Raw genomic sequence first — 55956 nt, 5'->3', positions numbered from 1 at the left:
AACGCCTGAGCCGTCGCTCTTCACGCGCACCTTCACGTTCGCATCGACAACCCGCTTCACCGGGACGAGAACTTTCATGGGCTTGGTACCTCTCTGAACAGCGATATTGTGCGCGCTATAGCAGCGCTCGGGCCCACGCAATTGTCGATTGCCGACATATTGGGCGGAAAAATAGACTTGATCTCACGCTTTTGGTGGCGGGAGGCTGCCGCAAGCGGGCCGGAACGTAGTTGGGGGCGAAGGGAGCGTCAATATCCGCTTCAAGCTCAAATCGTTTGAAACTGGCAGGGCTCTCACGCGTTATTGCCGCCCCCAGCGCGGCGCTGGCGGCTCGGGCGTTGCCGGCTCGGGCACGACAGGTGCTTCGGCCTTGTCGGGGGGTGGCACGGCGTCTTCGGCCTCGGCAAACAATGGCACGTCGCGCCGGCGCAGGATGAGCACCAGAATGGCGCCGGCAATGATGCCGCCGACATGGGCTGCCCAGCTGACTTCGTCATCGCCGCCGATGGCGATCATCGCGAACTGGAAGACGACCCACAGGATCAGCGGTATCCAGGCGGGGATGCGCAGCGGAATACGGGCGAAGGCCAGCACCCAGATCTTCACCCTGGGGTAGAGGATGAGATAGGCGGCAACGATGCCGGCGATGGCACCCGAGGCGCCGATCAGCGGCATTTCGGAATCGGGCAGGATCAGTCCGTGCAGGAAGGCGCCGGCAGCGGCGCAAAGCAGGTAGAAGACGAGAAAGCGGAAATGGCCGAGCGCGTCTTCGACATTGTCGCCGAACACCCACAAAAACAGCATGTTGCCGCCGAGGTGGAAGATGTCGCCATGCAGGAAGGAATAGGTGAGGTAACTCAGTTTTTCGGGAATGACGATGAGATCGGGCGACAGCTCGGCAAGGTCATGCACCACCGAGGGGATGTAGCCCAGCCCCAGCACCGTCGCTGTGGCAAAATCCTCGCCGCCAAGCGTCGTCACCAGATAGACGATGACGTTGATGGCGATCAGCGCGAAGGTCACATATTGCAGCCGGATGTGGCGCAGATGGTTAGAATCGTAGAGCGGAATGAACATGCGGCTCGCTTCCGCCCTCCCGGCGAGCGCATCGACCCGAAATCGATGCGCAAATTCAAACTTTCAGACCAATCAGCGGTTCTTGCCGGGCACCCATAGCACATCGGCTTTTCCGTTGTCATTGACCACGCGGGCGGCAACAAACAGCAGGTCCGAGACGCGGTTGATGTAGCGGATGCCCTCGCGGTTGACGTGCTCTTCCGGGTCTTGCGCCAGCGCCACCATGTCGCGCTCGGCGCGCCGGGCGACGGTGCGGGCGAGGTGAAGCGCTGCGGCAGCCGGTGAGCCGCCATTCAGCACGAATGATCTGAGCGGGGCGAGATCGGCGTTGAGCCGGTCGATGTCGGCTTCGATGCGGGCGGTCTGGCTGGCGATGATGCGCAATGGCTCGTAGCCCAAGTCCTTGCCGGTGTCGGGTGTCGACAGATCGGCACCAAGGTCGAACATGTCGTTTTGGATGCGGCCGAGCATGGCGTCGATTTCGGGATGCTCGCTGGCGGTGTGCACGCGCGCCATGCCGATGCAGGCATTGGCCTCGTCGACCGCGCCATAGGCCTCGACGCGCAGGTCGGATTTGAGCCGGCGCTCGCCGGTGCCGAGCCCGGTCGTGCCGTCGTCGCCGGTGCGGGTGTAGATCTTGTTGAGCTTGACCATGTTCGCCTAGCCACCGCGCGTGAAGTAGAGCGTTAGCAGGATGAAGACCAGCGCCACCGCCTGCAGCACCACGCGCGCCTGCATCAGCTTGTTGGAAGTGGTGCCGGAGCCGCCGCGCAGCATGTTGATCAGGCCACGGATCAGAACGACCACGACGGCGAACATGAAGGCGATGGCGATGATGTGGAATACGGTTGCCATGTTAGGTTCCAGTTCTGCTGGCCGCTGCCGGCTCAGGCCTGCCGGGCCAAAATCTTGTAGAGCAGCGAGGCGGGCAAGATCCGCTTCAGCACGACGCCGATTCTCGCCGGGATGGTGACAACATAATGCGGACGCGGGCGCGGCGACAGCAGGGCGTGTCGCAATACCGCATGAACCGCTTCGGGGCCAAGCTTCAGCCGCGACGTGGAGCCGCCGCTGCTCAGCCTGTCGAGCTGGGCGCGATAGGCTTCGTGGTGCGCCGAGTGCTCCCGGTCGATGTAGCGCAGGAACCAGGTGAGCCCGTTGGTGGCGATCTTCGACTTCACCGGTCCCGGCTCGATCATCGAGACATGGATGCCGGTGCCGGCCAGTTCCTGGCGCATGCACAGCATCAGCCCTTCGAGCGCGTGCTTGGAGGCGGAATAGGCGCCACGGAAGGGCACTGGCGTCAGCCCCAGGATGGACGAGCAGTTGACGATGCGGCCATGGCCTTGCGCGCGCATGACCGGCACGATGCGGCGGGTGAGATCATGCCAGCCGAAGAAATTGGCCTCGAACTGGTCGCGCAGGGCCGCCATCGGCAGGTCCTCGACCGCGCCCGGCTGGGCATGCGCGCCATTGTTGAACAGCGCGTCGAGGGTGCCGCCGGTGCGTTCCAGAACGGTTGTTACCAGCGCTTCGATCGACTGGGGTTCGGTGTAGTCGAGATAGAGCGCTTCGAGGCCGTCGCCTTCCAGTGCCGCCAGATCTTCGGCCTTGCGGGCGGTGGCAAACACGCGCCAGCCTTCGGCCTTCAGCGCACGGGCGCAATGAGCGCCGATGCCCGAAGACGCGCCGGTCACGATTATTGTGCGTAACTCCTTGATCGGGTTCACGACGCTCCAGCAAATCATTGAATCTGCGCATTATGCTTTCCGGAAACCTTGCCGATTTTCGGGCCGATGCGCTACTTGCCAATTGGGGCAAACCCTTCCCATATTCGCGCCCTGGAAACAATTGGACGGAGCAGTAAACTGGACCTGATGCGCAGGATCGTCGCCACGAGGCGCGTGCTCTTTGACGCAGCCGGTCATTTTCATGACGACGACGGCTGGGCGATGGCCAGTCATGTCGCGATCTCCTCGCTGATGGCGCTGTTTCCGTTCCTCATCTTCGCCACCACACTGGCAAGCTTCCTCGGCGCCGACGCTTTTGCCGAAACCGCCGTGCATCTGGTTTTCGACACATGGCCCGACCAGATCGCCAAGCCGATCGCGCGCGAGGTGGTCAACGTGCTGACAGTGCAGCGCTCCGACCTTTTGACCTACGGTGTTTTGCTGGCCGGCTTCTTCGCCTCCAACGGCGTCGAGGCGCTGCGCACCTCGCTCAACCGGGCCTACCGCGTCACCGAAACACGCACCATCTGGTTCCGCCGCACGCAAAGCCTGTTTTTCGTGCTCATCGCCACGATCAGCTTCGTTGCCATCTCCGTGCTCCTGGTCTTCGCGCCGATCATCGCGCGCATCCTCGAAGCCAAGTTCGTGTGGATCCAGCCCTATATGGGCACCATCACCGTGTGGCGTTTCACAATCGCCTCGGGGGTCATCGTCTTTGGCCTGTTTGCCGTGCACATGTGGCTGCCGGCCGGCCGTCGCCGCTTCCTCAGCATCATACCGGGCATCGTCTTCACGCTGATCGCCTGGCTCATCGGCTCGACGATCTTCGCCGCCTATCTCGACACCTTCGCGTCCTATGTCACCACCTATGCAGGCCTCGCCTCGATCATGATCGCGGTGGTGTTCCTCTACATCATCTCGGCGATCTTCATTCTTGGCGGCGAGCTCAACGCCGCGATCAGCCGCTACCTCGAAGCCCGCGCCCGCGTTCCGGGCTGAGCCATCGCAAGGCCCACGCCGAGTGTGGCGATCGCCATGCCGACAAGCTGGACCAGTGACAGCTCCTCACCGAACAACAGCCAGGCGATGACGGCGGTCACCGCCGGCACGAGGTAGAACAGCGAGGCGACCTTCGACATCGCGCCGTCGCGGATCATCACCATCAGCAAGAAGATGGCGCCGATCGACAGCACGAAAACCAGCCAGGTCATGGCGAAGATCAGCTCGCCATTGACCGTCATCTGGCGCGTCTCGAAGATCATCGAGGCAGCCGCCATCAGGATCGCTGCACCGACATATTGCCAGAAGGTGCCGGTCACGAGATCGCCGGTCGAGCCGACGCGCTTTTGCCAGATGGTGCCGGCACTGATGCCGGCCATGGCGATCAGCGAGGCGGTCAGCGTCTGCCAGGTCACTCCGCCGCCGAGCGTGCCGAGCTTTGGCGACAAAACGATCACCACGCCGACGAAGCCGACACCGAGCCCGACCCAATGGCGCGGGCGGATCTCTTCGCCAAGCAGCTTGCCAGCCAGCACCGCCGTCACCAGCGGCTGGAGGCCGGCGATGAGTGCTGAAAGCCCCGCCGGCAGACCCTGGTGGATCGCCCAGAACACGCCGCCGAGATAGACCCCGTGCAGCAGCATGCCGATGAGCACGGCATTGAGGGCTGCGCGTCGTGGAAGTCGCCGTGAGCCCATAACCAGCATCACCGCGCCCAGGATCAGGAAGGCGAGGACGAACCGCACCGCGAGGAAGGTGAACGGCTCCGCCCATGGCATGGCGTAGCGCGCGCCGATGAAGCCCGTCGCCCACAGCAGCACGAAGGTCGCCGGGATCAGCCGCTTTGGAGTGGACGTCATGAGTGCCCCGAGCGTCACCGGACGCCGCGCCCGGAAAGGAAGTTTATCGAAATCGCTCTAATGCCGAATATTAGAACAAGCAAAATGAAACGATTGATCCATAGATTCACCAGACCTGATCTGACGACCCGATCCTGATGACGCATGCCCGGGAAGCGTCCCGGTGGAAACTGTCCCCTGCATACCGGCATGTCGGCCTCTGAAAGGATAGCGGATGTTGTGGAATCTGGATCCGGGCTGGTTGATGATGGCGATCGCCTTCGTCGCCGTCATGGCGTTCTTCTTCGGCGCGGCGCTCGACGCCATCATGAAGGAGGATGGCTTCGGCCCGACCGGCAACATGGTGCTGTTCACCGCCGGCTTCTTCGGAGCGGTCTTGGCTGCCAACAGCTACGGCATCACTTTGCGCAATTTGAGCCTGGCCACCGCCTGGGGCCTTGGCGGCGCCTTCGTCTTCATCACGGTTCTGGCGTTGCTCAAGGCAGGCATCGCCCGGCTTTGAGCGGCCGGTTGGGAGGTCGTGCGTCCTTCGACAAGCTCAGGATGAGGGATGTTGGCGCTGAAATCCTGTTCTACGAGCCGTCAGCTTTGGGTCGACAGCACCAACCGTCCTCATCCTGAGCTTGTCGAAGGACCCGCCACCGAGCAACTGCGTCGCTCAACTGAAGGCAGCATGTTCTGCGCCGCCACCGATATTTTCATCGTAACGGCATGGATCCCCGACACTCTCCGCTCGCTTTGCTCGCTCGCGAGGTCGAGGATGACGGATTGCGGGGACGTTTCCGCTGATATCGAACGTTGGCGACTCGCGGAGGCGCAGGGCGATTGGCGGAGGCGCAGGCTTTGGCGATGGACGGAAGCGCCGGCTTTGACGGTGGGCGGAAGCGCCGGCTTCGACGGTGGGCGGAGACGCAGGCCTTGGCGACTGGCGGAAGCGCTGGCTTTAGCGGTTGCCAGAGGCATCGAGCTTGGCCACTGGCCGAAGCGATTCATGAAGGCCGTCATCCTCGACCTCGTGAGCGAGCAAAGCGAGCGGAGAGTGTCGGGGATCCATGCCGCGACCTGGGTGAAGTCCATGTCGGTCCCATGCTGAAGCCAACGCGCGATCCGGATGCGAGCGCTGCCTAACTAGAATCCCAACAGTTGCCTGACGTCATCTGCTGTTTCACCGGCCTCGCGCAACGCGTTGAGGCCGGTGTCGCGTTGGCTCTTCGACAGCTTGCGCCCGTCCGGCCCGAGAACCAGGCGGTGGTGGAAATAGATTGGCTGCGGCAGACCAAGCACTTCCTGCAGCAGCCGCTGCACCGAAGTCGCGAAATACAGGTCCTGGCCGCGCACGACATGGCTCACGCCCTGCAGCGCATCGTCGACGACCACCGACAAATGATAGCTGGTCGGGATCTCCCGCCGCGCGATGATCACATCGCCCCATTGCAGCGGATCGGCAACAATCTCCGATGCGGTGTTCATGTCCTCGTTCGTCCATTCGCGCCAATGCAGGGGACTTTTCAGCCGCTCCAGCGCTGCCGCCGTGTCGAGCCGCCAGGCGAACGGCGCACCCGCATCGATGCGCTGCTTGCGCTCCCGTGCCGACAGCGCCTTGTCATTGCCGGGATAGACCGGCGCGCCATCGGGGTCGCGCGGCCAGCTTCTGCCCGTGGCCTCATGATCCATGATCGCGCCACGGATTTCGCCACGGCTCATGAAGGCGGGATAGACCAGCTCTTCCCGCTGTAGCTGCTCCAGTGCTGCTTGGTATTCACCGAAATGCTCGGACTGGCGCCGCACCGGCTCTTCCCGGCCAAGCCCAAGCCAGGCGAGGTCGCGAAAGATCGCGGCCTCGAATTCCGGCGTGCAGCGGGTGACGTCGATGTCTTCGATGCGCAGCAACAGCCGCCCGCTGGCTGCCTTCGCCATGCGCTGGTTGGTCAGGGCCGACAGTGCGTGGCCCAGATGCAGCTCGCCATTCGGGCTCGGCGCGAAGCGAAAGACAGGAGCAGTCATGAGCGTTGCGGTTTCGGATTGAACGGTTGCGTTGCCGATTGCTACGTTGCTCGTCGCAACCTCACAAGAGACGCCATGCGCCGGATCTCCAATCTCGACGACGTCAATCTCGGCCTCGATGCGCTTTGTGCGCTCGATCCGCGGCTGGACGCTGTGCGCGGCATGGCGGGCGAAGTGCCGCTCAGGCTGACCGAACCAGGTTTTGCCAGCCTTGCCTCGATCATAGTTTCCCAGCAGGTGTCGACCGCGAGCGCCAGGGCGATCTTCGGTCGCTTCTCCGCTCTCGTTGATCCGTTGACGCCGCAAGCGCTGCTTGCCGCCGGCGAGGGCGTCTTCCGCGAGGCCGGCCTGTCCAGGCCCAAGCAGCGCACGTTGCTGGCGGTTGCGCAGGCTGCCAGCGATGGTCTCGACCTCGACGGGCTTTGCCAGCTCGACGCAGAGGAAGCGATGGCGGCGATGGTCGCCATTCCCGGCATCGGCCCATGGACGGCGGAGGTCTACCTGCTGTTTGCCGCCGGGCACCCCGACATTTTCCCCGCCCGCGACGTCGCCCTGCAATCGGCTGTCGGCCATGCGCTGGGCATCGATCCGCGCCCCGGCGAAAAGGCACTGATTCGGCTTGCCGAATCATGGGCACCGTGGCGAGGGGTCGCCTCGCGGCTGTTCTGGGCGTATTATCGTGAGACCCGCGGTCGCGATGGCGCGCCGCCGGCCGGAAATCCTGCCTGAATCCGCGAAATCGCGATTTTTTGACAGGCTTTATGACCGACTAGGCGCTTCACATTCCTGTCACCTCGGGCTTACAGTATTCGTACCGTTAGGTTCGAGGACCAAGGAGGTAGACGAAGTGACGGTTGCCGTGTCTCCGGATGGGCTCCCAGCGCTGGTGCTGAATGCGGATTACCGTCCGCTCAGCTACTACCCCTTGTCGCTCTGGTCCTGGCAGGACGCGATCAAGGCGGTGTTCCTTGACCGCGTCAACATCGTCGCCGAATACGACCACGCGGTCTCTTCGCCGACCTTTTCGATGAAGCTGCCCAGCGTCGTCAGCCTGAAGCACTATGTGAAGCCGTCGCGCTATCCCGCCTTCACCCGTTTCAACGTGTTCCTGCGCGATCGTTTCCAGTGCCAGTATTGCGGTACGCCGGAGGATCTGACCTTCGATCACGTCATCCCGCGCCACAGCGGCGGGGCAACGACCTGGGAAAACGTCGTCGCCGCCTGTTCTCCCTGCAATCTCAGGAAGGGCGGGCTGATGCCGGCGCAGGCCAAGATGTGGCCGCTGCAAAAGCCGTTCCAGCCGACGGTGCACGACCTGCACAACAACGGCCGGCTGTTTCCGCCCAACCATCTGCACGAGAGCTGGATGGATTATCTCTACTGGGATGTCGAGCTGGAACCTTGAGGCTTTCGCTCTTCTCCCCGTTTACGGGGAGAAGATGCCGGCAGGCAGATGAGGGGCAGCACAAGCTCTCGAACGTTGGCGTTGCCCCTCATCCGGCTTCGCTTCGCTCAGCCACCTTCTCCCCGTGAACGGGGAGAAGGAAATGACCATCAAGCCTTCGCGAACGCGCCGCGAAAGGCGATCGCGGCCAGGATGGCGCTGGCGATCACGTTCCAGCCGGCGAAGGACAGGCCAAGCACGCGCAGGGCCGCATCCTCGCAGCGCGGCGGCACGACCTCGTTGAGGATGCCCAGCAGGCCCTTGCCGCCGGTGTCGATCACGCCGCTGACCGCCGCGCAGTCGGTTGGGCCCGGCCACCAGCGCCATTCGACGCCGGCATGATAGCCGCCGAGATAGAGCCCGTAGAGCATCAGCAGTCCGCCGACGATCAGCAGGCCGCGCGTCAACCAGGCCGGCCCGCGCATGACCGACGACAGTGCTGCCACCGCCATCAGCGGCACGCCGACATAATAGGGCATGCGCTGCTCGAGGCAGAGCTTGCAGGGCATGTAGCCGCCGATGTGCTGGAAGCCGAGTGCCGTGCCGACGGTCGCAGCCATCGCGACCGCGAGGAAGGAGGCGGTCAGCGTCTGGGTGCGGCCGGTTTCGGAGGCGAGCGAGGTCATGTCTTTGGTCCGAACTGTTGTGTCAGTGCAGGTATCTGACGAGAAGATAAAGCAAAATGAGGGCGGCCGCTGCGAGGCTGGCCAGCAACCCAAGGCGCTTTTCGATGAAGTGCCGGATCGGCTCGCCATAGGTCCGGAGCAGCCAGGCGAGGAACAGGAAACGGGCGCCGCGGGCGATGATCGCCGAGACGATGAACCAGCCGAGCGGAAAACCGACGACACCGGCGAGGATCGTCACCACCTTGATCGGTGGCAGGTGCGCCAGGCCCGACGTCACCAGCATGAGCAGGATGATGCCGGTGCCGGAAGCGACCTTGAGCGCTTCGAACTCGTCATATTTGCCGTAGAATTCGAGCACGGGCTTTGCCACCGCCTCGAAGGCGTAGTGGCCGATATACCAGCCGGCGATGCCGCCAAGCACCGAGGCCACTGTCGCCACGATGGCGTAGCGATAGGCCTTGTCGGGGCGCGACAGCGCCATCGGCAGATAAAGCACGTCGGCGGGCACGAGGAAGATCGAGCTTTCGACGAAGGCGATGAAGGCCAGCCACCATTCGGCGGATTTCCTTGCCGAGAGCGACAAGGTCCAGTCGTAGAGTTGGCGAAGCATCGGGCCCCCTTGAAATGTGCGCTGCCTGTGTAGGAAGAATTGCTGGGGCGCACAATGCGTGAGGCCTTCACGAATGCACAAGCTGCGGTAACCGGCACAATCTGTCGCATGATCGCGCCGTTGAAGGTGGTGCAATTGCTGCATCAACTTGCACAAAGACGCCGCTGCCCAGTTGACGGAGGGCTGCTCAACCGTATAGTCCGCGTCCATTCTGTCCATCTAGGACAGGGCCCCTATGGCGGAATTGGTAGACGCGCTCGACTCAAAATCGAGTTCCGCAAGGAGTGCTGGTTCGATTCCGGCTAGGGGCACCAAAAGCTTTTCAAATTCGCCCTTTTGTCCGACGCAAAAAATCGCGCCTGCCCTGCACAGTCCTCATGTCGCAGGTGCGCGATATGGCATTTCAAAAGCGAGCGGTTAGATTGCGGGAAAGAGAAAAAGGATCGAATCCCATGATCGACGTTGTCCGAAAAAGGCCTGTGCTGGTGGCCATAGCCGCTGTAGCCATAGCTGCAGTAGTGGCAGCAGGTGCCACTATCGGGGTTATTCAGACAATCACCATGCTTGCGACAATTGCCACTGTGGTAGTCATGGGCGCTATCGTCGTCGGATCGATTGCCAGATAGGCTTGCACAGCAAAGCCCGATCGGCGCTGCGAGAAGGCTCGGTTGAGCCAGCAACCAAAGGATGGTTCTGCGGGATCGTCCTTTTTCGTTGGGTAGAAGCATGGCGACGCTCCAAACTGGCGTCGAGGCGGCATTGTCCGCTCGTGCGGCCGCGCCTGATCTTCGCTACCAGCAGGCGATGCACTTCTGGCAAAAAGCATAGTGCATTTGCTCGTTGCGAACAGTTCCAGTTTTTTTGTAAACCGTTGATCGTCATGGGCAGATGGCGTGCGCGTGCAGCCGGCTTCTTGACGGTGCCATCGCTGCATTGCATCGAGGGACGTATTGGCCAAGCACAAGGCATCACGCATGCATGACGAGCTCAAGGTCGCGATCGTCGTCCATGCGTTCCACATGGAGGCCTTCGATGAAATCCTCGACCTCGTGCGCGCGCTTCCCGCGCGCCACAAGCTGTTTGTAACGACAGTAGCTGATCGCGAGGCGGCGGTGCGCCTGCGGCTCGAAGCAAGTGGACGGGACTTTGCCCTTCAAGTGGCCGAGAACCGGGGCAGGGACGTTCTTCCATTCCTGCGGATATTTCCAGCTGTCCGCGCCGAGGGCTTTGATCTTGCGGTCAAGGTTCACACCAAGAAATCGCTGCATCGGGCTGATGGGGATGCGTGGCGTCGCGTCATGCTTGAAGCTCTCCTTCGCCCGGATGCAGTGGAGCGCTCGATCAGAGCCTTCGCGAGCGACCCCTCGTTGGGAATAGTTGGACCTGACGGTCATTTTCTGTCGATTGCCAAGTATGTTGGCGGAAACCGAACTACGGTCTTGGCCATCGGCTCGCGTCTGGGATTGACCGAGCAGCAGGTTTTTGACGGCGGCTTTTTCGCGGGAACCATGTTCATGGCCCGTATCGATGTGCTCCAGCCGATCATCGATCTGGATTTCCAGGACGCCGATTTCGAAGCCGAAGGCGGGCAAGTGGACTGCACGCTGGCGCATGCGTTGGAGCGAAGCATGATGCTGGGTGCCTTGGCGCTTGGACGAAAGGTGGCTTCGAGCGCCAATCCGGCCGACGAAGCCGTCATCAACGAGCACTACGATTTCGCCCGCAAGACAAGCTCGCGGGGTAAATTTGGGCGTATTGTCCGTTGGTTTCGCAATACGCCCCAGGCGTAGCAGATGCCAAATCCCGCCCCTTGGGTTGTCTCACGCAAGAGGTGGGTTTTCTTTGGCCGGCGGATAGCGAAGTTACCTCAATTGGGCTTCGCAAGCGTCATTCCTGCAGCAACCGGCTTCACCGGCGTTGGCTGCCCCGCGGGTTGTACAGCGGCGGGCGGCTCGGCCTTTGTTATCGCAGATTGACCATCGCACTCGGAGGTGAGCTTACAGGCGACGGGGTCCTCCTTGTAGCCGTTGCCGATGATTTTGGAAGCAATTGCAATGCCAGCGTCAACGGCCTTGCTGATTGGGCTGCCGTTCCCAATGAGCTTGCTGGCGACGGCAGTGCCGGTCATGGCGAGGGCCAATGCAAGCGCCGCATACAATAAAGTCTTCGACTTCATGGCGTTCCCCTTTGCAGAAAGACCAGGGGCGGCACTTTACCACGAAAGCGTTGCTTGGTCTGGTCCGGTTGCAAATGTTCGCACGGGCGGCCGCAGGGCCGACTACTGGTTGCATGTCTTGACGCGCCTTGCGGCAAAAGCTACGCGACAGCCTGTTCATTGTGGCCGAGGGCTTCGTGCCTGACGCCAAATCCCCTCGCGGAGGAGCGGAGACGACTGTCCATGCTCGAACGGCGCGACACTTACGACGCCCTTTATCGCGACTTCCGCTGGAATATCCCGCAAAAGTTCAACATCGGCACCGCCGTCTCCGACCGCTGGGCGGCTGTCGATCCTGAACGCACAGCCCTGCTCGACTACCGTATCGACGGAGCGGCGGAAAAGCTCTCCTTCGGCGAGCTTTCGCGCCGATCCAATGCCTTCGCCAATGCGCTACGCGCCAAGGGCGTGCGCCGTGGCGACCGCGTGGCCCTTTTGTTGCCGCAGAGTTTCGAGACGGCGATAGCCCATGTCGCGATCTACAAGCTTGGCGCCATTGCCGTGCCGCTGGCGCTGCTGTTCGGTGTCGAGGCGCTCGAATACCGGCTGCAAACCGCTGGTGTCCGGGCGATCGTCACCAATGAGGCCGGCTTCGCCAAGCTGAATCAGATCGGCGGCCGGTTGCCGGAACTCGAGACCGTCGTGGTGGTTGGTGGTGGTGACATCGGTGATTTCCACCGCCTGCTCGCTTCGCATTCGCCGGTCTTTGCAGCCGAAGACACCGGCCCTGACGATCCGGCGATGATGATCTTCACCTCCGGCACCACTGGTCCGCCCAAGGGCGCGCTGCACGGTCACCGCGTGCTGCTTGGCCATCTGCCCGGCATCCAGATGGCGCATGAGTTCCTGCCGCAGCCTGGCGACCTGATGTGGACCCCCGCCGACTGGGCCTGGGCCGGCGGCTTGCTCAATTTGTTGCTGCCCGGCCTCTATCTCGGCCTGCCTGTCGTCGCGGCCCGTTTCGACAAGTTCGATCCCGAGGCAGCGCTGCTGCTGATGGAAAAGATGAAGGTGCGCAACGCCTTCATCCCGCCGACCGCCCTGCGCATGCTCAAGGTGGTGCCTGACATTCGCAAGCGCTTCCGGCTTGACCTGCGCAGCATAGGCTCGGCCGGCGAAGCCCTTGGCCGCGAGACCTACGACTGGGCTGCGGCCGAGCTCGGGCTTGTGGTCAATGAGTTCTACGGCCAGACCGAATGCAATGCGGTGCTTGCCTCCTGTGCCGCCCTTGGCGTCAGCCGTGGCGGTGCCATCGGCAAGGCCGTGTCCGGCCACCATGTCGCGATCATCGATGGCGATGGCCGCCGCGTGCCATCAGGCGTATCAGGCCAGATCGCCATCGCCCGGCCCAACCCGGTGATGTTCCTCGAATATTGGCAAAGCCCGGAGGCGACGGAAAAGAAATTCATCGGCGAGTGGATGACCACCGGCGACCAGGGCATCGAAGACAAGGACGGTTACGTTTCCTTCTTTGGCCGTGATGACGACGTCATTACCTCCGCCGGCTTTCGCATCGGCCCCGGCGAAATCGAGGATTGCCTGACCGGCCATCCGGCGGTGGCGCTCGCCGCTGCCGTGGGCAAGCCCGACGCGCTGCGCACCGAGATCGTCAAGGCCTATGTCGTGCTCAAGGACGGCGTTGTGGGCGATGCGGCGCTCGCCGAGGAGATCAAGCTTTGGGTGCGCGAGCGGCTGTCGGCGCATGAATACCCGCGCGAGGTCGAGTTCGTCGATTCCATGCCATTGACCACCACCGGCAAGGTCATCCGCCGCATTTTCCGCGACCGGGCCAAGCGCGAGGCAAAGAAGGTCTAGCGCTTCTTGAGCAGGCCGCGCATCCGATCGCGCAATTTGGCCGCGAGCTTGCGTGTCTCGCGATAGAGATGCAGTTGCGAGGCGGCCTGGCGCGTGGCGCGGTCGGCGTCGGGGGTCAGCCCGACAACCAAGGTGCCCATCGGCTTGCGCTCGCTCCACATCTTGCCGATCATCGGGTGGTCCGGCACCGCGCAGGAGTCGGTCATCATGATGTTGGGGTCTTCGAGGTGCTGGGCGGTCACCGCCATCATCAACAGAACGCCCGGCGAAAAAGCCGACAGCGCCTCGTCATAAGCGGTCTTCCAGGTGTAGCCGACACCGGCTTCGACGAAGACGACAAGGCTGGCGATGGTGCGGCCGTCGAGCGTGAGTGTGTGGATGCGGCACATGTCCTGCTCGGACATCCGGTGCACCGCCTCGCGCGCGAAGGCGGCGCGGTAGCGGTCGATCGCCATGGCGGTGCGCTGGCGGCCCTTCCACCCGGATGCTTCCAGCGTCAGGAACTGTTCGATGGCGTGGCGCACGTCGTCCTGGGTGCGGGCGACCTTGTGCTCGACAACGCCCTGTTCGGCGAGCCTGCGTCCCAGCCGGCGGAATTCCTTGTAGTGGCGGGTGCCGAGCGATGCCTTGAGATAGTCCTCGCCTTCGGCATCGCTTTCAAGGAAAGGGCGCTCGAACTGGCCGGTGATGACCAGAGGCAGCCCCCGGCTTTCGGCGGTGGCGCTCAGCATGCGTGCCACAGCACCGTCAAGGCGCATGTCGGGCAGAACGAACACCTTCGGCAGCTTGAGATGGGGCCTCGCCAGCATGGCGAAGAAATCGGCGATCACGCCTTCGGGGTCGTCGCGGTCGAGCAGCGGCGTTCCGAGCGGGCCAAACGGGCTCGACCAGGTCCGCATGACCGGCACGCCGAGTGGTATCGCTGGCTTTTCGACCGAATAGGGCACGAGCAGCCTGAGCCGGCTGCGGAATTCGGTGCCATCGCGGATGACGGCGAGGCGCACCTCGCGATCCTCCAGCCTGGGCATGGCGGGTGCCAGGAAGCGCGGATTGAAGAAGACGTTGGGTTCGATGGTGCGGGCGCAGAGGTGGTCGAGTTCCTCGACAAGGTCGAAGCCGGCGGACGCCGGATAGATCGCAAGCCGCCTGAGCGGCCGCTCGCTGGCGGTCAATTCGAGATGGGCGAGGTCGGCGAGGTCGGCTGGAACGCCGGCGATGCCGGCGATCATCGACCCGACCGAGCCGCCACTGGTCTCTTCGAGAAGCGGGATGGCCGCCATCAGGCTTTCTCCAGCGCGCGTCGGACAGGGATGAACAGGACCATGACGATACCAAGCGCGCGCCATACGGTGAATGACAGTGCCGTGGCCTCGAAGATCATCGCCGCCGAGGTGGCGATCGCAGCGCCCCAAAGTCCGAGCGCGGGGATCAAGACGACGTTGAGGCCGATATTGAGGGCAAGGGTGCCGGCATAGACCATGGCGCAGACATTCTGGTAGCCGCTCATCGTCAACAGGCTTTCGCATGGCCCGACCGCCGAGCGCGCGACGACTGCTGCCACCAGCAGGAACAGCAGCGGATAACCTTCATCGAAGCCGGGGCCGAACATGCCGATCAGCGGCTGGCCGAACAACAGCACCAGCACCCCCATCAAAAGCGACGGCCAAAACGTCCACGACACCGTCTCGCGGGCGAAGCCGGCCAGCTTTTCCGGCTCGCCATGGGCAATCTGCGCGTAGCGCTGGGCAACGCCGGCCTTGACGGCGAAATAGACGAAATGGACCAGCGCCAGCGTCTTCACCGTGGCGAAATAGACAGCGACCTTGTCGGGGTCCATGTAGACGCCGACCATCAGCACATCGGCATTGGTGAGCAGGAAAAAGAAGCTCTCGACAAGGAAGATCGGCAGCGAGATCTTGAGCCAGTAGCCGAGCCGGATATTGCGCGGACCCGCCGGGATGCGCTTGTCGGCGCGCGAGGTGACGCGGGCGAACTGGACGATCGTGGTGACGTAGGTGGCGGCGATCGAGGCGATGACAGCGGTTTCGGCGGTTGGTGCCAAGCCTGCCATGACGGCTACCGCCATGAAGACGAGGATCAGCACCGGCCGCACGATGTAGGTCGGCACCAGCGCCGAGAATGGCCAGGAATTGGCGCGGGCGAGGCCTTGCAGCACGTCCGACAGGGCCAGCATCGGCAGGCAGAACATGCCGAGCGCGAATGGCACGACATAGTAGCTTTCGATCCTGCCGGAGAAAAGCCAGACCCCTGCGATCCCGAGGGCTGCGATCGCGGTGGAGGCGATCAGTACGAACAGCCGACTGGCCAAAAGAACGCCGCGCAATTCGGCGAGCATGCTTTTTTCGCGGTATTCGGAGACGAAGCGGATGATCGAGGTGTGGAAACCGAAGCACGACAGGGAGCCGACGATGACCATCGTCACCCAGACCAGCACGAAGATGCCGTATTCGAAGCCGCCCATCCAGCGCGCCAGAAGCACCTGGCTGACGAAGGCGATGGCCGCACTTACGATGCGCACGGCAAAGGCAATGAGCGACATGCGCCCGGCCTCGCCGCGTCCGTCGGAACTGAACAGCACCGCGTCGACGCGGCGCAACAGCGGCGTGACGCGCGAGGCAATCTGCCCCGGCAACCACCGCTCAGCCGTCATCGCTGCGGAAAAACGCACCCAAACACTCCATCTTCCGCGGTTTTCGCAGACAGCATGTAGCTGACAGCCATTAAGAAACGGTTGGGCGGCGATTGGGGCAGGGGCAGCGCAATGATAGCCCAGCAGGAATGCAAATCGACGCCGGCGAGCTTGGCGCATCGACATTGCGCTTGGGCGCAAGGCACATGAACAGCCTTGGGTTGGCTGTCCTGCGCAACCTCATTGAACTGGCAGACAGCGAGCCGTGCTGAGGTCCCTCAAAAATTTCTCGGCGATCTGAAAATCACGCTTGACCTCAACTTTGGTTGAGGTCGCACAAGTCGTTCCTGTCAAAGCGAAGAGAGGAAAAAGAGATGGGTCAAAACGCAAGCAAGACGCAACGTGTCTACCGGGTCGACAGGTTCACGGTTCCTGATGATGCGCGCGCCGAATTTCTCGGCAAGGTCCAGCAGACGCATGAACTGTTGAGAGTGCAGCCGGGCTTCCTGCAGGACATGCTGCTGGAGCAGCCGTCGGTAGCAGGCGAGCACAATATCATCACGATCGTCGAGTGGGAAAGCGAGGCTGCAATCGCGCCGGCCAAGGCCAAGGTCCAGGCGATGCACGCCCAAGCGAATTTCAACCCGCAGGAGCTGATCACACGGCTCGGCATCAAGGCCGATATCGCCAACTACCGGCACATATAGGGCTGGATTGGCTCTAAAAAACAGCAACGGCGACCAGTTAGGTCGCCGCTGAATTTACCAAGCTGGCCTGCGATCAGGCAAAGGTGCCGTGGCAGTGCTTGTATTTCTTGCCTGAGCCGCAAGGGCAGGCTTCGTTGCGCGCAACCTTGCCCCAGGTCGAGGGGTCGTTGGGATCGCGGTCTTCGGCAGCGACAACGCGTGCATCCTGCAGCAAGGCGACCGAACCCTCGCCAAAGTCGTCCTCGCCGGTCGTGCCGTCGATATGATGACCGAACATTTCAGGCGCTTCCGGCGGCGGGGCGTCGGCTGCCTGGCGCACCAGTTCGACGCGCATCAGCTGCGCGGTGACTGCCTGGCGCAGATTGCCAAGCATCGCCTGGAACAGCTCGAAGGCCTCGCCCTTGTATTCATTGAGCGGATCGCGCTGGGCGTAACCACGGAAACCGACGACCGAACGCAGATGGTCGAGATTGACCAGATGCTCGCGCCACAGATGATCGATCGTCTGCAGCACGACCGAGCGTTCGACATAGGTCATGACGTCGGGACCGAAGCGCTCGGCGCGGTCGGCTGCTGCCTTGTTGACCTCTTCGGTGATGCGCTCGCGGATATCTTCGTCGGCGATACCCTCTTCCTTGGCCCATTCTTCGATCGGCAGGTCGAGGTTGAGATACTGGATCACGCCTTCCTTGAGGCCGGTGACATCCCACTGCTCGGCATAGGCCGTCTCGGGAATGTGCTTGGTGACGAGGTCCTCGATCACGTCCTGGCGCATTTCGCCGACGATCTCGGTCAGGCTCGTCGCGTCCATCAGCTCGAGGCGCTGCTCGAACACCACCTTGCGCTGGTCGTTCTGGACGTCATCGTATTTGAGCAGGTTCTTGCGGATGTCGAAGTTGCGCGCCTCGACCTTCTTCTGGGCCTTTTCCAGCGCCTTGTTGATCCAGGGGTGGATGATGGCTTCGTCTTCCTTGAGGCCGAGCTTCTGCAGCATGCCGTCCATGCGCTCGGAGCCGAAGATGCGCATCAGGTCGTCCTGCAGCGACAGGAAGAATTTCGAGCGGCCCGGATCGCCCTGGCGGCCGGAGCGGCCACGCAGCTGGTTGTCGATGCGGCGGCTTTCATGGCGTTCGGTGGCAAGCACGTAGAGGCCACCGGCGGCGAGCGCCTTTTCCTTGAGGCGGGCCACATCCTCGCGGATCGCCTTTTCCTTGGCGTCGCGCTCGGGGCCGGCCGGCATGTCGGCCAGCTCCTCGGTAATGCGCATGTCGGCGTTGCCGCCGAGCTGGATGTCGGTGCCGCGGCCGGCCATGTTGGTGGCGATGGTGATGGCACCCGGCTTGCCGGCCTGGGCGACGATCGACGCTTCGCGTTCGTGGTGGCGGGCGTTCAGCACTTCAAAATTCTTGAAGCCATCCTTGCGCAGCCGCTCGGCGAGCTGCTCGGACTTCTCGATCGAGGTCGTGCCGACCAGGGTCGGCTGACCCTTGGCGTTGGCTTCCTTGATCTCGCGGACGATCGCCTTGTATTTCTCCTCGACCGTCCGATAGACCTCGTCGTCCTCGTCGAGGCGCCTGACGGGAACGTTGGTGGGAACCTCGGTGACGTCGAGATTGTAGATGTTGCCGAACTCTTCCGCTTCCGTCAGCGCCGTGCCGGTCATGCCGGCGAGCTTTTCGTACATGCGGAAGTAATTCTGGAAGGTGACCGACGCCAGCGTCTGGTTTTCTGGCTGAATCGCCACGTGTTCCTTGGCTTCGAGTGCCTGGTGCAGGCCTTCGGAGAAACGGCGACCCGGCATCATGCGGCCGGTGAACTCGTCGATGATGACGATTTCGTTGTCCTTGACGATGTAGTCCTTGTCCTTCTGGAACAGCCGGTGCGCCTTGAGCGCGTTGTTGACGTGGTGAACCAGGGCGACGTTTTCGATGTCGTAGAGCGACTCACCCTTGAGCAGCCCTGCATCGCGCAGCATGTTCTCCATCTTCTCGGTGCCTTCTTCGGTGAAGATGGCGGTCTTCTGCTTCTCGTCGACTTCGTAGTCGGTCGGAATCAGGTTGAGAAGGAAGGCGTCGACGGTGTTGTACATTTCCGAACGGTCTTCGAGCGGACCGGAAATGATCAGCGGCGTGCGGGCTTCGTCGACCAGGATCGAGTCGACTTCGTCGACGATCGCAAAGAAGTGACCGCGCTGCACCATCTGGGCGCGCTCGTACTTCATGTTGTCGCGCAGATAGTCGAAGCCGAGTTCGTTGTTGGTGGCGTAGGTGATGTCGCAGGCATAGGCCGCGCGGCGCTCTTCGTCGGACAGGCCGTGGACGACGATGCCGACCGAAAGGCCGAGGAACTTGTACAGCCGGCCCATCCATTCGGCGTCGCGGCTGGCGAGGTAGTCGTTGACGGTAACGACGTGCACGCCCTTGCCGGTCAAGGCATTGAGATAGACGGGCAAGGTCGCGACCAGCGTCTTGCCTTCGCCGGTACGCATCTCGGCGATGCCGCGTCCGTGCAGCACCATGCCGCCGATCAGCTGCACGTCGAAGGGACGCATGCCAAGCGCGCGCTTCGCGCCTTCGCGCACGGTGGCGAATGCCGGTATCAGCAGATCGTCAAGCGTGGCGCCGTTGGCGAGATCCTGGCGGAACTGTTCGGTCCGCGCCCGAAGCTGCTCGTCGGTCAGCGCTTGCAGTTCATTTTCCAGTGCATTGATCGCTTCCACCCGGGGCCGGGTCGACTTGACGCGGCGATCGTTGGAGGAACCGAAAATCTTACGGGCGAAACCGCCGAGACTGACCATCAAGTGGCCCTTTCAATTCGAATGAAGCCGACTGTCCGCCGGCCGAACCTGCCGAGGATGACGCGGTGGCAGGTTCAACACGAAAAGCGCCCGGAAAACGGTTCTGGACGCGAAGACGATGGACAGATAAGAGGGGCTACAACTTATGTCAACGTCGCAGAGAGCCTGCCGAAGACGCCAAATTCCGCCACATTTAGGTTGATTTGGAAGCACGGTCATTCCCCACCGGAGAGTTTACATGCCTTTTTCGTTCCGTAGCGCCTCGCTTGCCAGTCTCGGACTTGCAGCCGGGCTCGTGGCGCTGTCGTCGCTGCCACTCGTCGCGCAGGAGGCCGCGCCCGCGGCCCAGACCGCTGCCCCCGCTGCCGCGCCGGTCGATCCGAATGCGATCGTTGCCACCGTCAATGGCCAGAACGTCACCGAGGCCGACATCACCTTGGCCGAGCAGGACCTTGGCCAGCAGTTCGGCAACCTGCCGCCCGAACAGCGCCGTGCCGCGGCTTTGTCGTCGATCATCGAGATCAGGCTGATGGCTGCCCAGGCGGTTGAAAAGGGTCTCGACAAGGACGCCGACTTCCAGCGTCGCCTGACCTTCCTCGACCAGCGCGCCCTGCACGGCGAACTGGTTGAAAAGGAAGTCGCCGGCAAGATCACCGACGAAGAAATCCGCGCTCGTTACGACAAGGAAATCGCTTCCCAGAAGCCGGTCAACGAGGTCCACGCCCGCCACATCCTGGTCAAGACCAAGGAAGAGGCTGACGCCATTATCAAGAAGCTCGAGGGCGGCGAAGACTTCCAGAAGCTCGCCAACGAAAACACCACCGATCCGAGCGGCAAGACCTCCGGTGGCGATCTCGGCTTCTTTGGCCCCGGCCAGATGGTGCCGGAATTCGAAAAGGCGGCACTTGCGCTTGAAATCGGCGCTTACTCCAAGGAGCCGGTGCAGACCCAGTTCGGCTGGCACGTCATCAAGGTCGAAGACAAGCGCACCCAGCAGCCGCCGGCATTCGATACCGTCAAGGAACAGGTCCGTTCGCTTCTGATCCGCGAGAAATATATCGAGCTGGTCAAGCAGGTCCGTGCGGCCGGCAAGGTCGAAGTCACCGACCCGGCGCTGAAGACGGCGATCGACGCCATCGACGCCTCGAAGTAATCTTTCCAGTCCATGCTCAAAGGGCGGCGCCGGATGGCGTCGCCCTTTTTGTTTGTCCAGAAATTTTGGGAGTTCAGGGTGCCTCTTGAGCCTTGATGCCGTGCACGATCACCCGGATCGCCGCGCGCAAGGTCGCGTCGTCTTCGTCCAGCCGGCCGGTGAGCAGATGCACCCAGGCATAAGAAGAGACCATGTCGGCGATCTGGCTTGGGTCGATATCGGCAGCCACTTCGCCGCGCGCCTTGGCTCGTTCGATCAGCTTGCCGGTATGGGCGCGACGGCCGCGCGCATATTCGGCCAGGGCGGCTGCGGCCGCCGGGTCCTGCTGCGCTTCGGCGATCAGCGAGCGGAAAATATTGCCTGAGGGTGTCTCACGCCATTGCGAAAACAGGCTTTTGGCGAAGATGAACAGGTCTTCTTCGATGCTCCCCGTATCCGCATAGGCGATGTCGCGCTTCTGGCGCTGGTAAACTTCAAGCAGAAGCGCTGTCTTGCTTGGCCACCAACGGTAGATCGTTGGCTTGCCGGCGCGGGCGCGGCGCGCCACGGCCTCGATCGAGAAGCCGGAATAGCCGTTTTCGATGAGCACGGCTTCGGCTGCCTCCAGGATCGCATCGGCGCTTTCGGGGCTGCGCCGTGCGCCGATCGATTTCCGCGCGCTGTCTGCCTCAATGCTCATCTCGTTCTCCAGTTCACGAACAATCTCTACACCACCTCTTGACGAAACGAAACGGCCCGTTTTATATAACGAAACGTTTCGTTCCGATGGAGATGGAAATGACCGCTTCTTCAACCCGCTTTTCCCGTCCGCGTTTCGCGCTCATGGTTTTGCTCGGCGTCTACCCGCTGATCACCGCACTTCTCTACGTCATCATGCCTTTGACCGACGGCTGGTCGATCTGGCAGCGCACGCTGCTGATCGCCCCGCTGATGGTGGCGACGATAATCTGGGGGCTGATCCCGGCCATCCAGCGCCTGTTCCGCGGCTTCCTTAATCCAGCCGTGCGCTAAGGCTGGACCACGTCTTCGTGAGGCGAAAACGCCTTGCGAAGCCTCGCGCTATCGGGCAAACGGTGCCTGCATTCACCGTTTCCCGAGCCCGCAGAGGTTCCTCATGTCGACTAATGTTTCCCCGCTCGCACCAAAGAAATACCCCAAGATGCCCGCCATCGAAGGCGTGCGCATCGCGACCGCCGAAGCCGGCATCAAATACAAGGGCCGCACCGACGTGCTCGCCATGGTGTTCGATGAGGGTACTGCCGCGGCGGGCGTGTTCACCCGCTCCAAATGTCCCTCGGCACCGGTCGACTTCTGCCGCGAGAACCTTTCGGGCGGCAAGGCGCGGATCCTGGTCGTCAATTCGGGCAATGCCAACGCCTTCACCGGCAAGAAAGGTCGCGAGACCACCACGCTGACCGGCCAGGCGGCGGCCAAGGCCGCCGGCTGCACGCCGGGCGATGTCTTTCTCGCCTCGACGGGTGTCATCGGCGAACCGCTCGACGCCGGCAAATTCAGCCATTTGCTGTCCGGCATGGTCAAGGACGCTCGGCCCGACCAATGGACCGAGGCCGCCAAGGCCATCATGACCACCGACACCTATCCCAAGGTGGTGACGGCGACCGTCAAGCTCGGCGACACCGACGTCACCATCAACGGCATCGCCAAGGGTGCCGGCATGATCGCGCCCGACATGGCGACCATGCTGTCCTTCGTTGCCACCGACGCGCCGATTGCAGCCGAAGTGCTGCAGGACATGCTGTCGCGTGGCACGGCCAAGACTTTCAATGCCGTCACCGTCGACAGCGACACCTCGACCAGCGACACGCTGATGCTGTTTGCCACTGGTGCCGCGGCCAAGCGCGGCGCGCCTGACATTTCCGATCCCAAGGACGCGCGGCTCGCCTCGTTCCGCCGTGCCCTCAATAAGCTGCTCAAGACGCTTGCCCTTCAGGTCGTGCGCGACGGCGAAGGCGCGCGCAAGCAGGTCGAAGTCACCGTCACCGGTGCCAAGTCGGCGCGCTCGGCCAAGCGCATCGCCCTGTCCATCGCCAATTCGCCGCTGGTCAAGACAGCGGTTGCCGGCGAAGATGCCAATTGGGGCCGCGTCGTCATGGCAGTCGGCAAAGCCGGCGAACCTGCCGACCGCGATCTTTTGTCGATCTGGTTCGGCGACAATCGTCTCGCTCACAATGGCGAGCGCGATCCCAACTATTCGGAAACGGCGACCTCGGCCTATATGAAGGGCGACGACATCGTCATTCGCGCCGACATCGGTCTCGGTCGCGGCAAGGCGACGGTGTGGACCTGCGACCTGACAAAGGAATATGTCGCCATCAACGGCGACTACCGGAGCTGATAGCCCACGTGAACCAGAACCACCCGTCGCACGAACTCGCAATTGTCCGCCGCTACGAGGCGGCGGGTTTTCGTGCCTGGCCGGCAGCGGCCGTCCACTATGACGGCACCTGGCTGGTCAGGCTGACCGCGGGCCACCCGGCCAAGCGGCTCAATTCGGTCAATCCGCTCGACCCCGCCGACATCCGCAACATTCCCGACCGCATCGCCCGCGCCAGCCGCCGCTTCGAAGCCTATGGCCGGCCGCTCACCTTCCGCATGTCGCCTTTGTCTGGGCCAGCGATCGCTGCCCATCTCGACCGCGAGCACTGGAGCACCTTTTCGGAATCGATGGTCATGCGGCTGTCGCTCGACGATGGCCTCGTCGACAATGCGATGGACCAGATCCCGCTCAAGGATATCGGCCGCTTTGTCAGTTCTTCGATGGTCGTGCACGGGCTCGACCCGTCGCTCAGGCCGGGCCTGTCGGAAATCATCGGCGCTATCCAGCCGGAAGCTGGCCTGTTCGTGCTCGAACAGGACGAGCAGCCGGTCACTTCGATGATCTGCGTGCACGAAAACGATCTTGCCGGCCTGTTCGAGATCGCCACCACCGAAGCCGAGCGCGGCAAGGGTTTTGGTCGCCGGCTGATCCTGTCGGCGCTGAAATGGGCGCGCCTCAGGGGCGCCCGGCAAGCCTGGCTGCAGGTCGAGGCCGCCAATGAAGGCGCCATCCGCCTCTACACCAAGATGGGCTTCAAGGAAGTCTATCGCTACCACTATCGCCGCCCGCCGGAGGCCTGATTTGACCGAACAGGGAAAACGCCTGCTCCTGGTGGCGGCTTGCGCGCTGGTGGATGCCGACGGCCGAGTGCTTCTGGCCCAGCGCCCTGAAGGCAAGTCGCTGGCTGGCCTGTGGGAATTCCCAGGCGGCAAGGTCGAACCGGGCGAAACGCCCGAGGAAACGATCATCCGCGAGCTGCGTGAGGAAATCGGCATCGAGACCAAGACGGCGTGTCTCGCGCCGCTGACCTTTGCCAGTCACAGCTACGATGATTTCCACCTGCTGATGCCGCTTTATGTCTGCCGCCGCTTCTGGGGCATCCCCGAGCCGAGGGAAGGCCAGGTGCTGAAGTGGGTGCGGCCGAAGCAGATGCGCGACTACCCCATGCCACCCGCCGACGAGCCGCTGATCCCGTTCCTCATCGATCTGTTGTGATCTGGCCATATTAGCCAGCGTTAAGGCAAAGTTTATCCAAGCGTGAAAAATTGAATGGCCGCCGGCAATGATCGGCTGCGCATCGACACGGCTTTGGGGGGCGTTGCCTATGCAGGCTGACAAGGAGTGGGATCTGATCCGCCCCGAGCGCCAGTCTTCGGCCGTCAGGGCGAGCGCCGGCATCTTGCGGGTCGCGTTGCTGTTTGGCTTTGCCGCTATCGCGCTGGCGCTTATCGCCACGCCCTATCTCGACGGCAAGACACGCATGCAGGTCGGCCAGGTCCGGTTCGATGGGCTCGACTACACCAACACCGGCTCGATAGGCCGCAACTCCAGCTACACGCTGCGCCGCAGCGTGCTGCAGAAAACGCCTCAGTCGGTCTGCGTCATCTCCGAGAACGGGTCGCGCAGCGGTCAATGCTGACGATGCAGTCACGCAGCTTCATTGCGCGTTAAGGCTACGCCATTAACCTTCCTTAATCTGTCGCCGCTATGGTTGGTTCAAGAAGACGGGTGGACGCGACCGATGATCAAGCGATTTCTGAGAGATGAAACGGGCTCCACGGCGATCGAGTACGGGTTGATCGCAACCCTGATCGCGGTGGCCATTGTCGGCGGCTTCGGCCAGCTTGCAAGCCAGCTGGAGTTCCTCTGGGGCGACAACAACAGCGAGATTCAAAAAGCGCTGCACAAGTACTGATCGACGCTACTTCTCGCCTTCCTCGCCTTCCTCGCCTTCCTCGCCAAGCGCCTTTGCCAGCGACACCTGTGCCGAACCCGGCTTGAGCGGCTTCTGCTGCGAGGGATCAGGCGCCCATCCAGACAGCCAGATGAACGAAAAGCTTGCCCGCACGCGCCCGTCAGGGTCCGAAAATCGTTCGGCATAAATCTCGGCCGCGCGCTGGAACAGCCGCCTTGTCGCGGGCTTTCGCGAGCGGTCGGCAAGCGCGCTGGTAACCCCCATCGCCCTGAGATCGGCCATCAGCCCGAACATCGTGTCGTAGCGCACCGTTACCGTCTCGACATCGGCGACAGGCAGGGCAAATCCCGCGCGTTGCAACAGCCCGCCGGCATCACGCACGTCGGTGAAAGGAATGACGCGTGGGCTGGCGCCACCCGATATCTCCGTTTCCGCCGCAAGCAGGCTTTCGCGCAGCTCGACGAGTGTGCCCGCGCCGGCCAAAACACCGAGGAACAGCCCGTCCGGCCTCAGTGCGCGCCTGATCTGGATCAGCTGGCCGGGAATGTCGTTGGCCTCCTGCAACGCCAGCAGCGACACGGCGAGATCGATGCTCGCAGGTTCCAGCGCGATGGTCTCGGGATCGGAAACGATGCCCGGCCCGCCACCGAGAAAGCTCTTGTCGGCTTCGACACGAACCAGTTCGGTGACCTTGCTGCTTGCAGCCAAAACCGCCATCGCCGCCGGGCTGACCGAAAAGATCGCCGCGCCGCGTTCGAACTTGCGCTCGACCGTCGACAGCCGCTCGGCAAGGTCTTCGGCGGCGCGTGCCATCAGGAAGTCGGCACCGGCCACTGCTTGCGCCAATGCGCGCCGGCGGTGGGCGATCACGAGGCTGGCGTCGAAAATGGCTTGCACGTGCGGATGTCCTTCATCGCCGGGTTTCTGTTATGGTCGCCCGACCTCAACCTGTCGTGGCCGATCCGATGCCGGAGATCAAGAGCCTCGCTTTGTCAGTCGCCGCATGGCCGGCGCGGATGCTGTTTCCGCCGGTCTGCGCCGGCTGCCGCCGCCAGGTCACGCAGCCAGGTGCTTTGTGCGGCGCTTGCTGGCCAAAACTGCGCTTTCTTGAAAAGCCGTGGTGCGAGGTGATGGGCACGCCGTTCAGCCATGATTTCGGCGCCGGCTTCCTGTCGGCCGAAGCCATCGCCAACCCGCCGCCTTTCAACAGGGCACGCGCCGCTGTCGCATATTCCGGAGTCGCCCGCCGCATGGTGCAGGGCCTGAAATTCCACGATCGCACCGATTTGGCACCCTGGATGGCGCGCTGGATGCTGCGGGCCGGTGCCGAACTTGTCGCCGACGCTCAGGTCGTCGTGCCGGTGCCGTTGCACTGGCGTCGTTTCTTCTGGCGCCAGTTCAACCAGTCGGCGGAGCTTGGCCGCACCATCGCTTCGCTCTCCGGCGTGCCTTTCGCGCCGACCGCCGTGCGCCGGGTCAAGCGCACGCGCCAGCAGATAGGCCTTGGCCAGCGCGAACGTGAGGACAATGTCCGGGCGGCCTTCGCTGTGCCGCCAGAGGCCGAGATCGATATCAGGGGCAGGCGAGTGCTGGTCGTCGACGATGTCTACACTACCGGCGCCACAGTTGTGGCGGTGACGCGTGCGCTCAAGAAGGGTGGGGCGAGCGCCGTCGATGTGCTGACCTTCGCACGCGTGCTTCCGGGGGACTTCCGGCCCGACGAGGCAGACACTATATAGTCGACCAAGGACAACGGATTTTCGTCATGGTCGATGTGACTATCTATACGCGTATGATGTGCAGCTACTGCACGGCGGCAAAGCGGCTTTTGGAACGCAAGGGCGTTGCATTCACAGAACATGACGCTAGCTTCTCGCCTGAGCTTCGGCAGGAAATGATCACGCGCGCCAATGGCCGCGCGACGTTCCCGCAGATTTTCATCGGCAACACCCATGTCGGCGGTTGCGACGACCTGCATGCGCTCGATGCGCAAGGCAGGCTCGACGACATGCTGGCAACCGGCGCATAGACCTGAGGACGGACAATGGCGATTTTCAAGGCGGCAGCAGTGCAGATGCGTTCGGGCAAGGAGCCGGAGCGTAACGCACGCGATTTCGAAGCACTCGTCCGCGAGGCCGCCGGCCTCGGCGCCACCTATGTGCAGACACCCGAAATGACCGGTGCCATCGTCGGCGACAAGGATGCGCGGGCGGCCGCCTTCACATCGGAGGATCGCGACGTGATCGTTTCAAGTGGTCGCAAGCTCGCCGCCGAGCTCGGCATCCACCTGCATGTCGGCTCAACCGCCATCGTGCGCGCGGACGGCAAGCTCGCCAACCGCGCCTTCCTGTTTGGCCCCGATGGCTCCACGCTCGCCGTCTATGACAAGATCCACATGTTCGACGTCGATCTCGACAATGGCGAGAGCTGGCGCGAATCCTCGGCCTACGAGCCGGGCACGGAGGCCGTCGTTGCCGACACCTCGCTCGCCAAGATCGGCTTTGCCATCTGCTACGATCTGCGGTTCCCCCAGCTGTTCCGTGCCGAGGCCCTTGCTGGCGCCGAGCTTTTGACCGCTCCCGCAGCCTTCACGCGCCAGACCGGCCTTGCCCATTGGCATGTGCTGTTGCGCGCGCGCGCCATCGAAAACGGCGCCTTCGTCATCGCGTCGGCCCAGGGCGGCAAGCATGAGGACGGCCGCGAGACCTTTGGTCACTCGCTGATCATCGATCCGTGGGGCCGCATTCTCGCCGAGGCCGCCCACGATGAGCCCGGCGTCATCATCGCCGAGATCGACACGCGTCATTCGGCTGATGCGCGCAAGAAGATCCCGAACCTGAAGAACGCGCGCGAATTCAGCGTGTCGCTTCGTGGAGCGGGCGAGGGGGCGCTCAGGGGAGCCGCATCTTGATCCGCTTTTCGCTTCATTGCGACCATGCGCATGACTTCGAAGGCTGGTTCCGCAGCAACGACGACTTCGAGACCCAGCGCAAGCGTGGTTTTGTCTCCTGCCCGGAATGCGGCTCGCAGAAGGTCGAAAAGGCGCTGATGGCGCCTGCTGTCTCGACCTCGCGCAAGCAGGAAAAGGTTGCGCTCGCCATGGGCGAGCAGCAGCGCAAGATGATGGCAGCACTCAAGGAGCTGTCCGAAAAGGTGCGCGAGAATGCCGAAAATGTCGGCGACAAATTCGCCGAGGAAGCGCGCAAGATCCACTTCGGCGAGACCGAAGCCCGCGGCATCTATGGTGCTGCGACCATCGACGAAGCCAAGGGCCTCGCCGAAGACGGCATCGAGTTCATGCCGCTGCCGGTGTTTCCTGACGACCGGAACTGAATGCCTTCTTAGCCTTCAGCTGCAGTTGCGGCCTTCCTTGCCTGGATGGCCGCTGCTATCCACGACCGTTGTGGATATTTGAGTCCGAGGCATGGATTCCCGACACTCTCCACTCGCTGCGCTCGCTCACGAGGTCGGGAATGACGGAACGCGGGTGGCCGTCCTGGCCGGGATATTCGCGAGCCCAAAATCCTCATGGTGAGCCTGTCGAATTACGGATTTTGGTACAGTGTGGATAGGAGCACACACCACCCTGGGCGCCCTCGTGGTTCGACAGGCTCACCATGAGGGCTATTGAGACACTTGCGTTACCAGCGCTGCAGATTTGCGGCCACGCCCCCGCAACCCGTCATTCCCGACCTCGTGAGCGAGCGCAGCGAGTGGAGAGTGTCGGGAATCCATGCCGTGACCCGACCAAAACAAGATCGGTGCAAAAAAAGGTCGGCGGGCGGCGCAAGTTTGAAGTGGCGTCCGCCGTGCAGTCCTCAGGCCGCCTTTTCCGCCAGCACCATGTAGTTGACGTCCATGTCGCGGGATTTCTGCCAGCGGTCGGAGAGCGGGTTGTAGGTCACCCCGGTGCGGTCGATGGTGGCGAGGCCGGCACCCACAAGCGCCTTGTCGAGCTCTTCTGGGCGCACAAGCTTGCCGTACTGGTGGGTGCCGCGCGGCAGCCAGCGCAGCACATATTCGGCGCCGACGATGGCAAGGCCGAGCGCCTTGAAGGTGCGGTTGATGGTGGCGACGAACATGATGCCGCCGGGCTTGACCATTTCGCCGCATTTCTTGACGAACAGCTCGACGTCAGCGACGTGCTCGACGACTTCCATGTTGAGGATGACGTCGAATTTTTCGCCTTCATCGGCCAGGTCTTCGGCAGTCGTGGCGCGGTAGTCCACCGTCACGCCGACATCCGCCGCATGGATCTTGGCCACTTCGATGTTGGTGGCGGAGGCGTCAGCGCCGACGACTTCAGCGCCCAGGCGCGACATCGGCTCGCACAGCAGGCCGCCACCGCAGCCGATATCGAGGATGCGCAGGCCTTCGAAGGGCCGCGCGGCGTGGGTGTCGCGGCCGAAGCGCGCGGCGACCTGGTCGCGGATATAACCCAGGCGGACGGGATTGAATTTGTGCAGCGGGCGGAACTTGCCGTTGGGGTTCCACCATTCGGCGGCGAGTGCTGAGAACCGCTCGACTTCTCCGGCATCGATGGTCGATGGACGGGGATCTGGCATTGATGTGGTCTCCTTCGAGCGCAAGGAAGTCGCGTCTGGCGCCCGGATTGTCAAGGCGACAATTTCCGCGCCTTGCGGAAGCTGACGGTTTTGGCTATGCAGGCCGCGCATTCGGCACCGAGCCAAGCATCGGTGTTTTCACTCATTTTCCGGCCCGCTGCGGGCCGGCGTGTATGGCAAGGGCATTTCGCTTCTATGGCGCGCATCGTGATGAAATTCGGCGGTACGTCCGTCGCCGACATCGCCCGAATCCGCAACGTGGCACGCCATGTCAAACGCGAGGTTGACGCTGGCCACGAGGTTGCGGTGGTGGTTTCGGCCATGGCCGGCAAGACCAACGAGCTTGTTGCCTGGACCCGCGACGCCTCGCCCATGCATGACGCACGCGAATATGACGCGGTGGTCGCCTCGGGCGAACAGGTGACGGCCGGCCTCCTTGCGCTTGCGCTGCAGAATATCGGCGTCAATGCGCGCTCCTGGCAGGGTTGGCAGATCCCGATCAAGACCGACAACGCCCATGGCGCTGCCCGCATCCTCGACATTGACGGCTCGTTCCTGATCAAGCGCTTCCAGGAAGGCCAGGTGGCCGTTGTCGCCGGCTTCCAGGGCATCGGCCCCGACAACCGCATCGCCACGCTTGGTCGCGGCGGCTCCGACACGTCAGCTGTCGCCATTGCCGCTGCGGTGAAAGCCGATCGCTGCGATATCTACACCGATGTCGATGGGGTCTATACTACCGACCCGCGCATCGAGCCCAAGGCACGGCGCCTGTCGCGCATCTCGTTTGAAGAAATGCTCGAAATGGCCTCGCTCGGCGCCAAGGTGCTGCAGGTCCGCTCGGTTGAACTCGCCATGGTGCATCGCGTTCGCACCTTCGTGCGTTCTTCCTTTGAAGATCCGGATGCGCCCGGCATGGGCGATTTTCTCAATCCGCCTGGAACGCTCATTTGTGACGAGGATGAAATCGTGGAACAACAGGTCGTCACCGGAATTGCCTACGCCAAGGACGAAGCCCAGGTCTCGCTGCGCCGTGTCGCCGACCGGCCGGGCGTGGCGGGTGGGATCTTCGGGCCGCTGGCCGAAGCCAACATCAATGTCGACATGATCGTCCAGAATATCTCCGAGGACGGCAAGTTCACCGACATGACCTTCACCGTGCCGTCGGGCGATGTGAACAAGGCGCTGGCGGTGCTCGAAAAGATCCGCCCCGACATCGGCTACGACGCCGTCCAGCATGACGAGGGCATGTCCAAGGTGTCGGTCATCGGCATCGGCATGCGCTCCCATGCGGGCGTTGCCGCAACCGCCTTCCAGGCGCTGGCGGCCAAGGGCATCAATATCCGCGCCATCACCACCTCCGAGATCAAGATTTCGATCCTGATCGACGGCCCCTACACGGAACTTGCTGTTCGCACTTTGCATTCCGTCTACGGTCTCGATAAGCAGTAGTATTAGGAGTCGAGCGTCACCGCGTTGCCGGCGTGCAGCATGTGCCGCGCCGGGTCCAAACCATTGGAGACGGTGAATGATGCGTGACATGGCCTCTGGGCCGCGCGTACTTCTGAAACGGCTCCGCGAGTTGATGGCGGAGCCCCTCGAGCCACAGGAACGGCTCGACAGGATCGTGCGCGATATCGCCGCCAACATGGTGGCTGAAGTCTGCTCGCTTTATGTGCTTCGCGCCGACTCGGTGCTTGAGCTCTACGCCACCGTCGGTCTGAACCCGAACGCCGTTCACCTGGCCCAGCTGCGTCTTGGCCAGGGTCTTGTCGGCACCATCGCGGCGAGTGCGCGCGCGCTCAACCTGTCCAACGCCCAGGAGCACCCCGCCTTCGCCTATCTGCCGGAGACGGGCGAGGAGATCTACCACTCCTTCCTCGGCGTGCCGGTGCTCAGGGCAGGGCGCACGCTTGGCGTTCTTGTCGTCCAGAACAAGACAATGCGCCACTACCGCGACGACGAGATCGAGGCGCTCGAAACCACCGCCATGGTCATCGCCGAGATGATTGCATCCGGCGATATCGGCCGTCTGAGCCGGCCCGGCCTCGAACTCGATATGTCGCGCCCGGCCAGCTTCACCGGCATCGCCTTCAATGAAGGCGTCGGCCTCGGCCATGTCGTGCTGCACGAGCCGCGTATCGTCGTCACCAACCTGTTCAACGAAGACAGCGAGGAGGAACTGCGCCGGCTCGAGGATTCGCTCGGTTCGCTGCGCCTGTCGATCGACGACATGCTGGAGCGCCGCGACGTGGCTTTTGAAGGCGAGCACCGCGAGGTTCTCGAAGCCTACCGCATGTTCGCCAATGATCGCGGCTGGGTGCGCCGGCTCGAAGAGGCGATCCGCAACGGCCTGACTGCCGAGGCGGCCGTCGAAAAGGTACAGAGCGACATGCGCGCCCGCATGCTGCACATGACCGACCCCTATCTGCGCGAGCGGATGAGCGATTTCGACGATCTCGCCAACCGCCTTTTGCGCCAGCTCATGGGCCGTGGCCCCGAGACCATCGCTGAATCGCTGCCCAAGGACGCGATCATCGTTGCGCGCTCGATGGGGGCGGCCGAACTGCTCGACTACCCGCGCGACAGGCTGCGCGGTCTGGTGCTGGAGGACGGTGCGCCGACAAGCCACGTCGTCATTGTCGCGCGCGCCATGGGCATTCCCGTCGCCGGCCAGATGAAGGGCGCCGTTTCCATGGCGGAAAACGGCGATCCGATCATCGTCGATGGCATTGAAGGTACCGTCCACCTGCGCCCGCAGGCCGACCTGGAAGCAGCCTACGCCGAAAAGGTGCGTTTCCGCGCCCGCAGGCAGGAACTCTACCGCGAGTTGCGCAAGAAGCCGTCCGAGACCAAGGATGGCGTCAAGGTCGACCTGCTGATGAACGCCGGCCTTGCCGTCGACCTGCCGCAGCTCGCCGAGGCGGGTGCTGCCGGCATCGGCCTGTTCCGCACCGAACTGCAGTTCATGGTCGCCTCGACCTTCCCGCGCGCCGAAGCGCAGGAAAAGCTCTACCGCGACGTGCTCGACGTCGCGCGCGGCCGTCCCGTCACCTTCCGCACCATCGATATCGGCGGCGACAAGGTGCTGCCCTATTTCAAGGGTTCGGGGCAGGAAGAAGAAAACCCGGCCCTGGGCTGGCGCGCCATCCGGCTCACGCTCGACCGCCCCGGCCTGCTGCGCACCCAGATCCGCGCGCTGCTCAAGGCCGCCGGTGGACGCGAGCTCAAGGTCATGCTGCCGATGGTCACCGAGCTTGGCGAGATCGCCCAGGCACGCGAGATCATCGACCGCGAGGTCAGGCACCTGTCGCGCTTCGCCCACCATCTGCCGACCAGCCTCAAGCTCGGCGCCATGATCGAGGTGCCGTCGCTGCTGTGGCAGCTTGATGAACTCATGCAGGCAGTCGATTTCGTCTCCGTCGGCTCCAACGACCTGTTCCAGTTCGTCATGGCCGCCGACCGTGGCAATACCCAGCTTGCCGACCGCTTCGACCCGCTGTCGGTGCCTTTCCTGAGGGTGCTCAAGCAGATCGCCGACGCCGGGCTGCGCAACCATACGCCGGTCACGCTGTGCGGCGAGCTTGCCGGCAAGCCGATCTCGGCGATGGTGCTGCTTGGCCTCGGCTACCGTTCGATCTCGATGTCGCCGGCCTCGATCGGCCCGGTCAAGGCGATGCTGACTGAACTTCCTCTCGGCGAGTTGAAATCCTTCCTCGACGATAACCTTTCCGGTCCTGCCGCCAGCCTGCCGATGCGCGCGCTGCTTCAGGCCTTTGCGGACGACCGTTCCATACCATTATGATCAGCCTGCCCCACGACCGAATGAACCAAGTCGTCAAACGCTTCGACATGCTCGAAGCGCAGATGGCTGCCGGACCGGCACCCGACGTCTACGTCAAGCTGGCGTCGGAATATTCCGACATCCAGGAGCTTGTCGCCAAGATCCGCGAGCTGCGTGGTGCCGAGCACGAGCTAGCCGATCTCGAGGCGATGCTGTCCGACAAGGGCACCGACGCCGAGATGCGTTCGCTTGCCGAGATGGACAAGCCCGACGTCGAGGACCGCATCGAGACCCTGCAGCACGAAATCCAGGTCCTGCTCCTGCCCAAGGACGCGGCCGACGAGCGCAACGCCATCCTCGAAATCCGCGCCGGCACCGGCGGCGACGAGGCGGCATTGTTTGCCGGTGACCTCTACCGCATGTACGAGCGCTACGCCGCCTCGCGCGGCTGGCGCTTTGAGGTCGCGTCCGCCAGCGACGGCGACGCGGGCGGCTTCAAGGAAGTCATTGCCACCGTCTCGGGCAAGGGCGTGTTTGCCCATCTGAAGTTCGAGTCGGGTGTCCACCGCGTCCAGCGGGTTCCCGCGACCGAAGGCAGTGGCCGTATCCACACGTCGGCAGCGACAGTTGCTGTTTTGCCGGAAGCCGAGGAAGTCGATATCGACATCCGTCCCGAAGACATCCGCATCGATACGATGCGCGCCTCGGGTTCTGGCGGCCAGCACGTCAACACCACCGACTCGGCCGTGCGCATTACCCATTTGCCCACCGGCATCATGGTGGTGCAGGCGGAGAAGTCGCAGCACCAGAACCGGGCCCGCGCCATGCAGATCCTGCGCGCGCGCCTCTATGACATGGAGCGCAGCCGCGCCGACGAGGAGCGTTCCTCGTCGCGCAAGTTGCAGGTCGGTTCGGGCGATCGCTCCGAGCGCATCCGCACCTACAATTTCCCGCAAGGGCGCCTGACCGACCACCGCATCAACCTGACGCTCTACAAGCTCGACCGGGTGATGATGGGCGAACTCGACGAAGTCATCAACGCGCTGATCTCCGATCACCAGTCGAAGCTTCTGGCCGATATGGGCTCGGATGGCTGAGCGCCCGCTCGGCGAACTCCTGCGCCACGCGCGCCAGCGCCTCGCAGGCGCTGGCATAGTGGACGCCGCATTCGATTCACGGCTGATCGTCGAACATTTTTCCGGAACGACGCGCACCGATGCGATTTCGTCGCCCGACAGGCTCGTTGGGCAGGTGGACGAGATCGAAGCAGCGCTCGACCGCCGTATCGCAGGCGAACCTGTCCACCGCATCTTGGGCTACCGCGATTTCTATGGCATGCGCCTCAGCCTCTCCGCCGAGACGCTGGAGCCGCGCCCCGACACCGAAACGCTGGTCGATGCGGTCTTGCCCTTCGTCCACGAGACTGTGGCGCGCGCGGGCATCTGCCGTATCCTTGATCTCGGCACCGGCACCGGTGCGATTGCGCTGGCTCTGGTCACCCAGGAGCCGAAAGCCGTGGCGATCGGTGTCGACGTTTCCGACGATGCGCTGGCGACTGCGGCGGCCAATGCCGCCCAGCTCGGCGTTTCCGCGCGCTTTTTAGCAAAAAAATCCGACTGGTTTGCTGAGATTCATGGTCTTCACCATTTAATAGTCTCAAATCCTCCCTATATAGCTTCACTAGAGATCGAGGATTTGCAGAACGAGGTTCGCAATTTTGATCCGCGCCGCGCGCTCGACGGCGGCCCGGACGGTCTTGAGCCATACAGAACCATCGCGTCGGGTGCCGCGCGCCATCTTGAGAAAGATGGCCTTGTCGGGCTCGAAATCGGGCACGACCAGCGGCGCGACGTGACTGAAATATTCGAGCAGGCCGGTTACCATTTGTTCGCCCAGCACAAGGACTTGGGCGGCAACGACCGGGTGCTCGTATTCCGGCACTGACCGAGGCTTTTCGGCACCGCAAAAAACCGCTTGGCAAGGAAAGTGAATGCCGCTAGGTTCCGGCGACCGGATGAGACGAAGCAGGCAGTGCTGTTAACGATTCGGTTTCCTTCGAAACTAGCTGCCTTCTTGCGTAGACGACGCTCTAGCTTCGTGCGGGGATCGTCCGGCAAGTGACATGAAACCGAAACAGGATGGCATGTGGCGCCGACGCAAGAATGTTGCGGGCGATCACCGGCGGAAAGTTACGAAACGGCAGGCCGCCTAAGTGCCCCCGTTCGGGTTATACTTCAACACAAAGAGAATCTGATGAGGCCACAACAGCAGAATAGGCGCATGCGCGGTCGTAATAACAACAATAATAATAACAGCAATAATAACAATAACAGCAACAACAACCGCAAGGGACCGAACCCGCTCACGCGCAACTATGAGAGCAACGGTCCTGATGTAAAGATCCGTGGCTCCGCGCAGCAGATCGCCGAAAAATACACCACTCTGGCGCGAGACGCGCACAGCTCCGGCGACCGGGTGATGGCCGAAAACTATCTCCAGCACGCTGAGCATTACAATCGTATCATTGCCGCCGCCATGGCGCAGATGCCGATCCAGCAGCAGCAACAGAGCCGCGACGAGTTCGATTCCGACATGGATGACGAGCGCGACGACGATATGGGCGGCAACAACTTTGCCGAGGCTCCGGCCCAGCAGGTTCACGTCCAGCCGCAGTCGCAGCCGGTTGTCAGTGGCTCCGGCCCGCAGCCCGATATCGAAGGCACGCCGGCCGAGGTCGCCCTCAATCCGGAAGCTGCCGGTGAAGTCCAGCCGCGTGAAGGCCGCCGCGAGCGCCGCCCCCGCAATGAGGGCCGTCGTCCCGAACGTCGCCAGCCCGACCAGCAGGTAGAACCCCAGCAGGTTGAAGCCGTGCAGGTCGAGGTCGTACTGCCTGAAGCGGCACCTGCACCTGCGCCTGTCGAGGCACAGCCCGTCGTGGCAGCCGAAGGCGAGGTGGAAGTTCCACGCCGCAGCCGCCGTCCGCGCCGTGGCGAACGCGCCCGCACCGAAGGCGATGCCGTGACAGAAGGCGAAACGCCCGCTGCCGACACCGGACTTGCCGTCGTCGAGAGCTAAAGCTGCCGGGCAACCGGAACATCGTGAAACAGTTGAAAACGGCGGGGAGAAATCTTCGCCGTTTTTTTGTTTTTTGACTTCGATCAATACGCCTTGAGGGATATCGTCCTACTCACCATATCACGCTCAGTTGGGTCCGGCCCTTTTGGGCGGGTCCGTCACCTTGAGCCTAACCGGTGCCGCCAAGCGGGCCGGGTACGGAATGGAGACATAGAATGAACCTTGAGAAATACTCCGAGCGCGTCCGCGGCTTCATCCAGTCCGCCCAGACGATGGCGCTTTCGCGCAACCACCAGCAGTTCACCCCCGAACATATCCTCAAAGTCCTTGTCGATGACGACGAAGGCCTTGCCGCGTCGTTGATCGAACGCGCCGGCGGCCGCGCCAACGACGCCAAGCTTGGCGTCGAGGCAGCGCTCGATGCGTTGCCGAAGGTCGAGGGCGGCAACGGCCAGCTCTACATGGCCCAGCCGCTCGCCAAGGTGTTTTCGACAGCCGAGGACCTGGCCAAGAAGGCCGGTGACAGTTTTGTCACCGTCGAGCGTCTGCTGACCGCACTCGCCGTCGAGAAGTCGGCCAAGACCTCCGAAATCCTCGCCAAGGCGGGCGTCACCGCGCAGGCGCTCAATGCCGCGATCAATGAAATCCGCAAGGGCCGTACCGCCGACTCGGCAACTGCCGAGCAGGGTTACGATGCCTTGAAGAAATACGCCCGCGACCTGACGGCGGATGCCCGTGCCGGCAAGCTCGATCCGGTCATCGGCCGCGACGATGAGATCCGCCGCACCATCCAGGTCCTGTCGCGCCGCACCAAGAACAATCCGGTGCTGATCGGCGAACCGGGCGTCGGCAAGACCGCCATCGCCGAGGGCCTTGCATCGCGCATCGTCAATGGCGACGTGCCGGAATCGCTGAAGGACAAGCAACTGATGGCGCTCGACATGGGCGCGCTGATTGCTGGCGCGAAGTATCGCGGCGAGTTCGAGGAGCGGCTGAAGGCCGTGCTTTCGGAAGTCACCGCGGCTGCCGGCGGCATCATTTTGTTCATCGACGAGATGCACACGCTGGTTGGCGCTGGCAAGGCTGATGGCGCGATGGACGCGTCCAACCTTCTGAAGCCGGCACTTGCGCGCGGCGAGCTGCATTGCGTTGGCGCGACCACGCTTGAAGAGTACCGCAAGCATGTCGAAAAGGACGCCGCCCTTGCCCGCCGATTCCAGCCGGTCTTCGTTTCGGAGCCGACGGTCGAAGACACCATCTCGATCCTGCGCGGCCTGAAGGAGAAATACGAACAGCACCACAAGGTTCGCATCTCGGACTCCGCGCTGGTTGCAGCCGCCACGATGTCCAACCGCTACATCACCGACCGCTTCCTGCCCGACAAGGCGATCGACCTGATCGATGAGGCAGGCTCGCGGCTGCGTATGCAGATCGATTCCAAGCCCGAGGCCCTCGACGAGATCGACCGCCGCATCATGCAGCTGAAGATCGAGCGCGAAGCGCTCAAGATCGAAAAGGATGACGCCTCCCGCGATCGTCTCGAACGGCTCGAAAAGGAACTGGCCGGGCTTGAGGAAGAGTCGACCCAGGTGACCAGCCAGTGGATGTCGGAGAAGGAAAAGCTCGGGCTTGCCGCCGACCTCAAGGGCAAGCTTGAAGAAGCGCGCAACGAACTTGCCATCGCGCAGCGCAAGGGCGAGTTCCAGAAGGCGGGCGAGCTTGCCTATGGCCGCATCCCCGAACTCGAAAAGAAGCTCGTCGAGGCCGAAGCACTCGAAGGCCGCGGCACCATGGTCGAAGAGACCGTGACGCCCGAGCATATCGGCCATGTCGTGTCGCGCTGGACCGGTATTCCGGTCGACAAGATGCTGGCAGGCGAGCGCGAGAAGCTGTTGCGCATGGAAGACGAGATCGGCGTTCGCGTCGTCGGCCAGGGCGAAGCCGTGCAGGCCGTGTCCAAGGCGGTGCGGCGTGCCCGTGCTGGGCTGCAGGACCCGAACCGGCCGATCGGCTCGTTCATGTTCCTGGGGCCGACGGGCGTCGGCAAGACCGAACTGACCAAGGCGCTCGCCGACTATCTCTTCGACGACGAGCATGCGCTGGTGCGTATCGACATGTCCGAGTTCATGGAAAAGCATTCCGTGGCCCGGCTGATCGGCGCGCCTCCAGGCTATGTCGGCTACGAGGAAGGCGGTACGCTGACTGAAGCCGTGCGCCGCAGGCCTTACCAGGTGATCCTGTTCGACGAGATCGAAAAAGCGCATCCCGATGTCTTCAACGTGCTGCTTCAGGTGCTCGATGACGGCCGCCTGACCGATGGTCAGGGCCGCACCGTCGACTTCCGCAACACGCTGATCATCATGACCTCCAACCTCGGCGCCGAATATCTGGTGGCGCTCGGCGAGGGCGAGGATGTCGACAAGGTCCGCGACGATGTCATGGGCGTGGTCAAGAGCGCGTTCAGGCCCGAATTCCTGAACCGCGTCGACGAGATCATCCTGTTCCATCGCCTGCGTCGTCAGGACATGGGCAAGATCGTCGAGATCCAGCTCAAGCGCCTCGAAAAGCTGTTGTCCGACCGCAAGATCACGCTGTCGCTCGACAAGGATGCGATCGATTGGCTGGCGCACAAGGGTTACGACCCGGCCTATGGCGCGCGTCCGCTCAAGCGCGTCATGCAAAAGGAGCTGCAGGACCCGCTCGCCGAGAAGATCCTGCTTGGCGACATCCTCGACGGCTCGACCGTCAAGATCACGGCGGGCTCGGACCGGCTCAACTTCCGCTCCAAGCCGACTGTAGTGACGGAAGCCGCGGCCTAGGTGGCTGGGTCTTCGACCCCCACTCCGTCTCGGCTTCGCCTCGACACCTCTCCCCCGTTCGACGGGGGAGAGGAAGCACGGCATCCGGGCTTGGCGCCCTTCCTCGCCCCCGTCGAACGGGGGAGAGGTGCCGAGCGTAGCGAGGCGGAGTGGGGGTCGACTATCTTTCCATGGCGGTGACATGACCCTCGACGAATACAACGGCTTCTGCGCCTCGCTGCCTCACACCACCCATGTGGTGCAATGGGGCGGCGCCCATGTCTGGAAGGTCGGCGGCAAGGTCTTTGCCATCGGCGGCTGGAGCGGCGGCGAAGCGCTCGCCATCACGTTCAAGTGCTCCGAGATGACGTTTGACATCCTCAAGGAGCAGCCCGGGCTCAGGCCCGCACCATACCTTGCCTCGCGCGGCATGACGTGGATCCAGCGCCAGACCGGCGACAGCATGGATGGGGACGGCCTCAAGGACTACCTCCGCGAAAGCCACCGGCTGATCGCGGCAAAGCTTCCCAAGGCAACGCGCAAGCAGCTTGGCTTTCCAGTATAGAACACGGCCATTTTCATGCCCCGTTCATGTTGGAAGGGTTAGCAGATCGTTATTTGATGACGGTGGATAATCATCATGATTCCACCGGGGTCGCCTTGGGGGCGGTCGGGATATCGGAGATATTTGGGGACCATGTTGCGCAAGATCATTGTGCTTTCGGCCATGGCGACCGGGCTGTCGGCGCTCCAGGCAATGGCTGCCGTCGCACCTGTCGAAGGGCGCTTCGAACCGCGCCGCGTGGTGACTGATCCGCAGGCGATCCGTCTCGCGCAGGACACCGACGTCGAGATATTCTATGACGGTCGCGGCAACCGCGTGCTCGTCGACCCCTATACCGGCAAGGTCATTGCCGTGCAGCCACCGGAGACCCAATACAATCGCCAGGCGCTGCGGCGAGAACTGCGCCGCCAGCAACTGCAACAGGATTACCGCCAGGGCGACGAGTTGCTCGGCCCGGTACAGAATGGCGGTTACTCCGACGACGCGCCTGCCATGCCGTCCGAGCCTTTTGGCGGCGGCGACGATTATTACCGCAACGATCCCAACGCCTTTCCCGAGGCGCCGGGCCAGCAGCTTGTCGAGCGCGAGCCGTTGCCCAACTCAGATGACCAGTTGGCGCTTCCTGAAAACCCGATGCGATCGGGTGGCGGCGCGTCCATCGAGCCGTCCATCGGCGTCAAGGGCCGCGAGGATGTGGCGGGCCTGCAGATCCTGCTCGATCGTGCGGGTGCTTCGCCTGGTGTCATCGACGGACGCTTCGGCTCCAATGTCGACAAGGCGCTCGCAGCCTATAACGAGATGACCGGCACCAGCCTCAAATCGACCGACGCCGCTGGCATCAAGCAGGCGCTGCTTGAGACCGGCGGCGACGCGTTCGGCTCCTACACCATCACGCCGGAAGATGCGGCCGGCCCGTATGTCGCGTCGATTCCCACCGACTACAGCGAAAAGGCAATGCTCGAGCGCATGTCCTTCACCTCGGTCACCGAAATGCTGGCCGAGCGTTTCCACATGGACGAGACCTATCTCAAGGCGCTCAATCCGGAGGCCAATTTCAACCGGCCCGGCACCATCGTCAAAGTCGCCAATTTCGGCAAGCTGGTGAACAAGCAGGTCGCGCGCATCGTCGCCGACAAGGGGCTGAAACAGGTCCGCGCCTATGATGAGGCCGGCAGACTGGTCGCGGCCTATCCGGCGACGATCGGGTCAGGCGACACGCCGTCGCCGACGGGCATCCACGCGGTGTCGCGGATCGCGCTCGATCCCAACTACACCTACAACCCGAAGATCAATTTCAAGCAGGGCGAAAACGATAAGGTCCTGACCATCCCGCCGGGGCCGAACGGCCCTGTCGGTTCGGTCTGGATCGCCTTGGACAAGCCGACCTACGGCATCCACGGCACGCCCGACCCATCCAAGATCGGCAAGACCGAAAGCCATGGCTGCGTGCGCCTGACCAACTGGGATGCGCGCGAACTCGCCAAGATCGTCAAGGCAGGCGTGCCGGTCGAGTTCATCGAATAGGGGAAGCGGTGCTGATGCTGGGCCGCAGCCTGATCAGGGCTCGGTAACGAGCCCCATGATCGCATACACCAGGGCCACGTTGGCGAGCAGGATAAGGGCTGAGTAGGCGATTGCCGCTTTGCTGATTTCGGTCATGAGTTGCCTTTGTTGGGGCGCTTTTGCCGCTTGTTCTCGCTCTCTGATTATGTTGGAGCGTAACCAGCCGTTATGGTGGGGGCAACCCACATCGCATCACGTTATTCTGATGTTCCCCACGGAGTGCGGACGCGCGCGCCAGAGGCAGGCCTGCGCCATCCATCTCACAGCTGGTCGTTGTAGGGTTCTTTCATCTGGCCCACCATTCGGGCCAGTGCGGAGAATGAGGGGATATCCGCCTCGGGCTGACAGCGGTTGGCCAGTTCCAGCAATCTGATGGGGAAGTTGATGGCGTCGCGGTTGGACGACGACATGCCGTCGGATCGCTCCTCGGCTGTTTCGCTCGCTTCGGCCCTGCGCAAGGCGATGTCGATTTCCTCGGCAGTCAGCACGCCCTTGCGGACAAGCACATGATTGATCGATGCAATGGCCATCAACAGGCCTTCGAGTTGCAGGTTCGCGACGTTCATTGATCTGGCTCCCATTCGCTACACAAACGCGCGAAGGGCAGATGCGATCCAGACGGCAGAGTAACGACGGCTGGTTCCCGTTTTGCCTTCTCGCGGCCGCCCACCTTCCGCCTCTGTTGGCGCTCATATGCCTGGCTTGGCTACGAGAGGCTGCGGACACCCATGCCTGAAGAAATGGAAGTCGACACCGACAAGTTGCATGAGGCGATCCACGAGGAAGTGGAAAGGGAAGGCGGCACGCTGCTGCGCACGATCGCGCTGACGACGGCGTTGTTTGCGGCATTGGCGGCGGTCGCTTCGCTGCTTGCCGGCAGCACTGTCAATGAAGCACTCGCACTCAAGACCGAAGCGACGCAGTTGCAGGCGCAGGCGTCCGACCAATGGGCCTATTATCAGGCCAAGGGCATCAAGGCCGTTGTCCTGGAGTCTCAAAAGGAAATGCAGGCGAGCGCGGACAAACCCGCTTCGCCCGACCTCGACAAGAACCTCGTGCGCTACAAGAGCGAACAGCAGGACGCGCAGAAAAAGGCCCAGGAACTCGAGCGCCAGCGCGACGAGAAGGGGGCGGACGCCGACCTTCTGATCCATCAGCACCACTATTTCGCCTACGCGGTAGCGATGCTTCAGGTGGCGATTGCGCTGGGCGCGGTAGCCGCATTGACCCGCAAACGCCTGGCTTGGCTCGGTTCGACGGTGCTTGGCCTCATCGGCGCTGGTTTTTTCCTGTGGGCAATGCTTGCGAGTTGAAGTGCCGAGGTGCACGGCCCAGGCATGAGGGTTCGCCTCGCTGCCGGCAGCTTCCAGCAGGCCTTTTCAGCGATTTCCCGGCGTGCTTGCAGTTCGCTATTGGCTCCATCAAAAATTTGCGCCTAATCTGGCGAAATTGGCGCCGCATCGCGCGTCGACGCCATCGTCCACGCGCGGATTGCTCGTCAGGTCTTGAACAGGGAATTTGCCACGCCGCCTCGACATTAACCGCTCTTCTTCCACGAGCATTGCAGCGTTCCAACTGAAGCCGGCCGCCGCGCCTGGCTTGCATAGAGAGGGCAGTAGGACAATGTCATCGTTCATGCGTTCGGCGCCGCGGGCGGCGGTGCTCTGGATACCCAGCCTGTTCCTCAGCCGCGTCGCCTTTGCACAGGAGGCGCCGACGCCACATCCGGTGGCGACTGAACATCTGCCGTTCTTCATCACCGCGCCCGGGCAAAGCGATACCCTCTTCACCATCACGGTCATTTTCTTGCTGGTGACGGTGCTTGTCGTCGGCAATTTGTACTTCCAGCTTCATGCCATGCCCGAGCGCATGGCGCATCGCACCAGCAAGGTGCAGATGGAGCTTGTCGCGGTCCTGGCGCTGATTTCGCTGTTCACGCACAACCACGCGTTCTGGATCGCGGCCCTGCTGCTGGCCTTTATCGAGTTTCCGGACTTCTCGACGCCAATGACCTCGATCGCCGCGTCGCTGGAAAAACTCGCGGGAAAACACGGGCTCGACGAGCCGGCGACGAGCTCAGCGCCAAGCGCCGACCCTCCCAGGCTTGCCGAGACACCGGAACCGGCAAAGCGCGATCCCCATCACGTGGAGCCGGCGATGGCCCTCAACCCGACGCCAAACGCCGACACGTCGAAAGAAGGGAGCTGAGCCATGCTTGAGTTGATGCTCTGCTCCTTGCTCACGGTCTTCCCGGACTATCTCTTCCGCCGCTACGGCCAGGGCAAGCGGATCGGCCGCGAGATCACCCTTTATTCCATGTGGTACGAACTGCGCTGGGGCATCACCGCCTGCCTGCTGCTGACGGTTTCGCTGATCACGCTCATCTTTTATTTCCACCCCTCCACCACAAACGTCACCGCCGTCTTCCGCACGGTCACGATCCTGCCCGAGACCGGCGGCCGTGTTGCCGAGGTGTTTGTTGGCATCAACCAGAAGGTCGAGGCTGGCGCACCGCTTTTCCGGCTCGATAGCTCCCAGCAGGAGGCAGCACTTGAGACGGACCGGCGACAAATCGCCGAGGTCGACGCCGGGATCACGGTGGCCAAAACCGAACTAGCGGCGGCCGACGGGGTGATCAAGCAGGCGCAAGGCGCCTTTGCGCAGGCCCTGGACGAACTCGAGACCAAGACGCTGCTTCGCGAGCGCAACAAGGACGTCGTGGCAACGCGCGAGATCGAGCGTCTGCAAGTCGTCGTCGATGGCAGGCAAGGTGCGGTCGACGCCGCGGTTGCCAACAAGCAGACGCTGGAGACGAAGATCACCTCGCTGCTGCCCGCCCAGAAGGCGAGTGCTGAGGCAGCTCTTGCCCAGGCGCAGATCGAGCTCGACAAGATGCTCATCCGCGCCGGGGTCACAGGCACTGTCCAGCAATTCACGCTCAGGCCGGGCGACGTCGTCAATCCGATGCTGCGGCCGGCGGGCATCCTCGTTCCGGCCGAAGGCGGTCGGGTCGCGCTCATCGCTGGTTTCGGGCAGATCGAGGCGCAGGTGATGAAAGTCGGCATGATCGCCGAGGCCACCTGCATCGGCAAGCCCTACACCATCATCCCGATGGTGGTGACCCAGGTCCAGGATGTCATCGCCGCCGGCCAGATCCGGCCGACGGACCAGCTCATCGATGTCCAGCAGATAGCACGCACGGGAACGATCACCGTGTTTCTGGAGCCGCTTTTCCCTGGCCAACTCGAAGGTGTTCCGCCGGGCGGCAGCTGCATCGCCAATGCCTATACCAACAATCACGACGCACTGGCCGACCCGAACCTGAGCACGCCGCGCTGGCTGTTCCTGCATGTGGTGGACACTGTCGGGCTGGTCCACGCCATGATCCTGCGGATGCAGGCCGTGCTGCTTCCAGTGCAGACGCTGGTCTTCGGCGGACACTGAGGGGCGTCAGTATCGCGAGCTGGCGCGATCTTTCTGCGCCGACCCGGTTCGGTTCACGACCGGCTACACGATCTTCGTGACGTCTCGTCCATTTTGCGGACAGTCGGCGAAGACAGAGGCCCAGTATTTGCGGCGTTGAACACGGAGCATACGCAACCTTGTCACCAAAGACGTATTTCGATGTTTCATGTCAGCGGAGAGGAGCACGCCATGGTCAGTTGGATTCGCCTGTTTGCGGCTGGTAGCTTGCCAATGATGCCGACGATCGCGCACGCGGAGATGTTGAAGTTTCAGTGCAGCTTGTACACGGAGGCCCCGATAGCGGTCACGGTTGATGACCAGGCAAAGACCGTGACTGTGGAAGGAAAAGACCACGACCTTGGCGGTCTTTTCAAGGTCCTCAAGATTACGAAGGAAGGGGTATGGTTGATCGCGCACGAGTCGAATGACGATGAAGAAAGTTTAAAGATCGCTTTGCTTGAGCGTTCAAGCGTCAGCACTACCGGGAGAGGCGGTGTATTGCGGACAACCGTAATTGGCTATGGAGCGGAACCCGGCGTGAATGCCCCACCCAGTGGGGTGTGCTGGGAGCAAACGCCACAGACAAAGCCCTGAATTTCTGGAAACGCCGTCGAAGGGCGGTTCGCAGGTGTTCCGCCTGGCGGCGGTCACAGTCGTAGCAATGCGACCAAGCCATGCTATAGGTGGGTTTCCCATCCACAGTCCGTGGCGGCCTGCCGCCCAAAAGGAGACCATGTCTAGTTCCGATGGCAGTATGTCCGATTTGCTCGGAATACTCGCCGTACTTCTACTCGTTGCCGCGAACGGCTTTTTCGTCGCGGCGGAATTTTCTCTCGTTGCAGTCCGCCGCAGCCGGGTGACCGAACTGGTCAACGCAGGCAGGCACAACGCCTCCGCCTTGAAGCGCGCCGTCGACAATCTCGACGCCAACCTTGCGGCTACCCAGCTTGGTATCACCATATCGTCGCTTGCACTGGGTTGGGTCGGCGAACCCGCACTCGCCCATCTGATAGAGCCATTGCTGAGCGCGTTGCCGGGTTCGCTTGCAACGGCAGGCTCCCATGCGATCGCTGTCGCGATCGCCTTCATCATCATCACCACGCTGCACATCGTTCTTGGTGAACTCGCGCCCAAGAGCCTCGCCCTTCAGCGCAGCGAAAGCACGGCACTTTGGGTCGTGCGTCCGCTCGGTCTGTTTTTGCTTTTGCTGAGGCCGGCAATCATCGCGCTCAACGGTCTTGGCAATCTCGTCCTGCGGCTTTGCGGTCTGCGGCCTGGGACCGGAGAGGGCTCGCTGCATTCGCCTGAAGAGCTGAAGCTGCTCGTCGCGGCGAGCCAGGAGGCGGGACTGCTGCATCAGGCCCAGCAGGAGGTCGTTGATCGCGTCTTCAACATCGGCAACCGGCGCATCGCCGACATCATGACGCCGCGCCGCGACGTCGATTGGATCGACGCCGATGACAGTGCCGAGGAGATGTTGCGGACAATTCGCGAATGCCGCCACGAGCAGCTGCTTGTCGGCCGCGGCGATGTCGATGAGCCGCTGGGCATGATCTTGAAGAAGGACCTGCTCGAGCAGGTCCTCGACGGCAAGGCCCTCGATCCGATGGCGGTGATCCGCCAGCCCGTCACGGTTCACGAAGCGACGTCGATCTTCCGCGTGCTCGAACAGTTCAAGAAGGCGCCGGTGCGCCTGGCGATCGTCATCGACGAATATGGCAGCCTGGAAGGCATCGTCACGCAGACCGATCTGCTCGAAGCCATCGCTGGCGACCTGCCTGGCGTGGAAGGCGAGGAAGCCGACATCGTCGTGCGCGAAGATGGCTCGCTTCTGATCGACGGCATGATGCTGGCGCACGATGCGTTTGCGAGCCTCGGTTTCCGATCAGGTTCGGCGGAAGGTGATTTTCACACCATCGCCGGTTTTGCCCTGGCGCAACTCGGCCATCTGCCTGAAGCCGGCGAAACCTTCGACTATGAGGGCTGGCGCTTCGAGATCGTCGACATGGACGGAAAGCGGATCGACAAGCTGCTTGCCCGCCGGTGGGCGGGGACTGAATGATGCGTCCGACAGTGCAGGAAGTTGCGGCGGCCTTGCACGCTCCACAGATGCTGTCCGGCTTCCGCCCGGCAATGGCTGTTGCGCCTATGTCTGCCGCGCCGGTTCGGCGTGGCCGATGACGCGGCCGACATTTGGATGTTGGGACCTGATATCTCGCTCCAACTGGTCGACGGCGGCATGCGCCTCCGTCACCGGCATGGCCGGCGGAAGCCTGCAATGAAAGTTCACGATCAGTCCAATGCTCGTTTGGCGGATCCGAACATTGTGGACGTCCTTCACAACCCCACCTTGAGCCGCAGATGCGATCAAAGAGCGCTCGATGTCGCGATGCTCCTCGCTTGAAGGCGCACCGCCATCCAGCCATTCGGCCGTCTTGGGTTCGATATGGGTGTCTATCTCGGTATCTTTCCCGACTTCCTGGCGGATCGCCGCCTCAAGGTCGCTCGCGACCGCATGCGCTTCATCGAGGCTGAGGTTGGCATCCACCTCGATGTCCAGGCTGATCGACAGCCCCTTGCCGACACGCTGCACGGTCAGCCGGTGGATGGCAGCGCCCCGGTTCGCCGCGATGATGCGAACCTGCGTTTCAATGCTCTCGTCGTCCACCGACCGGGATTCGGTCTCGACAGTCACTTCGGCGTTCGCAAACTCCTCATGCACGGCGCGGACGACGTCAGTTTTGACGCCGGCGAGGCGCTCGGGCGGCAGCGCGCGGCTGACGGCAACGAGCAATTCGATGAACGGCGTCGCGCCGGCCATGCGTACCCTTATGCGTTCGACAGCAATGACGTCGGCAACCTTGTTCACCGCCGAAAGGATTGTCGCATCGGCACCCTCAGGCGCTGCATCGACCAGCGAAGCGAAGGAGCGGCGGCCAAGCTTGACCGCGGCCACGACAATGAAGCAGGCGACGATCAGCGCGGCGATGGCGTCCGCCGAAAGATAGCCAAAGGTGACGAACACCATGCCGATGAGCACGACACCGGAGGCGAGCATGTCGGACAGGAAATGCAACGCGTCCGCCTCGAGTGCCGGGCTGCCGGTCGCCTTGGCAACCCGGCGCAGCGCCCGGACCCGCCAGAAATCGACAATGATCGACACCACCAGCACCGCGATCGCGATGGGCGCTGCCTCGATCTGATGCGGTTCGCCAAACAGGCGTTTTATCGCCTCATAACCGATCCAGCCGGCCGCGACGAACAGCAGCAGAACCTCGAAGAGAGCGGCCATGCTCTCCATCTTGCCGTAGCCGTAGTGGTGAACTTCATCGGCCGGTTTGTTGCTGACGCGCACGGCCCACCAGGTGACAAGGGTCGCGACAAAATCCGACGAGGAATGGACGCCTTCCGAGATGAGGCCGATACTGCCGGTCATGAAGCCGATCGCGAATTTCGCGATGGCCAGAAAAGCGCTCGACAGCATCGAGATGAGCGCGACCTGTTCTTTTTCTTTCTGCATGGAACGTCTCTTTTTCGGACAAGCGGTGACATTGGCTGTCGTTTGCCTGGAGGTTGATCGACCTCGGTCTTGCAGAGCCGGTGAACACCGGCCGGGCGCGCCACGCGGCTTGCGCGAGCATGTTGACGCGCTCCCGCGCCTAGGCGGTTGCTACTCCCCGATAGGCTGCCAAGTAATATCAAATCTGTAAAAAGTCAATGATTACAATTGCTTGCTGTTGAGAGCCATTTGCATGTACGCGGGCAGACGCCCCGTTCATCCACGTTGCCTGAACCAGCAGATTGCTCGAGCCGGCAACTGCCAACGGCGAGATGTCATCGCAACAGGTCGCGGCGCCCGATGCCAGGCTCGGGCGCCCCGACGCAACGGCTAAGCTGGCGCCTTGGCCAAAGTCTCCAGATTGGTGCGCAGCCCATAGATCGGTTGCTGCAGGATTGCTGCGACGCCTGGTATCGACAGGATCTGGTCGAGGTGCCTGTTGAGCGCCGGCATGCCGGCAGCAACGATGGTGGCGAGCGCACCACGTCCTCCTGCTGGAAGCTGCGCGGCAAGGCCGCCGATCTTGTCCAGTTGCGCTTGCGCATCCTGGAGCTTGGGCAGGGCGGTCTCGGCGGTCGCCGCATCCCTGACACCATTCAACGAGCTGTTCAGCAGATCGAGCGCCGAACTGGTCTGGTTTGCAATCTCGGTTCCACCGGGCACGCCCTTGAGCACCGTCAATGCCTGGGTGGCGCTGGCCGCCATGTTGCCTGGGACAACAGATGCTGTCGTTTCCGGGGAGACCATCTGCTGGGTGTCGGCTCCAGCCTGCTCCCGGACGGGCGGTGTCGTCCTATGGCCGAGCATCCACCAGCCGCCGGCCAGAACGAGCGCTGCCGGGATGACCCAATATGCCCAGTTCATCGACGATGCCGTGGTCGCGCGCGAAGCCTGCTGAGCGGCGAAGGTTGCGGTTTGCGCCGCCGAGCTTGCGGCTCGGGTGGTCTGGCCGGCTATGCCTGCAATATCGCCGAGCAGGCCTGATCCTTTCAGGAGATCGGCAAAGCCCGCAGGCATTGCAGCCTGGATGTTGTTTTTCTGCGAATTCAGCATCTGGGCCAGGCCGGATGCATCAAGATTGCCGGCATTGGCCTGCTTTGCCAATGCGCCGGTCACCACGGGGGCAAGAAGTCCCAGCAAGGACGAGGACGCGCCGGGGTCGACGCCGGCAAATCTGGATATCGTGCTGGCAAGCGTTTGCGTGGTCGAGCCTCCGAAAAGCGACGAGACCATATTCAGCCCGTTTTCTTCGAGTGTCCTTTGGCCTGACCCGCCGAGCACACCGGCCAAGCTGTCCACAATGCCGGGCGACTGTTGCGACACCACATCGTAGAGCTTGCGCGCTCCATCAGGTGTGGCGGCCACCTTGGTGAACCCTCCCAGCAATGCGGGTACCGCTGCTGAGGCGACCTTCTGGGTCGCGCTGGCGTCCAGGCCGAAAACAGACGCGATCCTGCTGATCATGTCTGGCGTCAGGGACTGCATTACGAGCGAGATGAGATTTGTTGCCACGATGTCCTGCTCCTGTATTGGGAGTGTAGGGGACCTCGGCGATCATGATTGCACGGGGAACCGCCGTGGTCGGGCTATTGGACGGCTAAGTCCAGCCGTCGAGCTTACCAGCCGTGGGGTCGTATCACCAGTTGTATTTAAGCAATGTCTAATTAGACCTGGTGGCAGTGCTCGCGCGGGGCCAAGGCTATCCATGGAAGCCGTCAGCAACCCACGTACCGCGGCCGGTCTTTGAACGAATGGCTGAGGTTGATGGTCGAGGCCTTGAACCCAGCTCGCCGAGATGCCGCGTGATGCATGAGAGCAGGCGTGGAGAGGTTTTCCACGGCGGGGATCGTTTGGGCGTTTTCTTGGGAGCATTCCCTTTACCGTCTCATTCCTTCGCACCCCCCTCTGGCCTGCCGGCCATCTCCCCCACAAGGAGGGAGATCAGGCCGCCATCGGCGCCCCAGCTAATCACCAGCTTTCCCTGCGACTTTGCAGAATGAGCGCCGCCGTCGGAGCGACTAATCTCCCTCCTTGTGGGGGAGATGGCCGGCAGGCCAGAGGGGGGTGCGAAGGATATCAACGTTGAAGATTTGCTTCATAAAGCACCTTCAGCTGTCACCATCTGTCAGCAACCACCGTGGATAAACCGCCCCCGTTTCTCCACGCCCTCAAAACCTCCCGTATCATTCTCCTCGCGTTCTTCCACGGGACCCCGGTGCGCACCGGGCATCGGGGGGAAGCGCCGGTGCCGGGCTGGCAGGGGGTCGGTTCTCCTGCTGGGTGATGAGCCCCCAAGCCCGGGCCTTGCGGCGGCTGGCGGCGCGAAAGCGTTGAGGCGACTGAGCGGGGCAAGAACACCGGGCGGGGCGCGAACGTCGCGCCACTAACTTACAATAGGACGGCACGGCCTCGCGCCCCGCTTCCCGAACTTTTCCAGGCAATGGCCAGACCGGAAACGGGGCGTGGCGGCGGATAGGCCTGGTTTCTTCTCCCCGTAACCGGGGCGAGGGACAAGTTCTGGCTCCGCGAAATCGTTGCCTTTGTGACTTCACGCGCAACCTTCTCGCACATAGTCTCAACCCATGGACACATCCGACATCCAGCCTGCCCAAAACAGCCGCGTCTTTTGCCCGCCCGAGGCGCGGCGCTACGTGCTGGTTTCGGCGATCCTGGCTTCGAGCATGGGTTTCATCGACGGCACCGTGGTGTCGCTCGCCATGCCGGTCATCCGCGCCGACCTCGGTGCGTCGCTCGTCGATGCGCAATGGATCAGCAACGGCTACATGCTGTTTTTATCGGCGCTGGTTCTGCTTGGCGGTGCCGCCGGCGACGTCTTTGGCGTCCGCAACATCTTCGCCACCGGCATCTTGCTGTTCATGGTCACGTCGGCGGCCTGTGCTGTCGCCGTCGATGCCGAGATGCTGATCATCACGCGCGCCGCCCAAGGGGTCGGCGCGGCACTGATGGTGCCCGGCAGCCTTGCCATCATCGCAAAATCCTATCCGACAGAAACGCGCGGCAAGGCGATCGGCCAATGGGCGGCGTTCTCGTCGCTGACCACCGCCATGGGACCGTTCGTCGGCGGCATGGTGCTGTCGTTCGGTGCCGAATGGATGTGGCGGCTGATCTTCGCCATCAACGTGCCGATCGGGCTTGTCGCGCTCGGCATGATCTTTGCCAAGGTGCCGCGCGACCGGCCGTCCGCGAAGCGCAAGCTCGACATCACAGGGGCGATCCTGGCGACCGTCGGCCTCGGCCTGATGGCCTGGGGGCTGACCGCCTTCGGCCTGCCCGCCGAAGCCAGAATTGTATCGCCATGGGCTTGGATCGCACTTGGTTCGGCGGTCTTCGCCGGCTTCATCATCTGGGAGAAGTGGACGCGGGCGCCGATGGTCAAGCTCGAGCTGTTTGCCTCGCGCGCCTTTACCGGCGCCAATCTCTACACGCTGATCCTGTTTTTCGCCTTCAATGCGGTGCTGTTTTTCCTGCCGATGACAGTCGTTTCGGGCTGGGGCGTCAAGGAGTGGGAGGCGAGCCTGTTGTTCTTGCCGCTGTCGCTGTTCATCGCCGGCCTGTCGAGCTATTCGGGCAGGCTGGCCGACGCCATCGGGCCACGCTGGCCACTGACAATAGGTGCCGCGATCGTCGGCATCTCTTATGTGGGCCTCGCGCTCACCATGCCGCTGATGATGCTGTGGCAGGTGACGTTCCCGATCCTGCTGCTCAAGGGCCTCGGCATGGCGATCGTGGTGTCTCCGGTTTCAGCCGCGGTGATGCGGGCGACGCCCGAAGAAGACACCGGCCTCGCCTCGGGCATCAATAACGCACTCGCGCGCGCCGCCGGCCTGATGGCGGTCGCCTCGCTCGGTGCCGTCGCCGGCGTCGTCTTCGCCGAGGTTTTGGGGACGGCAGCACCTGGTGCGGAGTTCGGCGCTTTTGTCACGACGCCGCTCGATGCGGCCGCCGAGACGCTCAGGGTATCGGCCAGCAACGGCGCGTTTTCGGCGATTGCCGCCATTTCGGCCGCGATGTGTTTTGTGGCGGCAGCGGTCGCCTGGCTCACCCAGCCGTCGTGGAAAAGGGCCGACGAAAAGCCCGGGACAAGCGTGCAGACTGGCACGGATTGATACAATTGTATGAGCTGCGCTAGCACCTTGTTAAGGCTTTGGCGGCATGTCTTTGATGTTGAAAAAAGGCGGAAATCATGTCGGCAATCGATAAGCGTCGGCACCAGGGCTTGGGCGAGACAACGCCGTGGAGCACCGCCATCTGGCGAGGATATATGCCCTACGGAATCTGGCTGCTGCTGTGTGTCGTCCTGTTTGCGATAGACACGCAGGTCAACCTCTTTGAGCGGCTCTATCAGCTCACGCGCACATACGAAGCGTGGCAGCTGGATGAAATGCTGTCGCTGCTGCTTTGCGCCGGTATCGTGGCTCTTGTCATGCTCGCCATTCGCACCCGGCAGCTCTCCCGCGAGATCGCGCGGCGCGAGGCGGCGGAGCGCCTTGCCCATGACACCGCGCGTCACGACCCGCTGACCGGTCTCGCCAATCGCCGCCGTTTCCGCGAGGAGATCCACGCGTCGATCGGGCGATCGGACAAGTCGCCGTCCAGCTGTGCGGTGATCTACATCGACCTGGATGGGTTCAAGCCGGTCAACGACAGGCATGGCCATGCCGCCGGCGATATCGTGCTGGTCGAGGTGGCGCAGCGGATTGCATCTGCAGCGCCCAAGGGAGCGACAGTTGCCCGTCTCGGTGGCGACGAGTTCGGCGTGGTGTTGCACGATGTGAGCAATCCCGAGGCGCTGCTTTTCCTCGGGCAACGGCTCCAGCGCGATATTGCCAAGCCTATTGAAATGGACACGCTGCAACTGATCGTCGGTGCCACGATCGGCATCGCGGTCTTCCCGGACGACGGGGGTGATCCAGAAGCCCTGATCGCGGCCGCCGACCGGGCCATGTACATCGCCAAGCGGGCCAAATACGACGCCCTTGCAAGTGACGGCGTCGTGAATACAAGCATCGCGAGCTGAACTTAGCCGCTGGCCTTTGCGGTGCTCGCCACCTTCAGCGCGTCTTTGTTTTCGTCCTTGAGCAGATCGTCGATGCGCTCGCGCTCGCGCTTGAAGGCTGTCAGTTCCTCGCCGCTCAGTGCGCGCCCGGTGGGCAGGCGCACGCGCATCGGGTCGACCTTGGTGCCGTTGACGATCAACTCGTAGTGCAGATGTGCCCCCGTCGACAGGCCGGTGGTGCCGACATAACCGATGACCTGGCCCTGGCGGACGCGCGCGCCCGGAACGACCTCGCCAGCGATGCGGCTCTGGTGATTGTAGGATGTCTCGTAGCCATTGGTGTGGCGGATGATCGTCTGCTTGCCGTAACCGCCGGCCCAGCCTGCTTTTTCGACCACGCCGTTGCCGGAGGCGATGATCGGCGTGCCGGTGGGGGCTGCCCAATCGACGCCGGTGTGCATTTTGACGTAACCGAGGATCGGGTGCTTGCGGCCGCCGAAGCCGGAGCGGAACCTGCCGTTGGGCAATGGGTTGCGCAGCAGGAACTGGCGCGCGCTGCGGCCATCCTCGTCGAAATAGTCGACCGCGCCATCGCCCATCTGGAAACGGTAGAAGTTGCGGGTGTTGCCGCCGAAATTCGCCGAGACATAAAGCAGCTCGGAATCGTCGGATGCCTTGTCGTCGCCGTCGGGCTGCGAGAAGAACACCTCGATGCGGTCGGATGGATTGAGCCGCGACTGGAAGTCAACATCGGAACTCAAAAGCCTGACCAGCTTCTTGGTCATGTCCTGCGACATGCCGTAGGAATAGGCCGCGCGATAGATGCCGTCATAGACCGTGGGCAACGCACCGCGTGACGTCGACACCCTTGGCGTGTCGTCGAAGGCGGTGGCGATTTCGGGGTTCGGCTCCGGCTCGTCGCCCGGTACGAACTGGTTGCGGTCGTCGAGCGCGATGGTCAGGATATGCTGGGTGCGGTCGTAGACGCTGGTGCGCACGATCTTGCCGACATCGCCGCGAACTTCGAGGCCGATGCGCAGCACGGTGCCGGCTTTGAGTGCCGTGGCGTTGAGCAGGCGCGAGATTGCGTTCGCCATGCCCAGGGCATCTTCGCCGGCATAGCCTGAGTCAGCCAGCGCATCGACGATCTTGCGGTCTTTTTCGAAGGCGATGATGTCTTCGGCATAAGAAAGTGTCTCGGGATCGACGTCGGCGCGGGACGAGACCGAGACATTCTCCGGCACGATCTTGATGCCATAGGAGCCGGCCAGCGTCTGGTCGGCGAAGGCGTCGCCGAAACGCTGCGGGTCGACATAGTGCAGTGACGCCACCTGGATATCGCCTTCGGTCAGGTCGCCGCCGGCGTCGCGGACAACCTTTTCGACCTCATTGGCGGAAAGGGCCGAGGTTTCGTCGAAAGTTGCGGTCTCCACGGGGAAGTCGACAGTCTTGAGGCTCATCTCGCTCTCGACCTTGACGCCGTAGATCTGGCCGGTTGCGGCGGCGGTGGCCGCCGGCTGTGCGGGGCCGTCTTCGGCAAAGACCGTCAGGGGATCGAAGGCCGGGTAGCTGCGTGTGGTCGGGTGGCTTGCGGCCAGCGCCATCTTGATCTGCACGAAGGGCATGGTGCGGATCACGTCGCGGTCGCCCTGCTTGGTGACCATCGACACTTCCATGCGCCGCCGGTCCTTGGCCTTGGCGATCTGGCGCAGCGGCGCAAGGCGCGTGGTCTTGGCTTTCTGGCCGGCGTCGCCGCCTGCGGCAAGCGTTGCCAGTTCGGCGATCTCGGGTGGGGTCGCAAGCTGCTCGCGGCCGTCAAGCGCGGCGAAAAGTGCCACGCCCATCAAGACCGAAGATGTCACGCCGGTGAGGAAGGTGCCTGAGAGCCAACGCGCAGAGACCTCGCGACGGTCCGGGGGACCGGCGCGGCCATCCGCTATAAGCGGCGGCTCATTGCCGAGCTCGGCTATGGTCTGGTCCGTATCCTGCATCAAGTACGGTGAATATCCCCGACGCTTGGCGCCCGCTTGTTTTTAGGTGCCAAGACATTTGCCTGTCATGGCGTTGCAAGTCAACGAACCGCGATCCGTCAGCCTGCCCCTCTCTTATATATGGGTGGCGCGTACAGACTCATTCCGCGCCAAGGCCGCTTCGAGACATCTGCGCGCATTGGGGCGGGAATAGGGCTTCACCAGCAGCAGGGCAACTTTGTCCCACTCTATATATGGGGGACGAAAGAGCGACCGACGGGCGGTGCTCTATATATATATATATATGGCGGCATCGGCAGCCGGAGAGAGCAGGGGTCTTGCCGGTGCCGAGCGCGCCGCGGGCCATGCCGGTGAATCGGCCCTCAATCATTCTTGTCGGTCGATTTTCGCGCTGGGGCGCGCTGTGTTTTTGTGTCCGATTCTTGTTGTCTGGCGTGGTTTCCCGTTTTGCGGACGGTTTGGGTGCTGGTTTTCGCGTTGGGATTGAATGTGTTGGGCGGGCGGCGGTTGTTGTTGGCTGAGTTTTGGTCGGGGTGGTGGGGATGTTGGGTGGGGTTAACTTTTGCTTCCGCAGGGTTTGCAAGGGGTGTGGGATTGGGTTGGTTGTTTGTCGCAAAAAATTCGCAAAAGTTGGAAA

At 62.8% G+C, this 55956-nt stretch carries 56 protein-coding genes and 1 tRNA gene (1 of these 57 only partly in view); 35 read left to right on the top strand and 22 right to left on the bottom strand.

Annotated elements, in window-relative coordinates:
• From AC1RTB_RS23255 to AC1RTB_RS23235, 5 genes are all read right to left on the bottom strand, one after another.
• Positions 1–78, bottom strand: the start of a protein-coding gene (locus AC1RTB_RS23255; RefSeq protein ID WP_476785323.1) for an electron transfer flavoprotein subunit beta/FixA family protein. The gene continues 672 nt to the left of window position 1, outside the view; the window shows 78 of its 750 coding nt (coding positions 1–78); it begins with the start codon at positions 76–78; the stop codon falls past the left edge of the window.
• 222 nt (positions 79–300) lie between these two features.
• Positions 301–1077: a rhomboid family intramembrane serine protease gene (locus AC1RTB_RS23250; RefSeq protein ID WP_492881522.1), complete on the bottom strand. Its 777-nt coding sequence runs from the start codon at positions 1075–1077 to the stop codon at positions 301–303.
• Between the two features lie 72 nt (positions 1078–1149).
• The gene (locus tag AC1RTB_RS23245; protein ID WP_492881521.1) at positions 1150–1731 is read right to left on the bottom strand and encodes a cob(I)yrinic acid a,c-diamide adenosyltransferase; all 582 of its coding nucleotides are present in this window, start codon (positions 1729–1731) and stop codon (positions 1150–1152) included.
• Between the two features lie 6 nt (positions 1732–1737).
• Complete coding sequence (locus AC1RTB_RS23240; RefSeq protein ID WP_492881520.1) at positions 1738–1932, bottom strand: twin transmembrane helix small protein; 195 nt, start codon at positions 1930–1932, stop codon at positions 1738–1740.
• 32 nt (positions 1933–1964) lie between these two features.
• Positions 1965–2825, bottom strand: a complete 861-nt coding sequence (locus AC1RTB_RS23235) for an SDR family oxidoreductase (RefSeq protein ID WP_492881519.1) — start codon at positions 2823–2825, stop codon at positions 1965–1967.
• Between the two features lie 129 nt (positions 2826–2954).
• Here AC1RTB_RS23235 and AC1RTB_RS23230 point away from each other — a divergent pair, with 129 nt between their 5' ends.
• The gene (locus AC1RTB_RS23230) at positions 2955–3806 is read left to right on the top strand and encodes a YihY/virulence factor BrkB family protein (protein WP_492881518.1); all 852 of its coding nucleotides are present in this window, start codon (positions 2955–2957) and stop codon (positions 3804–3806) included.
• Here the strand turns inward: AC1RTB_RS23230 and AC1RTB_RS23225 are convergent.
• On the bottom strand, positions 3773–4666 hold the full coding sequence (locus AC1RTB_RS23225; RefSeq protein ID WP_492881517.1) for a DMT family transporter: 894 nt from the start codon (positions 4664–4666) through the stop codon (positions 3773–3775). The genes AC1RTB_RS23230 and AC1RTB_RS23225 overlap by 34 nt on opposite strands.
• A gap of 214 nt (positions 4667–4880) precedes the next feature.
• Between AC1RTB_RS23225 and AC1RTB_RS23220 the strand changes: the two genes are divergently transcribed.
• Positions 4881–5168, top strand: coding sequence for a hypothetical protein (locus AC1RTB_RS23220; protein ID WP_492881516.1), 288 nt, complete (start codon positions 4881–4883; stop codon positions 5166–5168).
• A gap of 51 nt (positions 5169–5219) precedes the next feature.
• The gene (locus AC1RTB_RS23215; RefSeq protein WP_492943841.1) at positions 5220–5759 is read left to right on the top strand and encodes a hypothetical protein; all 540 of its coding nucleotides are present in this window, start codon (positions 5220–5222) and stop codon (positions 5757–5759) included.
• A 35-nt stretch (positions 5760–5794) separates the two neighbouring features.
• Here AC1RTB_RS23215 and gluQRS read toward each other — a convergent pair whose 3' ends face one another.
• Positions 5795–6670, bottom strand: a complete 876-nt coding sequence (gluQRS, locus tag AC1RTB_RS23210; protein ID WP_492881514.1) for a tRNA glutamyl-Q(34) synthetase GluQRS — start codon at positions 6668–6670, stop codon at positions 5795–5797.
• Between the two features lie 75 nt (positions 6671–6745).
• On the opposite strand from gluQRS, the gene AC1RTB_RS23205 reads away from it, so the two are divergent.
• Both AC1RTB_RS23205 and AC1RTB_RS23200 read left to right on the top strand, forming a co-directional pair.
• Positions 6746–7399: a DNA-3-methyladenine glycosylase family protein gene (locus tag AC1RTB_RS23205; protein WP_492881513.1), complete on the top strand. Its 654-nt coding sequence runs from the start codon at positions 6746–6748 to the stop codon at positions 7397–7399.
• Between the two features lie 118 nt (positions 7400–7517).
• Entirely contained in the window at positions 7518–8075 is a 558-nt protein-coding gene (locus AC1RTB_RS23200; protein WP_109578336.1) for an HNH endonuclease, read from the top strand.
• Between the two features lie 149 nt (positions 8076–8224).
• On the opposite strand, the gene AC1RTB_RS23195 is transcribed toward AC1RTB_RS23200, so the two are convergent.
• Positions 8225–8740, bottom strand: a complete 516-nt coding sequence (locus AC1RTB_RS23195) for a disulfide bond formation protein B (RefSeq protein WP_492881512.1) — start codon at positions 8738–8740, stop codon at positions 8225–8227.
• 22 nt (positions 8741–8762) lie between these two features.
• Entirely contained in the window at positions 8763–9350 is a 588-nt protein-coding gene (locus AC1RTB_RS23190; RefSeq protein WP_492881511.1) for a YqaA family protein, read from the bottom strand.
• Between the two features lie 229 nt (positions 9351–9579).
• Here AC1RTB_RS23190 and AC1RTB_RS23185 point away from each other — a divergent pair.
• Positions 9580–9664, top strand: a tRNA-Leu gene (locus tag AC1RTB_RS23185).
• Between the two features lie 233 nt (positions 9665–9897).
• Here AC1RTB_RS23185 and AC1RTB_RS23180 read toward each other — a convergent pair.
• Positions 9898–10326, bottom strand: coding sequence for a hypothetical protein (locus tag AC1RTB_RS23180; protein ID WP_492881510.1), 429 nt, complete (start codon positions 10324–10326; stop codon positions 9898–9900).
• On the opposite strand from AC1RTB_RS23180, the gene AC1RTB_RS23175 reads away from it, so the two are divergent.
• On the top strand, positions 10325–11140 hold the full coding sequence (locus AC1RTB_RS23175) for a rhamnan synthesis F family protein (RefSeq protein ID WP_492881509.1): 816 nt from the start codon (positions 10325–10327) through the stop codon (positions 11138–11140). The two genes, AC1RTB_RS23180 and AC1RTB_RS23175, sit on opposite strands and share 2 nt — an antisense overlap.
• A 77-nt stretch (positions 11141–11217) precedes the next feature.
• On the opposite strand, the gene AC1RTB_RS23170 is transcribed toward AC1RTB_RS23175, so the two are convergent.
• Positions 11218–11526, bottom strand: a complete 309-nt coding sequence (locus AC1RTB_RS23170) for a hypothetical protein (protein ID WP_492881508.1) — start codon at positions 11524–11526, stop codon at positions 11218–11220.
• Positions 11527–11748: 222 nt separating this feature from the next.
• On the opposite strand from AC1RTB_RS23170, the gene AC1RTB_RS23165 reads away from it, so the two are divergent.
• Positions 11749–13380, top strand: coding sequence for an AMP-binding protein (locus tag AC1RTB_RS23165; RefSeq protein WP_492881507.1), 1632 nt, complete (start codon positions 11749–11751; stop codon positions 13378–13380).
• Here AC1RTB_RS23165 and AC1RTB_RS23160 read toward each other — a convergent pair.
• A complete protein-coding gene (locus AC1RTB_RS23160) occupies positions 13377–14660 on the bottom strand; it encodes a GNAT family N-acetyltransferase (RefSeq protein ID WP_492881506.1) in 1284 nt (427 codons plus the stop codon). The genes AC1RTB_RS23165 and AC1RTB_RS23160 overlap by 4 nt on opposite strands.
• The gene (locus AC1RTB_RS23155) at positions 14660–16069 is read right to left on the bottom strand and encodes a lipopolysaccharide biosynthesis protein (RefSeq protein ID WP_492881505.1); all 1410 of its coding nucleotides are present in this window, start codon (positions 16067–16069) and stop codon (positions 14660–14662) included. The genes AC1RTB_RS23160 and AC1RTB_RS23155 overlap by 1 nt, the downstream gene beginning before the upstream one ends.
• A gap of 335 nt (positions 16070–16404) precedes the next feature.
• Between AC1RTB_RS23155 and AC1RTB_RS23150 the strand changes: the two genes are divergently transcribed.
• A complete protein-coding gene (locus tag AC1RTB_RS23150) occupies positions 16405–16737 on the top strand; it encodes an antibiotic biosynthesis monooxygenase family protein (RefSeq protein WP_492881504.1) in 333 nt (110 codons plus the stop codon).
• A 73-nt stretch (positions 16738–16810) separates the two neighbouring features.
• Here AC1RTB_RS23150 and secA read toward each other — a convergent pair whose 3' ends face one another.
• Positions 16811–19534 (bottom strand): preprotein translocase subunit SecA, encoded by a 2724-nt coding sequence (secA, locus tag AC1RTB_RS23145; protein WP_492881592.1) that lies wholly within the window; start codon positions 19532–19534, stop codon positions 16811–16813.
• A gap of 238 nt (positions 19535–19772) precedes the next feature.
• Here secA and AC1RTB_RS23140 point away from each other — a divergent pair, with 238 nt between their 5' ends.
• A complete protein-coding gene (locus tag AC1RTB_RS23140; RefSeq protein WP_492881503.1) occupies positions 19773–20687 on the top strand; it encodes a peptidylprolyl isomerase in 915 nt (304 codons plus the stop codon).
• Positions 20688–20760: 73 nt separating this feature from the next.
• Here the strand turns inward: AC1RTB_RS23140 and AC1RTB_RS23135 are convergent, their stop codons facing one another.
• Positions 20761–21366 carry a TetR/AcrR family transcriptional regulator gene (locus AC1RTB_RS23135; RefSeq protein WP_492881502.1) on the bottom strand — a complete coding sequence of 202 codons (606 nt, stop codon included), beginning with the start codon at positions 21364–21366 and terminating at the stop codon, positions 20761–20763.
• 98 nt (positions 21367–21464) lie between these two features.
• Between AC1RTB_RS23135 and AC1RTB_RS23130 the strand changes: the two genes are divergently transcribed.
• The 6 genes from AC1RTB_RS23130 to AC1RTB_RS23105 all read left to right on the top strand — a co-directional run bounded on the left by AC1RTB_RS23130 (position 21465) and on the right by AC1RTB_RS23105 (position 24940).
• Positions 21465–21698 carry a hypothetical protein gene (locus AC1RTB_RS23130; RefSeq protein ID WP_492881501.1) on the top strand — a complete coding sequence of 78 codons (234 nt, stop codon included), beginning with the start codon at positions 21465–21467 and terminating at the stop codon, positions 21696–21698.
• A gap of 103 nt (positions 21699–21801) precedes the next feature.
• Positions 21802–23043, top strand: a complete 1242-nt coding sequence (gene argJ, locus AC1RTB_RS23125; protein WP_492881500.1) for a bifunctional glutamate N-acetyltransferase/amino-acid acetyltransferase ArgJ — start codon at positions 21802–21804, stop codon at positions 23041–23043.
• An 8-nt stretch (positions 23044–23051) separates the two neighbouring features.
• Positions 23052–23825, top strand: a complete 774-nt coding sequence (locus AC1RTB_RS23120; RefSeq protein ID WP_492881499.1) for a GNAT family N-acetyltransferase — start codon at positions 23052–23054, stop codon at positions 23823–23825.
• A 1-nt stretch (position 23826) separates the two neighbouring features.
• Positions 23827–24240, top strand: a complete 414-nt coding sequence (locus AC1RTB_RS23115; protein WP_492881498.1) for a (deoxy)nucleoside triphosphate pyrophosphohydrolase — start codon at positions 23827–23829, stop codon at positions 24238–24240.
• A 109-nt stretch (positions 24241–24349) separates the two neighbouring features.
• Positions 24350–24664, top strand: a complete 315-nt coding sequence (locus AC1RTB_RS23110) for a hypothetical protein (RefSeq protein ID WP_492881497.1) — start codon at positions 24350–24352, stop codon at positions 24662–24664.
• Between the two features lie 102 nt (positions 24665–24766).
• The gene (locus AC1RTB_RS23105; protein WP_492881496.1) at positions 24767–24940 is read left to right on the top strand and encodes a Flp family type IVb pilin; all 174 of its coding nucleotides are present in this window, start codon (positions 24767–24769) and stop codon (positions 24938–24940) included.
• Between the two features lie 6 nt (positions 24941–24946).
• On the opposite strand, the gene AC1RTB_RS23100 is transcribed toward AC1RTB_RS23105, so the two are convergent.
• Positions 24947–25837: a methyltransferase domain-containing protein gene (locus AC1RTB_RS23100; RefSeq protein WP_492881495.1), complete on the bottom strand. Its 891-nt coding sequence runs from the start codon at positions 25835–25837 to the stop codon at positions 24947–24949.
• A gap of 56 nt (positions 25838–25893) precedes the next feature.
• Between AC1RTB_RS23100 and AC1RTB_RS23095 the strand changes: the two genes are divergently transcribed.
• From AC1RTB_RS23095 to AC1RTB_RS23080, 4 genes are read left to right on the top strand one after another with little or no spacing between them, the layout of a single operon-like run.
• Positions 25894–26679 (top strand): ComF family protein, encoded by a 786-nt coding sequence (locus AC1RTB_RS23095; RefSeq protein WP_492881591.1) that lies wholly within the window; start codon positions 25894–25896, stop codon positions 26677–26679.
• A 26-nt stretch (positions 26680–26705) separates the two neighbouring features.
• The gene (grxC, locus tag AC1RTB_RS23090; protein ID WP_492881494.1) at positions 26706–26969 is read left to right on the top strand and encodes a glutaredoxin 3; all 264 of its coding nucleotides are present in this window, start codon (positions 26706–26708) and stop codon (positions 26967–26969) included.
• A gap of 15 nt (positions 26970–26984) precedes the next feature.
• Positions 26985–27851 carry a carbon-nitrogen hydrolase family protein gene (locus AC1RTB_RS23085; RefSeq protein ID WP_492881493.1) on the top strand — a complete coding sequence of 289 codons (867 nt, stop codon included), beginning with the start codon at positions 26985–26987 and terminating at the stop codon, positions 27849–27851.
• Positions 27848–28273 carry a DUF1178 family protein gene (locus AC1RTB_RS23080; protein ID WP_214391285.1) on the top strand — a complete coding sequence of 142 codons (426 nt, stop codon included), beginning with the start codon at positions 27848–27850 and terminating at the stop codon, positions 28271–28273. The genes AC1RTB_RS23085 and AC1RTB_RS23080 overlap by 4 nt, the downstream gene beginning before the upstream one ends.
• A 485-nt stretch (positions 28274–28758) precedes the next feature.
• On the opposite strand, the gene ubiG is transcribed toward AC1RTB_RS23080, so the two are convergent.
• On the bottom strand, positions 28759–29505 hold the full coding sequence (gene ubiG / locus AC1RTB_RS23075) for a bifunctional 2-polyprenyl-6-hydroxyphenol methylase/3-demethylubiquinol 3-O-methyltransferase UbiG (protein WP_492881492.1): 747 nt from the start codon (positions 29503–29505) through the stop codon (positions 28759–28761).
• A 195-nt stretch (positions 29506–29700) separates the two neighbouring features.
• Between ubiG and AC1RTB_RS23070 the strand changes: the two genes are divergently transcribed.
• From AC1RTB_RS23070 to AC1RTB_RS23035, 8 genes are all read left to right on the top strand, one after another.
• A complete protein-coding gene (locus tag AC1RTB_RS23070; protein WP_492881491.1) occupies positions 29701–30954 on the top strand; it encodes an aspartate kinase in 1254 nt (417 codons plus the stop codon).
• A 79-nt stretch (positions 30955–31033) separates the two neighbouring features.
• Complete coding sequence (gene ptsP / locus AC1RTB_RS23065; protein ID WP_492881590.1) at positions 31034–33307, top strand: phosphoenolpyruvate--protein phosphotransferase; 2274 nt, start codon at positions 31034–31036, stop codon at positions 33305–33307.
• The gene (prfA, locus tag AC1RTB_RS23060) at positions 33304–34383 is read left to right on the top strand and encodes a peptide chain release factor 1 (RefSeq protein ID WP_492881490.1); all 1080 of its coding nucleotides are present in this window, start codon (positions 33304–33306) and stop codon (positions 34381–34383) included. Before ptsP ends, prfA begins: the two co-directional genes overlap by 4 nt.
• Positions 34376–35230, top strand: a complete 855-nt coding sequence (prmC, locus tag AC1RTB_RS23055; RefSeq protein WP_492881489.1) for a peptide chain release factor N(5)-glutamine methyltransferase — start codon at positions 34376–34378, stop codon at positions 35228–35230. Before prfA ends, prmC begins: the two co-directional genes overlap by 8 nt.
• A 336-nt stretch (positions 35231–35566) precedes the next feature.
• A complete protein-coding gene (locus tag AC1RTB_RS23050) occupies positions 35567–36361 on the top strand; it encodes a DUF4167 domain-containing protein (protein WP_492881488.1) in 795 nt (264 codons plus the stop codon).
• Positions 36362–36576: 215 nt separating this feature from the next.
• The gene (gene clpB, locus AC1RTB_RS23045; protein WP_492881487.1) at positions 36577–39180 is read left to right on the top strand and encodes an ATP-dependent chaperone ClpB; all 2604 of its coding nucleotides are present in this window, start codon (positions 36577–36579) and stop codon (positions 39178–39180) included.
• 181 nt (positions 39181–39361) lie between these two features.
• Entirely contained in the window at positions 39362–39724 is a 363-nt protein-coding gene (locus tag AC1RTB_RS23040; RefSeq protein ID WP_492881486.1) for an MmcQ/YjbR family DNA-binding protein, read from the top strand.
• Between the two features lie 132 nt (positions 39725–39856).
• Complete coding sequence (locus AC1RTB_RS23035) at positions 39857–41248, top strand: L,D-transpeptidase family protein (protein WP_492881485.1); 1392 nt, start codon at positions 39857–39859, stop codon at positions 41246–41248.
• 299 nt (positions 41249–41547) lie between these two features.
• Here AC1RTB_RS23035 and AC1RTB_RS23030 read toward each other — a convergent pair whose 3' ends face one another.
• Positions 41548–41853, bottom strand: a complete 306-nt coding sequence (locus AC1RTB_RS23030; protein ID WP_492881484.1) for a hypothetical protein — start codon at positions 41851–41853, stop codon at positions 41548–41550.
• A 162-nt stretch (positions 41854–42015) separates the two neighbouring features.
• Here AC1RTB_RS23030 and AC1RTB_RS23025 point away from each other — a divergent pair, with 162 nt between their 5' ends.
• The 5 genes from AC1RTB_RS23025 to AC1RTB_RS23005 all read left to right on the top strand — a co-directional run bounded on the left by AC1RTB_RS23025 (position 42016) and on the right by AC1RTB_RS23005 (position 46814).
• Positions 42016–42600, top strand: coding sequence for a DUF4337 domain-containing protein (locus tag AC1RTB_RS23025; protein ID WP_492881483.1), 585 nt, complete (start codon positions 42016–42018; stop codon positions 42598–42600).
• Between the two features lie 310 nt (positions 42601–42910).
• Positions 42911–43495: a hypothetical protein gene (locus tag AC1RTB_RS23020; RefSeq protein WP_492881482.1), complete on the top strand. Its 585-nt coding sequence runs from the start codon at positions 42911–42913 to the stop codon at positions 43493–43495.
• 3 nt (positions 43496–43498) lie between these two features.
• Positions 43499–44731 (top strand): HlyD family secretion protein, encoded by a 1233-nt coding sequence (locus tag AC1RTB_RS23015; RefSeq protein WP_492881481.1) that lies wholly within the window; start codon positions 43499–43501, stop codon positions 44729–44731.
• 210 nt (positions 44732–44941) lie between these two features.
• Positions 44942–45346: a hypothetical protein gene (locus tag AC1RTB_RS23010; RefSeq protein ID WP_492881480.1), complete on the top strand. Its 405-nt coding sequence runs from the start codon at positions 44942–44944 to the stop codon at positions 45344–45346.
• Positions 45347–45485: 139 nt separating this feature from the next.
• A complete protein-coding gene (locus AC1RTB_RS23005) occupies positions 45486–46814 on the top strand; it encodes a hemolysin family protein (protein WP_492881479.1) in 1329 nt (442 codons plus the stop codon).
• Between the two features lie 84 nt (positions 46815–46898).
• Here the strand turns inward: AC1RTB_RS23005 and AC1RTB_RS23000 are convergent, their stop codons facing one another.
• Complete coding sequence (locus AC1RTB_RS23000) at positions 46899–48272, bottom strand: cation-efflux pump (protein ID WP_492881478.1); 1374 nt, start codon at positions 48270–48272, stop codon at positions 46899–46901.
• 369 nt (positions 48273–48641) lie between these two features.
• A complete protein-coding gene (locus AC1RTB_RS22995; protein WP_492881477.1) occupies positions 48642–49823 on the bottom strand; it encodes a DUF937 domain-containing protein in 1182 nt (393 codons plus the stop codon).
• Between the two features lie 1070 nt (positions 49824–50893).
• On the opposite strand from AC1RTB_RS22995, the gene AC1RTB_RS22990 reads away from it, so the two are divergent.
• Positions 50894–52438: an MFS transporter gene (locus AC1RTB_RS22990; RefSeq protein ID WP_492881476.1), complete on the top strand. Its 1545-nt coding sequence runs from the start codon at positions 50894–50896 to the stop codon at positions 52436–52438.
• Positions 52439–52515: 77 nt separating this feature from the next.
• Complete coding sequence (locus AC1RTB_RS22985; protein ID WP_492881475.1) at positions 52516–53349, top strand: diguanylate cyclase domain-containing protein; 834 nt, start codon at positions 52516–52518, stop codon at positions 53347–53349.
• A 2-nt stretch (positions 53350–53351) separates the two neighbouring features.
• Here the strand turns inward: AC1RTB_RS22985 and AC1RTB_RS22980 are convergent, their stop codons facing one another.
• A complete protein-coding gene (locus tag AC1RTB_RS22980) occupies positions 53352–55319 on the bottom strand; it encodes a M23 family metallopeptidase (protein ID WP_492881589.1) in 1968 nt (655 codons plus the stop codon).
• A gap of 362 nt (positions 55320–55681) precedes the next feature.
• Positions 55682–55956: hypothetical protein (locus AC1RTB_RS22975; RefSeq protein ID WP_492881474.1), on the bottom strand; the 275-nt coding region annotated here is incomplete at its 5' end.

This window comes from Aminobacter sp. GW821-FHT11F06 (assembly GCF_058808215.1).
This window is presented reverse-complemented; position numbering and strand designations above follow the sequence as displayed.

Bases quoted from the DNA above. Each gene is read 5' to 3' on its own strand.
- ubiG (WP_492881492.1), bottom strand. From the start codon at position 29,505: ATGCCAGATCCCCGTCCATCGACCATCGATGCCGGAGAAGTCGAGCGG.
- secA (WP_492881592.1), bottom strand. From the start codon at position 19,534: ATGGTCAGTCTCGGCGGTTTCGCCCGTAAGATTTTCGGTTCCTCCAAC.
- AC1RTB_RS23140 (WP_492881503.1), top strand. From the start codon at position 19,773: ATGCCTTTTTCGTTCCGTAGCGCCTCGCTTGCCAGTCTCGGACTTGCA.
- AC1RTB_RS22980 (WP_492881589.1), bottom strand. From the start codon at position 55,319: ATGCAGGATACGGACCAGACCATAGCCGAGCTCGGCAATGAGCCGCCG.
- AC1RTB_RS23085 (WP_492881493.1), top strand. From the start codon at position 26,985: ATGGCGATTTTCAAGGCGGCAGCAGTGCAGATGCGTTCGGGCAAGGAG.
- AC1RTB_RS23105 (WP_492881496.1), top strand. From the start codon at position 24,767: ATGATCAAGCGATTTCTGAGAGATGAAACGGGCTCCACGGCGATCGAG.
- prmC (WP_492881489.1), top strand. From the start codon at position 34,376: ATGGCTGAGCGCCCGCTCGGCGAACTCCTGCGCCACGCGCGCCAGCGC.
- gluQRS (WP_492881514.1), bottom strand. From the start codon at position 6,670: ATGACTGCTCCTGTCTTTCGCTTCGCGCCGAGCCCGAATGGCGAGCTG.
- AC1RTB_RS23070 (WP_492881491.1), top strand. From the start codon at position 29,701: ATGGCGCGCATCGTGATGAAATTCGGCGGTACGTCCGTCGCCGACATC.
- AC1RTB_RS23225 (WP_492881517.1), bottom strand. From the start codon at position 4,666: ATGACGTCCACTCCAAAGCGGCTGATCCCGGCGACCTTCGTGCTGCTG.
- prfA (WP_492881490.1), top strand. From the start codon at position 33,304: ATGATCAGCCTGCCCCACGACCGAATGAACCAAGTCGTCAAACGCTTC.
- AC1RTB_RS23035 (WP_492881485.1), top strand. From the start codon at position 39,857: ATGTTGCGCAAGATCATTGTGCTTTCGGCCATGGCGACCGGGCTGTCG.
- AC1RTB_RS23195 (WP_492881512.1), bottom strand. From the start codon at position 8,740: ATGACCTCGCTCGCCTCCGAAACCGGCCGCACCCAGACGCTGACCGCC.
- AC1RTB_RS23180 (WP_492881510.1), bottom strand. From the start codon at position 10,326: ATGCGTGATGCCTTGTGCTTGGCCAATACGTCCCTCGATGCAATGCAG.
- AC1RTB_RS23230 (WP_492881518.1), top strand. From the start codon at position 2,955: ATGCGCAGGATCGTCGCCACGAGGCGCGTGCTCTTTGACGCAGCCGGT.
- AC1RTB_RS23165 (WP_492881507.1), top strand. From the start codon at position 11,749: ATGCTCGAACGGCGCGACACTTACGACGCCCTTTATCGCGACTTCCGC.
- AC1RTB_RS23025 (WP_492881483.1), top strand. From the start codon at position 42,016: ATGCCTGAAGAAATGGAAGTCGACACCGACAAGTTGCATGAGGCGATC.
- AC1RTB_RS23015 (WP_492881481.1), top strand. From the start codon at position 43,499: ATGCTTGAGTTGATGCTCTGCTCCTTGCTCACGGTCTTCCCGGACTAT.
- AC1RTB_RS23030 (WP_492881484.1), bottom strand. From the start codon at position 41,853: ATGAACGTCGCGAACCTGCAACTCGAAGGCCTGTTGATGGCCATTGCA.
- AC1RTB_RS23170 (WP_492881508.1), bottom strand. From the start codon at position 11,526: ATGAAGTCGAAGACTTTATTGTATGCGGCGCTTGCATTGGCCCTCGCC.
- AC1RTB_RS23205 (WP_492881513.1), top strand. From the start codon at position 6,746: ATGCGCCGGATCTCCAATCTCGACGACGTCAATCTCGGCCTCGATGCG.
- AC1RTB_RS23235 (WP_492881519.1), bottom strand. From the start codon at position 2,825: ATGATTTGCTGGAGCGTCGTGAACCCGATCAAGGAGTTACGCACAATA.
- AC1RTB_RS23110 (WP_492881497.1), top strand. From the start codon at position 24,350: ATGCAGGCTGACAAGGAGTGGGATCTGATCCGCCCCGAGCGCCAGTCT.
- AC1RTB_RS22990 (WP_492881476.1), top strand. From the start codon at position 50,894: ATGGACACATCCGACATCCAGCCTGCCCAAAACAGCCGCGTCTTTTGC.
- AC1RTB_RS23150 (WP_492881504.1), top strand. From the start codon at position 16,405: ATGGGTCAAAACGCAAGCAAGACGCAACGTGTCTACCGGGTCGACAGG.
- AC1RTB_RS23130 (WP_492881501.1), top strand. From the start codon at position 21,465: ATGACCGCTTCTTCAACCCGCTTTTCCCGTCCGCGTTTCGCGCTCATG.
- AC1RTB_RS23135 (WP_492881502.1), bottom strand. From the start codon at position 21,366: ATGAGCATTGAGGCAGACAGCGCGCGGAAATCGATCGGCGCACGGCGC.
- AC1RTB_RS23250 (WP_492881522.1), bottom strand. From the start codon at position 1,077: ATGTTCATTCCGCTCTACGATTCTAACCATCTGCGCCACATCCGGCTG.
- AC1RTB_RS23240 (WP_492881520.1), bottom strand. From the start codon at position 1,932: ATGGCAACCGTATTCCACATCATCGCCATCGCCTTCATGTTCGCCGTC.
- AC1RTB_RS23020 (WP_492881482.1), top strand. From the start codon at position 42,911: ATGTCATCGTTCATGCGTTCGGCGCCGCGGGCGGCGGTGCTCTGGATA.
- AC1RTB_RS22985 (WP_492881475.1), top strand. From the start codon at position 52,516: ATGTCGGCAATCGATAAGCGTCGGCACCAGGGCTTGGGCGAGACAACG.
- clpB (WP_492881487.1), top strand. From the start codon at position 36,577: ATGAACCTTGAGAAATACTCCGAGCGCGTCCGCGGCTTCATCCAGTCC.
- AC1RTB_RS23245 (WP_492881521.1), bottom strand. From the start codon at position 1,731: ATGGTCAAGCTCAACAAGATCTACACCCGCACCGGCGACGACGGCACG.
- AC1RTB_RS23040 (WP_492881486.1), top strand. From the start codon at position 39,362: ATGACCCTCGACGAATACAACGGCTTCTGCGCCTCGCTGCCTCACACC.
- AC1RTB_RS23160 (WP_492881506.1), bottom strand. From the start codon at position 14,660: ATGGCGGCCATCCCGCTTCTCGAAGAGACCAGTGGCGGCTCGGTCGGG.
- AC1RTB_RS23190 (WP_492881511.1), bottom strand. From the start codon at position 9,350: ATGCTTCGCCAACTCTACGACTGGACCTTGTCGCTCTCGGCAAGGAAA.
- argJ (WP_492881500.1), top strand. From the start codon at position 21,802: ATGTCGACTAATGTTTCCCCGCTCGCACCAAAGAAATACCCCAAGATG.
- grxC (WP_492881494.1), top strand. From the start codon at position 26,706: ATGGTCGATGTGACTATCTATACGCGTATGATGTGCAGCTACTGCACG.
- ptsP (WP_492881590.1), top strand. From the start codon at position 31,034: ATGCGTGACATGGCCTCTGGGCCGCGCGTACTTCTGAAACGGCTCCGC.
- AC1RTB_RS23000 (WP_492881478.1), bottom strand. From the start codon at position 48,272: ATGCAGAAAGAAAAAGAACAGGTCGCGCTCATCTCGATGCTGTCGAGC.
- AC1RTB_RS23010 (WP_492881480.1), top strand. From the start codon at position 44,942: ATGGTCAGTTGGATTCGCCTGTTTGCGGCTGGTAGCTTGCCAATGATG.
- AC1RTB_RS23220 (WP_492881516.1), top strand. From the start codon at position 4,881: ATGTTGTGGAATCTGGATCCGGGCTGGTTGATGATGGCGATCGCCTTC.
- AC1RTB_RS23175 (WP_492881509.1), top strand. From the start codon at position 10,325: ATGCATGACGAGCTCAAGGTCGCGATCGTCGTCCATGCGTTCCACATG.
- AC1RTB_RS23050 (WP_492881488.1), top strand. From the start codon at position 35,567: ATGCGCGGTCGTAATAACAACAATAATAATAACAGCAATAATAACAAT.
- AC1RTB_RS23005 (WP_492881479.1), top strand. From the start codon at position 45,486: ATGTCTAGTTCCGATGGCAGTATGTCCGATTTGCTCGGAATACTCGCC.